Origin of the sequence: Massilia sp. YIM B02763, assembly GCF_030412015.1 — a bacterium.
In the GTDB taxonomy this organism is placed as follows: Bacteria; Pseudomonadota; Gammaproteobacteria; order Burkholderiales; family Burkholderiaceae_D; genus Telluria.
On sequence record NZ_JASNRD010000004.1, the window covers coordinates 286,671 to 337,064 of the forward strand.

Annotated in this window: 45 protein-coding genes and 1 pseudogene; 28 read left to right on the forward strand and 18 right to left on the reverse strand. The window is 67.2% G+C overall.

Going from position 1 to position 50,394, the window contains the following annotated elements:
- Window positions 1–96 precede the first annotated feature (96 nt).
- Both QPK32_RS08790 and QPK32_RS08795 read right to left on the reverse strand, forming a co-directional pair.
- On the reverse strand, window positions 97–1,953 hold the full coding sequence (locus QPK32_RS08790; protein ID WP_290412416.1) for a CHASE domain-containing protein: 1,857 nt from the start codon (window positions 1,951–1,953) through the stop codon (window positions 97–99).
- A gap of 159 nt (window positions 1,954–2,112) precedes the next feature.
- Window positions 2,113–3,864: a glutamine--tRNA ligase/YqeY domain fusion protein gene (locus tag QPK32_RS08795; protein WP_290412417.1), complete on the reverse strand. Its 1,752-nt coding sequence runs from the start codon at window positions 3,862–3,864 to the stop codon at window positions 2,113–2,115.
- 226 nt (window positions 3,865–4,090) lie between these two features.
- On the opposite strand from QPK32_RS08795, the gene QPK32_RS08800 reads away from it, so the two are divergent.
- From QPK32_RS08800 to QPK32_RS08825, 6 genes are all read left to right on the forward strand, one after another.
- On the forward strand, window positions 4,091–4,381 hold the full coding sequence (locus QPK32_RS08800) for a DnaJ domain-containing protein (RefSeq protein ID WP_290412418.1): 291 nt from the start codon (window positions 4,091–4,093) through the stop codon (window positions 4,379–4,381).
- Between the two features lie 52 nt (window positions 4,382–4,433).
- On the forward strand, window positions 4,434–4,958 hold the full coding sequence (locus QPK32_RS08805; RefSeq protein WP_290412419.1) for a hypothetical protein: 525 nt from the start codon (window positions 4,434–4,436) through the stop codon (window positions 4,956–4,958).
- Entirely contained in the window at window positions 4,955–5,737 is a 783-nt protein-coding gene (locus tag QPK32_RS08810; protein ID WP_290412420.1) for a hypothetical protein, read from the forward strand. Before QPK32_RS08805 ends, QPK32_RS08810 begins: the two co-directional genes overlap by 4 nt.
- Window positions 5,738–5,754: 17 nt before the next feature.
- A complete protein-coding gene (locus tag QPK32_RS08815) occupies window positions 5,755–6,636 on the forward strand; it encodes a hypothetical protein (RefSeq protein ID WP_290412421.1) in 882 nt (293 codons plus the stop codon).
- 108 nt (window positions 6,637–6,744) lie between these two features.
- Window positions 6,745–7,971 (forward strand): MFS transporter, encoded by a 1,227-nt coding sequence (locus tag QPK32_RS08820; RefSeq protein ID WP_290412422.1) that lies wholly within the window; start codon window positions 6,745–6,747, stop codon window positions 7,969–7,971.
- A gap of 160 nt (window positions 7,972–8,131) precedes the next feature.
- Window positions 8,132–8,449: a hypothetical protein gene (locus QPK32_RS08825; protein ID WP_290412423.1), complete on the forward strand. Its 318-nt coding sequence runs from the start codon at window positions 8,132–8,134 to the stop codon at window positions 8,447–8,449.
- A gap of 156 nt (window positions 8,450–8,605) precedes the next feature.
- Here QPK32_RS08825 and QPK32_RS08830 read toward each other — a convergent pair whose 3' ends face one another.
- The 3 genes from QPK32_RS08830 to QPK32_RS08840 form a co-directional block, all read right to left on the reverse strand.
- Window positions 8,606–9,826 (reverse strand): CaiB/BaiF CoA-transferase family protein, encoded by a 1,221-nt coding sequence (locus QPK32_RS08830; RefSeq protein WP_290412424.1) that lies wholly within the window; start codon window positions 9,824–9,826, stop codon window positions 8,606–8,608.
- 37 nt (window positions 9,827–9,863) lie between these two features.
- The gene (locus tag QPK32_RS08835) at window positions 9,864–11,630 is read right to left on the reverse strand and encodes a cation:proton antiporter (RefSeq protein ID WP_290412425.1); all 1,767 of its coding nucleotides are present in this window, start codon (window positions 11,628–11,630) and stop codon (window positions 9,864–9,866) included.
- A 152-nt stretch (window positions 11,631–11,782) separates the two neighbouring features.
- Window positions 11,783–14,101, reverse strand: coding sequence for a family 1 glycosylhydrolase (locus QPK32_RS08840; RefSeq protein ID WP_290412426.1), 2,319 nt, complete (start codon window positions 14,099–14,101; stop codon window positions 11,783–11,785).
- A gap of 295 nt (window positions 14,102–14,396) precedes the next feature.
- Here QPK32_RS08840 and trpS point away from each other — a divergent pair, with 295 nt between their 5' ends.
- Both trpS and QPK32_RS08850 read left to right on the forward strand, forming a co-directional pair.
- Window positions 14,397–15,419 (forward strand): tryptophan--tRNA ligase, encoded by a 1,023-nt coding sequence (gene trpS / locus QPK32_RS08845; protein ID WP_290412427.1) that lies wholly within the window; start codon window positions 14,397–14,399, stop codon window positions 15,417–15,419.
- Between the two features lie 121 nt (window positions 15,420–15,540).
- Window positions 15,541–16,590, forward strand: coding sequence for a serine endopeptidase (locus tag QPK32_RS08850; RefSeq protein ID WP_290412428.1), 1,050 nt, complete (start codon window positions 15,541–15,543; stop codon window positions 16,588–16,590).
- Window positions 16,591–16,663: 73 nt separating this feature from the next.
- On the opposite strand, the gene QPK32_RS08855 is transcribed toward QPK32_RS08850, so the two are convergent.
- A complete protein-coding gene (locus QPK32_RS08855) occupies window positions 16,664–17,101 on the reverse strand; it encodes a DUF3597 domain-containing protein (RefSeq protein WP_290412467.1) in 438 nt (145 codons plus the stop codon).
- A 690-nt stretch (window positions 17,102–17,791) separates the two neighbouring features.
- On the opposite strand from QPK32_RS08855, the gene QPK32_RS08860 reads away from it, so the two are divergent.
- From QPK32_RS08860 to QPK32_RS08895, 8 genes are all read left to right on the forward strand, one after another.
- On the forward strand, window positions 17,792–18,091 hold the full coding sequence (locus QPK32_RS08860; protein WP_290412429.1) for a DUF1294 domain-containing protein: 300 nt from the start codon (window positions 17,792–17,794) through the stop codon (window positions 18,089–18,091).
- A 16-nt stretch (window positions 18,092–18,107) separates the two neighbouring features.
- Entirely contained in the window at window positions 18,108–18,860 is a 753-nt protein-coding gene (gene ugpQ / locus QPK32_RS08865) for a glycerophosphodiester phosphodiesterase (protein WP_290412430.1), read from the forward strand.
- Window positions 18,861–18,900: 40 nt separating this feature from the next.
- Window positions 18,901–19,125 (forward strand): hypothetical protein, encoded by a 225-nt coding sequence (locus QPK32_RS08870; RefSeq protein WP_290412431.1) that lies wholly within the window; start codon window positions 18,901–18,903, stop codon window positions 19,123–19,125.
- A 144-nt stretch (window positions 19,126–19,269) separates the two neighbouring features.
- On the forward strand, window positions 19,270–21,885 hold the full coding sequence (gene alaS / locus QPK32_RS08875; RefSeq protein ID WP_290412432.1) for an alanine--tRNA ligase: 2,616 nt from the start codon (window positions 19,270–19,272) through the stop codon (window positions 21,883–21,885).
- Window positions 21,886–22,210: 325 nt separating this feature from the next.
- Complete coding sequence (locus QPK32_RS08880; protein ID WP_036238555.1) at window positions 22,211–22,438, forward strand: sulfurtransferase TusA family protein; 228 nt, start codon at window positions 22,211–22,213, stop codon at window positions 22,436–22,438.
- Window positions 22,439–22,652: 214 nt separating this feature from the next.
- Window positions 22,653–23,402, forward strand: coding sequence for an electron transfer flavoprotein subunit beta/FixA family protein (locus QPK32_RS08885; RefSeq protein WP_290412433.1), 750 nt, complete (start codon window positions 22,653–22,655; stop codon window positions 23,400–23,402).
- Between the two features lie 22 nt (window positions 23,403–23,424).
- Window positions 23,425–24,357: an electron transfer flavoprotein subunit alpha/FixB family protein gene (locus QPK32_RS08890; RefSeq protein WP_290412434.1), complete on the forward strand. Its 933-nt coding sequence runs from the start codon at window positions 23,425–23,427 to the stop codon at window positions 24,355–24,357.
- A 184-nt stretch (window positions 24,358–24,541) separates the two neighbouring features.
- Entirely contained in the window at window positions 24,542–26,332 is a 1,791-nt protein-coding gene (locus tag QPK32_RS08895; RefSeq protein ID WP_290412435.1) for an acyl-CoA dehydrogenase, read from the forward strand.
- A 103-nt stretch (window positions 26,333–26,435) separates the two neighbouring features.
- Here the strand turns inward: QPK32_RS08895 and QPK32_RS08900 are convergent, their stop codons facing one another.
- Window positions 26,436–26,855, reverse strand: a complete 420-nt coding sequence (locus QPK32_RS08900; RefSeq protein WP_290412436.1) for a TM2 domain-containing protein — start codon at window positions 26,853–26,855, stop codon at window positions 26,436–26,438.
- A gap of 263 nt (window positions 26,856–27,118) precedes the next feature.
- Between QPK32_RS08900 and rpsP the strand changes: the two genes are divergently transcribed.
- The 9 genes from rpsP to QPK32_RS08945 all read left to right on the forward strand — a co-directional run bounded on the left by rpsP (window position 27,119) and on the right by QPK32_RS08945 (window position 35,529).
- Window positions 27,119–27,367 (forward strand): 30S ribosomal protein S16, encoded by a 249-nt coding sequence (gene rpsP / locus QPK32_RS08905; protein WP_290412437.1) that lies wholly within the window; start codon window positions 27,119–27,121, stop codon window positions 27,365–27,367.
- A 9-nt stretch (window positions 27,368–27,376) separates the two neighbouring features.
- Complete coding sequence (rimM, locus tag QPK32_RS08910; protein WP_290412438.1) at window positions 27,377–27,952, forward strand: ribosome maturation factor RimM; 576 nt, start codon at window positions 27,377–27,379, stop codon at window positions 27,950–27,952.
- Between the two features lie 26 nt (window positions 27,953–27,978).
- Window positions 27,979–28,758: a tRNA (guanosine(37)-N1)-methyltransferase TrmD gene (gene trmD / locus QPK32_RS08915; RefSeq protein ID WP_290412439.1), complete on the forward strand. Its 780-nt coding sequence runs from the start codon at window positions 27,979–27,981 to the stop codon at window positions 28,756–28,758.
- A 91-nt stretch (window positions 28,759–28,849) separates the two neighbouring features.
- Window positions 28,850–29,233, forward strand: a complete 384-nt coding sequence (gene rplS / locus QPK32_RS08920; RefSeq protein ID WP_290412440.1) for a 50S ribosomal protein L19 — start codon at window positions 28,850–28,852, stop codon at window positions 29,231–29,233.
- A gap of 60 nt (window positions 29,234–29,293) precedes the next feature.
- The gene (locus QPK32_RS08925) at window positions 29,294–29,959 is read left to right on the forward strand and encodes a CoA pyrophosphatase (RefSeq protein WP_290412441.1); all 666 of its coding nucleotides are present in this window, start codon (window positions 29,294–29,296) and stop codon (window positions 29,957–29,959) included.
- Window positions 29,960–30,160: 201 nt separating this feature from the next.
- Entirely contained in the window at window positions 30,161–31,120 is a 960-nt protein-coding gene (locus QPK32_RS08930; protein ID WP_290412442.1) for a CobD/CbiB family protein, read from the forward strand.
- A 135-nt stretch (window positions 31,121–31,255) separates the two neighbouring features.
- On the forward strand, window positions 31,256–31,609 hold the full coding sequence (locus tag QPK32_RS08935) for a DUF3579 domain-containing protein (protein ID WP_290412443.1): 354 nt from the start codon (window positions 31,256–31,258) through the stop codon (window positions 31,607–31,609).
- A 253-nt stretch (window positions 31,610–31,862) separates the two neighbouring features.
- Window positions 31,863–34,607, forward strand: a complete 2,745-nt coding sequence (locus tag QPK32_RS08940; protein WP_290412444.1) for a pitrilysin family protein — start codon at window positions 31,863–31,865, stop codon at window positions 34,605–34,607.
- Window positions 34,608–34,737: 130 nt separating this feature from the next.
- A complete protein-coding gene (locus QPK32_RS08945) occupies window positions 34,738–35,529 on the forward strand; it encodes an SDR family oxidoreductase (protein ID WP_290412445.1) in 792 nt (263 codons plus the stop codon).
- A gap of 109 nt (window positions 35,530–35,638) precedes the next feature.
- On the opposite strand, the gene QPK32_RS08950 is transcribed toward QPK32_RS08945, so the two are convergent.
- From QPK32_RS08950 to QPK32_RS08995, 11 genes are all read right to left on the reverse strand, one after another.
- Window positions 35,639–35,908 carry a hypothetical protein gene (locus QPK32_RS08950; RefSeq protein WP_290412446.1) on the reverse strand — a complete coding sequence of 90 codons (270 nt, stop codon included), beginning with the start codon at window positions 35,906–35,908 and terminating at the stop codon, window positions 35,639–35,641.
- A gap of 74 nt (window positions 35,909–35,982) precedes the next feature.
- Window positions 35,983–36,723 (reverse strand): GntR family transcriptional regulator, encoded by a 741-nt coding sequence (locus tag QPK32_RS08955; protein WP_290412447.1) that lies wholly within the window; start codon window positions 36,721–36,723, stop codon window positions 35,983–35,985.
- Window positions 36,724–36,796: 73 nt separating this feature from the next.
- Window positions 36,797–37,864, reverse strand: coding sequence for a flavodoxin family protein (locus QPK32_RS08960; RefSeq protein WP_290412448.1), 1,068 nt, complete (start codon window positions 37,862–37,864; stop codon window positions 36,797–36,799).
- A 155-nt stretch (window positions 37,865–38,019) separates the two neighbouring features.
- Window positions 38,020–39,321, reverse strand: coding sequence for a tetratricopeptide repeat protein (locus QPK32_RS08965; protein WP_290412449.1), 1,302 nt, complete (start codon window positions 39,319–39,321; stop codon window positions 38,020–38,022).
- A gap of 306 nt (window positions 39,322–39,627) precedes the next feature.
- A complete protein-coding gene (locus QPK32_RS08970) occupies window positions 39,628–41,127 on the reverse strand; it encodes a glycoside hydrolase family 3 protein (RefSeq protein ID WP_290412450.1) in 1,500 nt (499 codons plus the stop codon).
- Window positions 41,128–41,137: 10 nt separating this feature from the next.
- Window positions 41,138–42,148, reverse strand: a complete 1,011-nt coding sequence (locus tag QPK32_RS08975) for an SIS domain-containing protein (protein WP_290412468.1) — start codon at window positions 42,146–42,148, stop codon at window positions 41,138–41,140.
- Window positions 42,149–42,167: 19 nt separating this feature from the next.
- Window positions 42,168–43,271: an N-acetylglucosamine-6-phosphate deacetylase gene (gene nagA, locus QPK32_RS08980; RefSeq protein WP_290412451.1), complete on the reverse strand. Its 1,104-nt coding sequence runs from the start codon at window positions 43,269–43,271 to the stop codon at window positions 42,168–42,170.
- 23 nt (window positions 43,272–43,294) lie between these two features.
- Entirely contained in the window at window positions 43,295–44,206 is a 912-nt protein-coding gene (locus QPK32_RS08985; RefSeq protein ID WP_290412452.1) for a BadF/BadG/BcrA/BcrD ATPase family protein, read from the reverse strand.
- A gap of 205 nt (window positions 44,207–44,411) precedes the next feature.
- Entirely contained in the window at window positions 44,412–45,284 is an 873-nt protein-coding gene (gene htpX / locus QPK32_RS08990) for a protease HtpX (protein ID WP_290412453.1), read from the reverse strand.
- Window positions 45,285–45,511: 227 nt separating this feature from the next.
- The gene (locus tag QPK32_RS26655) at window positions 45,512–45,607 is read right to left on the reverse strand and encodes a hypothetical protein (protein WP_374046716.1); all 96 of its coding nucleotides are present in this window, start codon (window positions 45,605–45,607) and stop codon (window positions 45,512–45,514) included.
- A complete protein-coding gene (locus QPK32_RS08995; RefSeq protein WP_290412454.1) occupies window positions 45,579–47,582 on the reverse strand; it encodes a CocE/NonD family hydrolase in 2,004 nt (667 codons plus the stop codon). Before QPK32_RS08995 ends, QPK32_RS26655 begins: the two co-directional genes overlap by 29 nt.
- A gap of 255 nt (window positions 47,583–47,837) precedes the next feature.
- Between QPK32_RS08995 and QPK32_RS09000 the strand changes: the two genes are divergently transcribed.
- From QPK32_RS09000 to QPK32_RS09010, 3 genes and pseudogenes are all read left to right on the forward strand, one after another.
- Window positions 47,838–48,311, forward strand: a complete 474-nt coding sequence (locus QPK32_RS09000; protein ID WP_290412455.1) for a hypothetical protein — start codon at window positions 47,838–47,840, stop codon at window positions 48,309–48,311.
- Window positions 48,312–48,327: 16 nt separating this feature from the next.
- Complete coding sequence (locus QPK32_RS09005; RefSeq protein WP_290412456.1) at window positions 48,328–49,944, forward strand: ExeA family protein; 1,617 nt, start codon at window positions 48,328–48,330, stop codon at window positions 49,942–49,944.
- A gap of 15 nt (window positions 49,945–49,959) precedes the next feature.
- A pseudogene (locus QPK32_RS09010) lies at window positions 49,960–50,394 on the forward strand (hypothetical protein); the annotation flags it as partial.

The following is a 50,394-nucleotide window of genomic DNA, read 5'->3' on the forward strand; positions in this document are numbered from 1 at the left end:
ATAAAACTTGTCCTTGACCTGCATTACCTGTGCTCAATGTAGTTGAGCCAACTAGTGGAATACTTGCGATTGGTCAATATTCGGGCCCGGACGGTTTCAAATCACGGCCGAGCCGGACTTGAACTCGTGTTGCGGATACACCGGCGGCTCGGCCGCGCCGATCACCGGCGCCGACACCATCACCGTCGTCCCGCCGTCCGGCTCGCTGAACACGGCGCAGGTGCCGCCCAGGATGACGATGCGTTCCTCGATGCCGACGAGGCCGAAGGAGCCGAACTTGTTGTGTCCGCCCGGCGGCAGGCCCACGCCGTTGTCCTTGACCGTCAGCGACAGCCAGTCGCCGTTCAGGCGCAACTCGACCCTGACCTCGGTGGCGTTCGCATGGCGCACGATATTGGTCAGGGATTCCTGCAGGATGCGGAAGAACGCGGTGGCGCAATGGTCGGGCAGGGCGATGTCGCCATGGTCGTCGTGCACCTCGCAGCGGATGCCGGTGCGGCGCTGGAACTGGTTGACCTGCCATTCCACGGCGGCCGACAGGCCCAGGTCGAGCACGGTAGGGCGCAGGTCGTTGATGATCTGGCGCACGCTCTTGATCGTGGTGTCGAGCTGCAGCAGCGTGGCGCGGGCGCGTTTGTGCAGGATGCCGTGCGAGCCCTTGGTGCGCGTGGCCAGCAGTTCCGTCTCGATGCGCAGCGCCAGCAGGTTCTGGCCGAGGTCGTCGTGGATCTCGCGCGCGATGCGCTTGCGCTCCAATTCCTTGATCTGGTACGCGTGGTCGGCCAGGCGCCGCAGCTTGTAGTGCGACAGCTGCAGCTTGCTCTGGCTCTCGCGCAGTTCGCTCGTCATTTCGCGGGCCAGCACGAGGGCGGCGCGGCGCGACGAGGTCAGGATGTACAGGAGCGCATACAGCAGGATCGAGCCGAGGAAGCCGAAGGCCATCATCAGCTTCGGATAGTAGGCGTCGAATTCCGTGTACAGCGCCGCCTTGGGCACGCTGTAGACGGTCTTCCACGGGCGGCCGTTGTAGTCCAGCGGCAGCGAGGTCGAGAAGATATCGTCGCCCCGCTCGAGGGCGGGCCTGGGCGTGGCATTGGTGCCGTGGCTGTCGAACAGCGTCATCGGCGGGGCGTTCATGTGCCAGCCGTCGGCCTCGAGTTTCTGTCCGGTGTCGAGCAGTGTCATGCGCATGCCGGACAGGGGGATTTCGTCCATGGCGCCATGCAGCAGCTTGGGCAGGCTGAAGGCGATGCCGATCGAGCCGTCGTACGCCGCGCGGCGCTGCTCGACCGTATCGCGCGGCATCCCATGGCGGTAGACCGGCAGGCGCATGCCGAGGAAGATGTCGTTGGGCCTGGACAGCAGCGGGATCGGCGAGCCCGTTACCACGATCGTGCCCTCGTCGCGCGACTGCAGCAATTGCGTGCCGAAGTAGGGATTGGCAAGCAGGTCGATGCCGAACAGCCGGGAGTGCCCGGGATCGGGCTCGTAATAGGTCACGATCAGGTATTCGGACCGGATGCCGGGCGGCGAGATGCCGACGGGCGTTTCGTCGCGGCCCAGGTGGCGGCGAATGTCGGCCCGCCAGCGCTCCATCAGCGCGGGCCTGTCGCGCTCGGTCACGTGGCGCGCGAAATTGATGTTGTCGACTGCCGGGAAATGCGCGCTCAGCGCCAGGCCGCGCACGTACTCATGGAATTCGTCGTGGTCGACGTGGCTGGAGCTCTGCAGCACGCTGGCAGTGTTGCGCAGCAGGTCCGTGTACGACTTGATGCGCACCTCGATCACGCTTTGCGCATAGCGCGCATGGTTGGCGAAGCGCTCGCGCGCATCGCTCTCGATCGAGCGGTGGGTGAAGATGTACAGCGAACTGCCGATCAGCGAGGACAGCAGCGCGCCGATCCAGAACGAGACCTTGGTGATGGAAAAGGCATCCCGCAGCACCGTAGACATGGCAATCCCCGACGGATGTATTTATCCATATCAACTTACTCAAGTTGGATGCGGGGGGGACCTAGCAGATCAGACGGGTTGTGGGGACAAACGGCAGAATATACGCATGTGGCCCCTGCGCGGCAGGGGCGACGGTGGCGGATTGCCCGCCACCTTCACTTACTTGGCCCAGCTGTCCTTGAGCGTGGTGACGCGGTTGAACACCGGCTTGCCCGGCTGGGAATCGACGCGGTCGGCGACGAAATAGCCGTGGCGCTCGAACTGGAAGCGCTGGTCGGCCACGGCGTCCTTCAGGCCCGGCTCCAGGTAGGCCGTGACGGTTTCCAGCGCGTTCGGGTTCAGCACCGACTTGAAGTCGCGCCCGCCCGCATCCGGCTGCGGTTCCGTGAACAGGCGGTCGTACAGGCGTACCTCGGCTTCGAGCGCGTGCGAGGCGCCGACCCAGGTGATGTTGCCCTTGACCTTGTAGTTGTCGGCGCCCGGCGTGCCCGATTTCGAATCCTCGAAATAGTTCACGTGGACGGCCGTCACGTTGCCGTTCTCGTCCTTGTCGAAGCCCGTGCACTCGACCACGAAGCCGTACTTCAGGCGCACGCGCGCGCCCGGCTTGTCGGCCGTGGGCGGGGTGAAGCGGTGGTAGCCCTTGGTCGGCACTTCCATGAAGTCTTCCTGCTCGATCCACAATTCCTTCGTGAACGGGAAGGAGCGGGTGCCCCATTCCGGATGGTGCGGGTGGACCGGCGCGCTGCACTCGACGACTTCGCCTTCCGGGAAGTTGTCGACGATCAGCTTGAGCGGACGCAGCACGGCGATCGCGCGCGGTGCCTTCGGATCGAGGTCGTCGCGCAGCGCGCCTTCCAGCGTGCTCATGTCGATCCAGCCGTCGACCTTGGACACGCCGATGCGCTCGCAGAACAGCTGGATCGATTCCGGCGTGTAGCCGCGGCGGCGCAGGCCGACGATGGTGGGCATGCGCGGGTCGTCCCAGCCCGTGACGATGTGCTCGTCGACCAGCTGGCGCAGCTTGCGCTTGGAGGTGACGACGTAGGTCAGGTTCAGGCGCGAGAATTCGTACTGGCGCGGTACCGGGCGGGTGAAGAAGCCGCCGTCGGCCAGCGTGTCCACGAGCCAGTCGTAGAACGGGCGGTGGTCGGTGAATTCCAGCGTGCACAGCGAATGCGTGATGTCTTCCAGCGCATCCGAGATCGGGTGCGTGTAGTCGTACATCGGGTAGATGCACCATGTGTCGCCGGTGCGGTGGTGGTGCGCATGGCGGATGCGGTACAGGGCCGGGTCGCGGTTCGTCATGATGGGCGAGGCCATCGCGTCCTCGCTCATCTTGGCGCGCAGGATGTGTTCGCCGTCCTTGTACTTGCCGGCCTTCATGTCGCGGAACAGTTGCAGCGATTCTTCCACCGGGCGGTTGCGGAACGGCGAGTTGGTGCCCGGCGTGCCGAAGTTGCCGCGGTTCTTCGCCATGTCCTCGGCGCTCTGGCTGTCGACGTAGGCCTTGCCTTCCTTGATCAGGTACTCGGCCATCTCGTACAGCTTGTCGAAATAGTCGCTGGCGTAGTGCAGGTATTCCTGGCCGCCCTGTTCCCAGGAGAAGCCCAGCCACTTGACGCTGTCCATGATGGTGTCGACATATTCCTGGTCTTCCTTCTCGGGATTGGTATCGTCGAAGCGCAGGTGGCAGCGGCCGGCGTAGTCGCGCGCCAGGCCGAAGTTCAGGCAGATCGATTTGGCATGGCCCACGTGCAGGTAGCCGTTCGGCTCCGGCGGGAAGCGCGTGATGACCGGGGGCATGCCTGCGCGGGCATGGGTGCCCGCCGCGAGATCGGATTCGACGATCGCGCGTACGAAATTCGACGACGGCGCAGGTGCCGCCGCGGAGTTCTTGTCGTTGCTCATGGAAACTAGTTCTGGATAGGTAATATCCAGGCATTTTACCGTAGATGCACGGGACCGGGCCGCCTATGTGGGCAAGCGCACGGTTTGGCGCGCCACCCAGGATGGATACTGGACGCGCCCCGTCTTCCGGCAGGCGCGAGCGGCCATGGCGAACCTGTCAAGATGGCGCTTTCTATAGCATAATCTCGGATTGACATTTTTTTTCGGCACAGCCGGAGAGTTCCAAGTGGAAAATCTATACGCGATCCTCGGCGTCGCGCCGAACGCCACCGACGACGACATCAAGAAGGTATATCGCTCGCTGGCGATGCGCTACCACCCGGACCGCAACCAGGCGCCGGGCGCGGAAGCACGCTTCAAGGCCGTCACCAAGGCCTACGAGGTGCTGTCCGATCCGGCCAGGCGGGCCGAATACGACCAGAGCGTGAACCACCGCATCGTGCTCGACGCCGAGGCGGAAGCATTCGAGCTGTGGCGCTCCTTGTTCGCGCTGAACGGCGTGACGATTGCCGCTTGACCGCGCAGGCCCACCCGCGCCCCCCAAGACATCAACAGAATACGAGTCGAACATGAAAAAAGTACATCCGGAATTCGCTTTCCAGTCGCGCGAACTGGAAGGCCAGATCGAAGGCACGCTGGGCGATCCGCCCAACCGCAAGAACTACGACACGATGGTGCAGGCCCTCGTGTCCGAGTACGCCAGCGGCGACGGCCTGGACGACGTCAACATGATGGCGTTCGCCCTGGTCGACCGCATCCGCTTCACCGACCCCAAGGGCCTCATCCGCGAAGCCTACGACTACGAGGGCGGCGATCCGGCCCACGTATTCTCGATGGCCAATTGCGACGGCGACGAGGAAGGCAAGGCCATGTACGAGGCGATCTGCGCCAACCACCCGGAGATGGCGCGCCAGGCCATCGTCACCGCCTTCCTGTACAAGAATCCGGCGCGCTGGGAAGACGACGACCAGTCGCTCGACCAGCTGGCGCGCGACGACGAGGGTGACGACGACGAGCTGGACGAAACCGCGGCCGGCGCCGCCGGCGACGACTTCGTCGGCCTGTTCGACCAGGATGGAGGCGAGCGCGAATGAGCGACGAGAACAAATCCAACCTGCCGGCGCTGACCAGGCAGGTCGGCGACCTGGTGCTGGCCGGTTCGCTGCAGCACGCCGAGGAAGCGCTGTCGCAGGCGGCCGACGAGCATGGCGACTACGCCGTGGCCGAGGTGCTGTCGACGCTGCCGCCGCAGGTCACCGCGCTGCACCTGGCCGGCTTCGACGGCGCCAAGACCTCGCTGGCGACGCTGCTGGTGCCGCCCAAGGCCTGGGCCGAGAGCCTGGCCTACCTGGCCGCGACCTGGCCGGACGACATGATCGAGGACGATCCCGAGCGCATCGCCGAGGGCCTGTTCAACCACCTGCACGGCGTCGTCTACGCGACCGACGACGAGGACCGCCGCCACGAACTGCTGAGCGAAGCGTCGGCCACCGACTACGGCGCGACCGCGTTCGCCATCGTGTGGTCGCTGGCGCCGCGCGAGATCCTCGAGGTGGCCGGCGAGATCAACAACCGCGGCCCGCACATCAACGTGCACACGACGTCCGACAGCGACATCGTGCCGCTGGCCGTCGACCTGGCCAAGGCCAGCGAGGATGGCTGGCAGCGTTCGCTGCTCGAGCTGTTCCCGGAATACCGCAACACGGCCGACCTGGCCGACGTCGAGCTGCCGGACGACCCGGACGAGGAGCCTGAATTCCAGCAGCGCACGACGCGCGAACTGCTGTACCGCCTGCGCAAGCAGGTGCCGTCCGTGCGCAGCCAGCCGCGCCGCAGCGGCCGCCGCAGCATGGGTACGGACATCTTCTCGTGAGCGGGGTAGAAGCACGCATGCTGCCAGCCATCGTCATAGAGAAACTGCCGCGCCTGGTGCGCGCGATCCGCCTGATCCCGGGCCGGGCCAGCGCCGACGAGGCGGCGGGCCTGGCCGACGAGCTGGCGGGCATTACCGCCATGGTCGCGGAAAAATTCACCAACGACCGCACGGCCGAGGGCATCGGCCGCGCCCAGCTGCTCACCATCGGCTGCGTGTCGCTGGGCCTGGAAGACCTGGTCGGCGACGAGCCGGACGACGTGGGCGACGAAGCCGCCGTCGGCGTGCTGGTGAGCGAGGGTGCGGAGCTCGTGTTCCAGGCGGGCTTCCGCATGATCCGCGAACTGGCCGCGCTGCCGGAAGACACGCTGCTGGGCGAATTCGACAACGACCCCGTGTACGCGCAGCGCCGCCTGAAGGAGCTGTTCGTCGACATCTGCACGGCCGACCCGGGCGAGACCTGGACCGGCCACCAGCGCTACCTGGGCCAGCTCAAGCAGCGCCAGGAAACCCAGGCCGTCGTGCGCACGGCACAGTGGCTGCGCCGCCACCACTGGGAAGGCGCAGTCAAGGATCCGGACCTGAACGCCGAGGGCGTGATCGCGCTGGCGATCGTGTTCGGCATCGACGGCAGCGGCCGCATCGTGGCGCGCACGGGGCAGAAGGAGTTCGAGCGCTTCGTGAACGCGGTACGCAAGGAACAACCGGACTTCCAGGCCGGCTGGGCCAAGCTGCTGGAGAACATCCCGGCGCCGCACCAGGCCATCATCGCCAAGCGCATCGAGGCCTACCGCGACAGCACCTTCCTGAAGAACATCGCGGGCAAGGTGCCGCTGGCGCAGCTGTTCGTCGAGCTGGAAAACTACGCGGGTTCCGAGATCGACGCCGAGTATCCGTAGTCGAGGGCGTTCGGTGGGCGCCACGTGCCCACCATGACCATCTCCACGTATGGACATGGCCGTTCCCGTTTGGGGCTATGATTGCCCGTAAAAACAGGATCCATTTGCATGTCCCATCCCCCCATCACCACCGGCAGCGCCGAATTCAAGCGCATCAACCGCGCCATGGTCTTCGGCGGCTTTTCCACCTTCGCCCTGCTGTACTGCGTGCAGCCCCTGATGCCGCTGCTGGCGCGCGATTTCGCGCTCACGCCGGCGCAGAGCAGCCTCGCGCTGTCCGTCGCCACCGCCGCGCTGGCCGTCTCGCTGCTCGTGTCCAGCGTGCTGTCCGAGCGCCATGGCAGGAAGCCCCTGATGGCCGGCTCGATGTTCGCCGGCGGGGTGCTCACGCTGCTGGCCGCGTTCGCCCACAGCTATCCGCAATTGCTCGCGCTGCGCGCGCTGCTGGGCCTGCTGCTGGGCGGGATGCCGGCGCTGGCGATGGCCTACCTGAGCGAAGAGATCGACGGGCCGTCGCTGGGCCATTCGATGGGCCTGTACATCGGCGGCAGCGCGTTCGGCGGCATGGCCGGCCGCGTGCTGTCGTCCTTCATCAGCGATTTCTACGACTGGCGCATCGCCATGGGCGTGATGGGCGTGGCGGGCCTGTACGCCGCGTTCGAATTCAACCGCAGCCTGCCGGCCTCGCGCCGCTTCCGGCAGGGGCAGGGCGGCTTCGCGGCCCTGTTCCACGGCACCGTCAGGCACCTGCGCGACGAAGGCCTGCCCTGGTTGTTCTGCCTGTCCTTCCTGCTGATGGGCGCTTTCGTCAGCATGTACAACTACATCGGCTACCGCCTGCTGGCGCCGCCGTACGCGCTGCGCCAGAGCGCCGTCGGCGCCTTGTCGGTGCTGTACCTGCTGGGCATCTTCAGTTCCGTCTGGGCCGGCAAGCTGGCCGACCGCCTGGGACGGCGCAACGTGCTGTGGCTGGTGATGGGCATCATGCTGGCCGGCCTGTTGCTGACGCTGGCCGCGCCGCTGGCCTTCGTCGTCGTCGGCATGGGCCTGTTCACCTTCGGCTTCTTCGCCTCGCACTCGGTGGCCAGCAGCTGGGTCGGGCGGCGCGCGCGGCCGCCGCAGGCGCTGGCCTCGGCCCTGTACCTGTTCTTCTACTACCTGGGTTCCAGCGTGGTCGGCTGGCTCGCCGGCATCCTGTGGGCGCACGGCGGCTGGGCCGGCGTCGTCACGCTGCTGGGCGCGATCCTGGCGGCGGCGGTCGGCGTGGCGCTGCGCCTGCGCGGCCTCGCGCCGCTGGCGCCGCTGCCCGCCACGCCTGTTTCCGAGGCGCAATAAGAAATCAAATCCGGTAAATATGGTGGCAGTTTATTGCTGAGTTTTCCTGCTCTTCAGTATGTTTCGTGCGCCGGTTTTGCTGTGAAAAGCTTAATGTGACGATTCCAGGCCCGCACTCCAGGCAGTGCGGACATACACCATCAATGCGAAGGAGTACGTCATGTTGCAAGCAAACGAAATCCAGCAGCGATTCACTCATATTCAGCAAACCATCGGCGAAGCGCAGCAGGCGCTGGGCGACGCCCCGGACGAAATCCGCGACTGCATCGAGAAGCTGTCGCGCGAGGCGCAGCAGGCCCAGGACGTGATGCAGTCGAACGACCAGCAGCGCGTGATCGAATGCGTCGACCGCCTGGAAGACATGGGCGACGAAGCCAAGCGCATCAGCCGCTCGCTGCCGCAGATGCCGGCGCACCTGGAAGCCGCGGTGACCCGCGTGCACGCGGAGTTGTCGGACTTGAAGCACAAGCTGCACTAAGCGTGCGCTAAACGTGCACTAAGCGGCGCGCTACAGTAAGCCGGGAAGAAAAGCGTCGTCCCTGCGAAGGCAGGGACCCAATTTTATGTGCGCAGCGATTGCGCTAGTAGAACTTGGGTCCCTGCCTTCGCAGGGACGACGTCGTTTGGCAGCGCGTCATACGACGTTCCGGGCCCGCAGGGCGGCGATCTCCTCGCCGCTCTTGCCCAGCACCTCGCGCAGCACCTCGTCCGTATGCTGGCCCAGCAGCGGCGGCGCCAGGTCGCTCGTTGCCGGCGTCGCCGACAGCTTCATCGGGCTGCGCACCAGTTTCACCGTGCCCGCAACGGGGTGCGGCAAGGCGATCTCCATGCCGCGCGCGCGCACCTGCTCGTTGGCGAACACCTCGTCCAGCTCGTTGATCGGGCCGCACGGCACGCCTTCTTCTTCCAGCAGCGCGATCCACTCGTCGCGGCGCTTTTCCAGCACCATCTCGGCCAGCAGCGGCACCAGCGCGTCGCGGTTCTGCACGCGCAGCGGATTGGTGGAAAAGCGCGCGTCGTGCGCCAGTTCCGGCCGGCCGCCCGCCTCGACGAACTTGCGGTACTGGCCGTCGTTGCCGGCGGCGACGATGATGTGGCCATCCAGGCAGGCGAAGGTCTGGTAGGGCACGATGCTGGCGTGGGCATTGCCCCAGCGGCGCGGACGCTTGCCGCTGGCGAGGTAGCTGCTGCCGACGTTGGCCAGCATGGCGACCTGGGTGTCGAGCAGCGACATGTCGATGTGCTGGCCTTCGCCCGTGCGGTCGCGGTGCGTGAGCGCGGCCAGGATTGCCACCGTCGCATACATGCCCGTCATCAGGTCCGTGAGGGCGACGCCGGCCTTTTGCGGTCCGCCGCCGGGCAGCTCGTCGCGCTCGCCCGTGATCGACATCAGCCCGCCCATGCCCTGGACCAGGAAGTCGTAGCCGGCGCGGCCGGCGTAGGGGCCGTCCTGGCCGAAGCCCGTGATCGAGCAGTACACGAGGTCCGACTTGAGGGCCCGCAGCGATGCGTAATCGAGGCCGTAGCGCGCCAGGTGGCCGACCTTGAAGTTCTCGAGCACCACGTCGCATTGGAGGACCAGTTCGCGCAGCAGCGCCTGGCCGTCCGGGCTGGCGATATCGACGGTGACGGAGCGCTTGCCGCGGTTGGCGGACAGGTAGTAGGCCGCCTCGGTGGTGTGCGCGCCCGCGGCGTCCGGCGCGTAGGGCGGCCCCCAGGCGCGGGTATCGTCGCCGGCGCCGGGGCGCTCGATCTTGATGACGTCGGCGCCCAGGTCGGCCAGGTTCTGCGCGCACCAGGGCCCGGCCAGCACGCGCGACAGGTCCAGGACCCGGACATGGCCCAATGCCTTCATGTTGTCTCCTCGTTTTGTCGTTGTATGGTCCGGCGGATTATAGTCCCGCCTGCGCCTCCAGCGACGCCGCGAACAGGCTGCGTTCCTGGTCGACGATCAGGTCGACGCTGTGCCCATCCAGGCCCAGGGAGCCGAGCACGAAGGCCGACAGCTGCAGGCTCGCTTCCAGCGTTTCCGGCACCACCACGCTGGCGCCCGCGCGCTTGAGGGTCCGGGCATGCTTTTCGTCGCGCGAGCGGGCGAACAGGCGCGCGTGCGGGAATTCGCGCCGGATGCCGCGCACGGCCTGCAATGCCGCCGCCGGATTGTCCATCGTGAGCACGATGGCCGGCGCCTCGCCCGCATGCACGCGGCGCAGCAGTTCGGGGCGCGCCGCATTGCCGAAATAGACGGGCGCGCCGGCGCCGTGCTGCTGCGCCACCAGCTTGGCGTCGGTCTCGAACGCGATCCAGGGGATGCCCTGGCCGGCGAGCAGCTTGGCCAGCTGCTGGCCCACGCGCCCGAAGCCGGCGATGATCACGCGCCCGCCCGCGGACGGCGGCACGGCATCGGCCTGCGGCAGGATGTGCGCGCCCGCGCGCGCTTCCCAGCGCTCGCCGATGGCGCGTCCCAGCTTCGCCAGCAGCGGCGTGATGAACAGCGACAGGCCGACGGCCAGCATCACGCGCCCGCCCAGGCTTGCGTCCAGCAGCCGGCTCGCGACGGCGTAGCCGATCACGATGAAGGCGAATTCGCCGCCCTGGCCCAGCAGCAGGCCGCCTTCGACGGCGCGGCCCCACGGCAGGCCGCCCGCGCGCAGCAGCGGCGCGATCACGGCCGTCTTGCACAGCACCAGCGCCAGCACGGCGCCGGCGAGCCACACGGGCGCCTGCACGACCTGCAGCACGTCCATGCCCATGCCGACCGTCATGAAGAACAGCCCCATCAGCAGGCCCTTGAACGGTTCGATCATCAGCTCGACCTCGTGCTTGAATTCCGTCTCGGCCAGCAGCAGGCCGGCGATCAGCGCGCCCAGCGCCATCGACAGCCCGGCCATCGCGCACAGGCCCGCGATGCCGAAGGTCGACAGCAGGATCAGGGCCATGAACACGTCCGGCTGGCGGTTGCGGGCGAAGGCCCGGAACAGCGGACGGATCACGCGGCCGCCGACCAGGTAGATGAGGGCGATGGCGACGGCCGCCTTGGCCATCGCGATCAGCACCTGCAGCGCGATGGCGGCGCCGCTGCTTGCCGCATCGCCGCCGGCCAGCGCCCCGATCAGGATCAGGATCGGCACCACGGCCAGGTCCTGGAACATCAGCACGGCGAACGTGGCCTGGCCCAGGGGCGAGCCGGTGTCGTGGCGCTCGCCCAGCAGCTGCATCACGACGGCCGTCGACGACAGCGACAGCACCAGGCCCAGCACCAGGGCCGCATTCATGCCCGGGGCCAGCAGCAGCGCCACGGCGCCGCCGATCAGCGCTGCGCACAGCACGACCTGGGCCGCGCCGATGCCGAACACCCAGCGCCGCATCGCCCACAGGCGCGCGGCCGACAGCTCCAGGCCGATCATGAACATCAGGAACAGCACGCCCAGTTCGGCGAGCATCGCGACGTCCTCGTTGTTGGGGAAGGTGAACCAGCCGAGCCAGTGCAGGTCCTCGGCCATGCGACCCAGGCCGAAGGGGCCGAGCAGGGCGCCGACGGCGAGGAAGCCCAGCACCGGGTTGATGCGCAGGCGCTGCAGCGTGGGGATCAGGATGCCGGAGAGGGTCAGGAACAGGAGGATTTCCCGCAGAAAGGGGAAGGCGTGTTGCTCTTGCACGGGCGGACCTCGGTAATGACAAACCGGGCCATTGTAAATGAAAGGTAAATGCGGTCCGCGGCCGATGCGCCGGTAGGGTGGTCGGCTCCGCCGACCACGCGTTCAAACGGTACATGCACCGGCTGGACGCGTGGACGGCAGAGCCGTCCACCCTACCGGAGCGCGCCGACGCTGGTTTCTTCCTGCTGCCGATGCCCGCCCGCCTGCGGCTGGCGGCTCTCCGCCGTGCGGATCAGTTCTTCCATTTCCGGATCGTCCTGGTTGCGCAGCTCGAGGTAGCGCGCGATGGCGTTGTCCAGCGGCGGCAGCAGGATGCCGCGTTCGCTCGTCATGGCGGCGTAGCGCGGACGCGCCGCGGCCATGCCCAGTTCGGCGGCCGGCACGGCCTCCAGCGTCGCGGCATCGATGCCCGCGGCGTCGGCGGCCTTGCGCGCCAGGTCGGCCCAGGTGACGGCGCCGGCGTTGGCCAGGTGCCAGATGCCCGCTTCCGCATCGATGGCGAGATCGAGGCAGGTGTGCACCAGGTCCGGCACGTAGGTCGGCGAGACGGTCAGGTCGGACGCGGCGCGGAAGGTCTCGCCGCGCTCCAGCGCCTGCAGCGCGAGCGTGACGAAATTGTGCCGGTCCCACGGGCCGAAGAAGGCGCTGGTGCGCACGACCAGGGCGCCCGGGTGCGCTTCCAGCACGCGCCGTTCCGCCTCAAGCTTGCTGCGGCCGTAGACGTTCAGCGGCGCGGCGGCATCGCTCTCGACATAGGGCGCGTCCTTGGCGCCGTCGAACACGAGGTCGCTGGAGAACGTGGTCAGGTGCACGCCATGGCGCGCGCAGGCGGCGGCCAGGTGGGCGGCGCCGTCGGCGTTCTCGCGCATGCAGCGCTCGCGTTCGCCATCGGCCTCGGCATCGTCCACGCGCACGTAGCCGGCCGTGTTGATCACGGCCCAGGGACGGTATTGCGCCAGCGCGCGCTCGATGGAGTCGGGGTCGCCGATGTCCATGTCCTGGCGCGACAGCAGGCGGTAGGCGATGCGGCGGCGGTGGCAGGCGAGGGCGAAGGCGCGGCCCAGCGTGCCGGTGGCGCCCGTGATCAGCACGGGGCGCACGTCGCCGGGCACCTGGACGTGGCCGTCCGCCGTGATCGAGGTGATGGCGTCCGGCGTGGCGACGGGCTGGCACAGGAAGCGTCCCGGGCGGCGCCACCAGCCCTGGGCGCGCAGCACCGGGTGCGACAGCGGTGCGCCGGACGACAGTTCGCGCATCATGCGCGCCACGGCGGTGGGGCGCGGCGGCTGCGAGCGCACGTCGAAGGCGCCCGACTCGTAGTAGCCGCGGGCCTGGGTGACGAGGCTGTTCCAGTCGAAGGCGCCCAGCAGCGACCAGACGGTGACGGCGCGCACGTCGGCGCCATTGGCGCGCGCCTCCTTGGCGCCTTCCCAGATCTCGAGCAGCCAGCGCAGCTGGTCTTCGCGGTTGGCGTCGATGTGGGCTTCGGTGATGGCGAGGGGGATGCCGTAGCGTTCCCAGGCCTCCATCAGCAGCGGCGCGATGCCGGCCGTCGGCGTGGCCAGCGCGCGCGAGGCTTCGATGTCGGCGCAGGGAATGCCGTCGGCGACGCCGCGGTGGTGCTCGGGGTAGCGCTCCGGACGATGGTCGAGCCAGCGCTCGCTGGTCACGTAGTAATTGACGCCCATGACGTCCGGCGGGCAGGGATTGTCCTTGAACCAGAGGAATTCCTCGGCCGGGATGCCGGTCTTGAGCAGGTACTTCCACAAGGCGTGCCGTTCGTCCACCATGCCGCACAGCAGGTCCCAGCCGAGCCAGCGGCGCTCGTTGTAGAACTCGACGATGCGGCCCATCTCGGGCGTGCCGTAGGTCTTGCCCAGGTCGTCCGTCTGCACCAGCTTCGCTTGCGGGTTCACGGCGCGGATGGCGCGCATCGACAGCACCGTGGCGCGGCACTGGTTCAGCAGGGCCTGGATGAAGGTGCGGTCGTCGCGGCCGTGCGGATACCACACGCCGTACAGGCCGGCGAAGCGGGCCGTCGTGCAGATCTCGTTGACGGGCGTGTAGTACTCGAGCCAGGGGTAGCGTGCGGCGACGGCGCCGGCGTACTCGGCCAGCTGCCCGGCGAAGGCGGGATCGACGAGGCTCGTGTGGCGCGGGCCGCTGCCGTGGTGGATCAGGCCGGCGATCGGCGTGACGCCGTGCTCGCGCAGGGCCGGCAGGCGCTCGTCCGGCCAGGTCCAGTCGGCCTTGTCGATGCCGTCGGGGGCGGTGCGCTCCCACAGGACGGGGTAGCGGATGGCGCGGATGCCGGTGGCGGCGAAGCGTTCGATGTCGTCGGCGCGGTCGTGGTGGCCGTTGCGTTCGAGCTGCTGGTGATAGTCGTCGCGGACGCGATTGACGGTGCATTCGAGGCCGCCCCACAGTTCGAGGGGGCGGGCGTGGCTGTTCGTGCTCTTTGTCGTAGTCATGGTTCACCAATCTTGTTAATTTTGTTGCAACAAAAAATCCAGCGCCGTTCCGCGTCATGAAAAAAGGCGATGCGGGACGGGGCCCATGTCGCGTGGCGGTTGACAGCGCTGCGTCAACCTGCAACCATGCAGCCCATGAATTTTTCGTATCCACAATCCGTACAGTCCTGGTGGCGCCGCTGACAGCGCGCGGCCAGGGTATGGATGTGTATCTCGACTAAACGCCGCCTCGATTCAGGTGGCGTTTTTTTTACGCGCGGATCGAGGCTTGAAACACCGTTTTTAAGGAAACTCGATGAGTCAGCAAACCTCGAACGCTCCCGCGCCTGTCATCCTGACCGGCGATCGTCCCACCGGGCCGCTGCACCTGGGCCACTTCGTCGGCAGCCTCCGCAATCGCGTCACTTACCAGGATCAATACCGTCAGTACATCATGCTCGCGGACGCCCAGGCGCTCACCGACAACATGGATGACATTGGTAAGGTACACCGGAACGTGGTCGAGGTGGCGCTCGATTACCTTGCCGTAGGGATCGACCCGGCCAAGTCGACGATCCTGGTGCAGTCGCAGATCCCGGAACTGGCCGAGCTGACCTTCTATTACCTGAACCTGGTGACGGTATCGCGCCTGGAGCGCAACCCGACCGTCAAGCAGGAAATCATCCTGCGCGGCTTCGAGCGCGACATCCCGGCCGGCTTCCTCGTCTACCCGGCCAGCCAGGCCGCCGACATCACCGCGTTCAAGGCCTCGATCGTGCCGGTGGGCGAAGACCAGATCCCGATGATCGAGCAGTGCAACGAGATCGTGCGCCGCTTCAACCGCGACGCCGGCCGCGACATCCTCGTCGAGTGCAAGGCGATCGTGCCGGAAGTGGGCCGTCTGCCGGGCATCGACGGCAAGGCCAAGATGAGCAAGTCGCTGGGCAATACCATCAACCTGGGCGCGAGCGCCGACGAGATCCGCGCCGCCGTCAAGATGGTCTATACGGACCCGCTGCACCTGAAGGTCTCCGACCCCGGCCATATCGAAGGCAACGTCGCCTTCCTGTACCTGGACGCGTTCGACACGGACAAGGAAGGGCTGGCCGAGATGAAGGCGCACTACCAGCGCGGCGGCCTGGGCGACTCGGTCGTCAAGAAGCGCCTGGAAGGCATCCTGCAGGAACTGATCGAGCCGATCCGCACGCGCCGCGAAGAACTGGCCAAGGACAAGGGCCAGGTGCTGCAGATCCTGAAGGAAGGCACGTATAAAGCGCGCGAAGTGGCGGCGCAGACCATGGATGAAGTGCGCAAGGCGCTGGGGCTGAGCTACTTCTAATCCTGATCGGGTAGCGCAACGCAGCACCTGCGGTAGCGCAAAGCAGTTGCCTTGCGCTTCCTTATATCCCTTGATGTTGTTGTGTGGCACCCTGCGGTTTTCCAACCACGGAGGCTGCTGCATGAACAAGGGGCTGCGTTTGACCGAACAGTGGATGCGACGGGCGCTCTGGCTCGTCGCCTTCGCATTTGCCTGGTTCCTCGTGGGACTGGGCGGCAAGGTGGTCGACAACATGATGTATGTCGAACCCGTGCCGACACCCGAGGAACTGGTCGACCAGGGCGAGGCGCAGCGGATCCAGGCGGACAAGGAGCGGGCCGACGCGGCGCAAGGCGTTGCCGGCACCGCGCTCGACCAGGCCGAGCAGAAGCACGGCGTCGCCAAGGCGAATACGCGCAGTGCCCGCGAGGCATTCGAGAACTGGCTGGCGACGCGTCATACTACGGCGCGACCCGACCAGGATAGTGAGCTGATCGCACGCACGCGCCAGCTCGACGACCTCGTCGCCGCCGAGCGCGCGGCATTGTCCGCCGTCGAGGCCCAACAGCAGGCTGCACTCGATGCGCGCCAGGCTGCGGAGCGTGCCGAGGCGGCCTACGAACGCTTGCTGGAGCCTGCGCGGGTAACGGTACGCGAGGCGTATGAGCGAGCCCAGCGCATTGTCTTCCTGTGGCGCCTCGGGGTGACGTTGCCGCTGCTGGCCGTCGCGGGCTGGCTGTTCAAGTACAAGCGCCGCAGTACCTACTGGCCCTTTGCCTGGGGCTTCATCTTCTTTGCCTTGTTCGCCTTCTTCGTGGAGCTGGTCCCGTACCTGCCGAGCTATGGCGGCTATGTGCGCTACGGGGTAGGTATCGTCGTCACCGTCGTCGTGGGCCGTTATGCGATCCGCTGGCTGAATGCCTGGCTGGCGCGCCAGAAGGCGGCCGAGGCCTTGCCTGAGCAGGAACGCCGAAACGGCATGCGCTACGACGTGGCGCTGGCGCGCATCGGCAAGAACCGCTGCCCTGCATGCGAGCGCACGACCGACTTCAAGGACGGGACGTTGGGACACTGCCCGCATTGCGGCATCGGCCTGTTCGACCGCTGCACCGGGTGCGGCACGCGCAAGAATGCGTTCATGCGCTACTGCTTCTCGTGCGGGACGGCGGCGAATGCGAGCCTGGCCGATTGAACTTTCGTCACACTAAAACAACGTCGTCCCTGCCTGCGCAGGGACGACGTTGTTAGTAGCTGACGTAACGGACTCAGTCCTTGAGATCCGCCGGCACCTTGCCGCCATTGGCCGCCAGCTTGTTCATGACCTGGCGGTGCAGCCAGATGTTCATGCTGGCCGAGTCATTGGTGTCGCCCGTGTAGTGCAGCTCGGCGGCCAGTTCCTTGCGCGCCTGCAGGCTGCTGTCCAGGCCCAGCAGCTTGAGCAGGTCGACGATGGACGTGCGCCAGTTCAGCTGCTGGCCGGATTGCTGCTGCATCGTGGCCAGCACCTGTTCCACGTCCACCTGCGGCACCGCGGCGGCGGGGGCGGGGGCCGGGGTCGGCACGGCCTGCGGCACCGGCTGCGGCGCGGCGGGCGCCGGGGCGGGCGCGGCTTGCGCCGGTGCCGGGGCCGGTTGTGGCGGGGTGGTGTTGGCCGGATGCTTGGCCGGGAAGATCTTGTGGAAGATGTCGCCGAGAATGCCCATGTTTGCTCCTTTGTCCGTGGTTGCGGGTTGGTTGTTCGTGTCGTTGCCGCGGTTCTGCAGTCCCTTGGCCATATAGCCCAGCGCGACCGCCAGCGCGGCGCCGCCGATGGTCTTCACCAGCGTCGGGTGTTCGGCGTAGAAGTCGCCCATGCGTTCGACGATGCCCGGGTTGTCCTGTTCCGCGCGGGCCGCCAGTTCCTGGACCGTCTGCGGCGACAGCTGCGCCGCCTGCTCCGGCGAGATATGGCCCTGCTCGGCGCCCTTCAGGTTGCCCAGCACGCCGCCGGCGACGGTGGCCAGCGCGGACGGGTTGATGTTCGAGATCAGGCGGTTGAGCATGCCGGCACGCTGGTCCGGGCTGCCGTTGCTGAACAGCTGGCCGACGAGCTGCGCGAACGGCGGCGTCTGGCCGGACCGCAGCGCTTCGGTCACGCCCTGCGCCAGCGAGGCGCGCGGCGCGTTCTGCGCGACGTTGTCGAAATCGTTCTCGGCCTGGGCCGGATTGGCATTGCCGCCGAGGTAGTGCTGCAGCAGGTTTCCGAAATCAAAACCCATCTTGTCCTCCATGAAGAAACCATCGAAGGCCGAGCGTAGGCCACGCACGCGACATGCTCCGTTCGTTGCCGAACCCACCACGGATATCGGCATTTCCATATGGACATGAGAGGCCGGCGCACGTAAGCTCTCGGCATGGCTTCCCTGCATTCCCTCGCATCGCTGCTGGCGCTCGGCTACCTTGGCCTGAGCGTCGTGTGCTTCGCCGTGTACGCGAACGACAAGGCCGCGGCGCGGCGCGGCGGACGCCGCACGCCCGAGCGCACGCTGCTGGCGCTGGCGCTGCTGGGCGGCTGGCCGGGCGCCTTGCTGGCCCAGCGCCGGCTGCGCCACAAGACATCCAAGGCCGCGTTCCAGCGCGTGTTCTGGCTGACGGTCGCGCTCAACGTGGCCGCCTGCGCCTGGCTGGTATGGGCCTTGCCGGCATGGCCGTGAACGGAGGATGACGACGATGTGGCCCTATCCCAGGATGCTTGCCCACCGCGGCGGCGGCACGCTGGCCCCGGAGAACACACTGGCGGGCGTCAAGCGCGGCATGGCCGCCGGTTTTCGGGCGATCGAATACGACGTGATGCTGGCGCGGGACGGCGTGCCCGTCGTGCTGCACGATCCGCTGCTGGGCCGCACCGTGGCGGCGCCGGGCAGCGTGACCGATTACGACGCGCTGGCGCTCGCGACACTGGACGCGGGCAGCTGGTTCGGTCCCGAGTACGCCGGCGAGCCGGTGCCGCTGTTCGCCGAATTCGCCCAGTACTGCAAGGCGCACGGCGTCTGGATGAACATCGAGCTCAAGCCGGCGCCGGGCTTCGATGCCGCGACCGGGACGACGGTCGCGCGCATGACGTCGGCGCTGTTCGCCGATGCATTGGCGGCCGGGGAGAGGGGACGGGTGCCCTTGCTGTCCTCGTTCAGCGAAGCGGCCCTGCAGGCGGCCCGCGCCGCCGCGCCGCGACTGCCGCGCGCGCTGCTGGTCGATGCCTTGCCGCCGGACTGGCGCGAGCGGGCGGCCGGGCTCGGCGTCGTCGCCCTGCACGTCGACCACCTGGCGTTGACGGCGGCGCAGGCGGCGGACGTCAAGGCCGCCGGCCTCGGGCTGTTCTGCTACACGGTGAACGACCCGGCGCGCGCCCGCGAACTGCTGGGCTGGGGCGTGGACGCCTTCTGCACGGACCGCATCGACCTGATCGGGCCGGATTTTCGCTAGAAACCTATCAAGAAAAGCCGGCGCCGACCGTAACCGGTACATGAACGCGCCAATCGATCCGACCTTCCATCCTCACGATCCGCCCGTGCATATCGTGCAGGCGGCCTTGTTGTTTGCCCGCCTGACCGGGAAGACGCCAGGCGATGGCGGCCGCAGCACCGTCCTGCCAGGCATGACGCGTGCGCAGATCCTGCAGCAGGCGGCGTCGGCGATCATGACGCAGGCGAACGGGCAGCCGACGGCGGTATTGGCATTGTTGCGTTAGGGTGCCGCATTAGGCTGTAGCGTCTAGATGTTGTGGATCTGGCAATGAGGGGCGACCGGAATGCCGATATAGGCATTCCTATATTCGCTGACACGCTATAATCATTTTCTTTATAAGCATGCTGCCCTCATTCGCCCTTACGACATGAAATCCTCCGAAATTCGCGAGAAGTTCCTCAAGTTCTTTGAATCCAAAGGCCACACCATCGTCCGCTCCAGCCCCCTCGTGCCGGGCAACGACCCGACGATGCTGCTGACCAACAGCGGCATGGTGCAGTTCAAGGACGTGTTCCTGGGCCTGGACACGCGTCCGTACAAGCGCGCCACCACCGTGCAGCGCTGCGTGCGCGCCGGCGGCAAGCACAACGACCTGGAAAACGTCGGCTACACGGCGCGCCACCACACTTTCTTCGAAATGCTGGGCAACTTCAGCTTCGGCGATTATTTCAAGCGCGACGCGATCAACTTTGCCTGGGAACTGCTGACCAAGGTCTACAACCTGCCGGCCGAGAAGCTGACGATCACCGTCTACTTCGAGGACGACGAGGCCTACGACATCTGGGCCAACGAGATCGGCGTGCCGAAGGAACGCATCATCCGCATCGGCGACAACAAGGGCGCGCGCTACGCATCGGACAACTTCTGGCAGATGGCCGACACCGGCCCCTGCGGCCCGTGCACGGAGATCTTCTACGACCACGGCGCCGACATCTGGGGCGGCCCCCCGGGTTCGCCGGAAGAAGACGGCGACCGCTTCATCGAGATCTGGAACCTCGTGTTCATGCAGTTCAACCGCGACGAAGCCGGCGTGCTGACCCCGCTGCCGAAGCCGTCGATCGACACCGGCATGGGCCTGGAGCGCCTGGCCGCCGTGCTGCAGCACGTGCACAGCAACTATGAAATCGACCTGTTCCAGAACCTGATCAAGGCCGCCGCCCGCGAGACCGGCGCCACCGACCTGGCGAACAACTCGCTGAAGGTCATCGCCGACCACATCCGCGCCGCCAGCTTCCTGATCGTCGACGGCATCATCCCGAGCAGCGAAGGCCACGGCTACGTCCTGCGCCGCATCATCCGCCGCGCGCTGCGCCATGGCCACAAGCTGGGCCAGACCAAGCCGTTCTTCTACAAGCTGGTGGAAGACCTGGATATCGAGATGGGCAGCGCCTATCCGGAACTGCACGAGGCCAAAGAGCGCGTCATGCAGACCTTGAAGGCCGAGGAAGAACGTTTCGGCGAGACGCTGGAAAACGGCATGAAGATCCTCGAAGCCCAGCTGCAGAAGGATCCGAAGAACCTGGACGGCGCCACCGCCTTCACGCTGTACGACACCTACGGCTTCCCGCTCGACCTGACCGCGGACATCTGCCGCGAGCGCGGCGTCACGCTGGACGAGGAAGGCTTCGCCGCCGCCATGGAGCAGCAGAAGAAGACGGCCCGCGCCGCCGGCAAGTTCAAGATGGCCGCCAACGTCGAGTACGCGGGCGAGAAGACCAAGTTCGTCGGCTACGAATCGCTGGTGCACAACACCCACGTGCTGGCCCTGTACGCGGGCGGCGTGTCGGTGCAGGAACTCAAGGCCGGCCAGGACGGCATCGTCGTGCTGGACACGACCCCGTTCTACGCGGAATCGGGCGGCCAGGTCGGCGACAAGGGCGTGATCAAGGCCGCCAATGGTGTGTTCGAGGTCGAGGACACGCTGAAGATCCAGGCCGAGGTGTTCGGACACCACGGCGTGCTCCAGTCGGGCTCGCTGAAAGTGGGCGACACGGTCGACGCGCAAGTCGACGAAGTGAAGCGCGCGCGCACGATCCGCAACCACTCGGCGACCCACCTGATGCACAAGGCCCTGCGCGAAGTGCTGGGCAGCCATGTTCAGCAGAAGGGCTCGCTGGTCGATCCGGACAAGACCCGCTTCGACTTCAGCCACAACGCGCCGATGACGGCCGAGCAGATCGCGCAAGTGGAAGCCATCGTCAACCGCGAGATCCTGGAAAACCACGCGACCCAGGCGCAGCACATGTCGATGGACGACGCCATCAAGCACGGCGCCATGGCGCTGTTCGGCGAGAAGTACGGCGACACCGTGCGCGTGCTGGACATCGGTTCGTCGAAGGAACTGTGCGGCGGCGTGCACGTCACCCGCACCGGCGATATCGGCCTGTTCAAGATCGTGTCCGAATCGGGCGTGGCCGCCGGCATCCGCCGCGTCGAAGCCGTGACCGGCGAAGGCGCGCTGGCCCTGGTGCAGTCGATCAACCGCAAGCTGAACGAAGCGGCCGGCGCCCTGAAGACCAGCCCGGACGAGCTGCCGTCGCGCATCGCCCAGGTGCAGGACCAGGTGAAATCGCTGGAGAAGGAAATCGCCGCGCTGAAGTCGAAACTGGCCGCCGGCCAGGGCGACGAGATGCTGGCCAAGGCCATCGACGTGAACGGCATCAAGGTGCTGGCCGCGACGATGGAAGGCGCCGACGTCGGCACGCTGCGCGAGACCATGGACAAGCTGAAGGACAAGCTCGGGACCGCGGCAATCGTGCTGGCATCTGTGCTAGAGGGCAAGGTCAGCCTGATCGCCGGCGTCACCAAGGACGCCACCGGCAAGGTCAAGGCGGGCGAGCTCGTCAACTTCGTCGCCCAGCAGGTGGGCGGCAAGGGCGGCGGCCGTCCCGACATGGCGCAAGCCGGCGGCACCGATCCCGCGGGCCTGCCGCAGGCGCTGGCAGGCGTCGCCGGCTGGGTCGGCGAACGCGTGTCCGCGTAACGCTCCAATCGTCATCGTACGCATTGTGGGTAGGGTGGTCGGCTATGCCGACCACGCGTTCAGGCAATGCGTGCATTGCTAGGATTGTGGGCTATGCCGCACGCGTTCAGGCAATGCATGCACTGTTAGAACGCGTGGAGTCATTCATGCCGGGGGCATGAATGACGGCCGTCCACCCCTGCCCGCTCTTGCTGTTGTTGCAACACAACAGCGGTACCAAAATTTGGTGCGCCGCGTCATAATCCCGTAATTGGAGTAGTATTCGGGCGTAGGCCCACAACCCGCAGGCAAATCGATGACTGAAACCATAATCGACACCGGCACCATCGAGGTCCAGAAGGACCTGGATGCGCGTGGCTTGAATTGCCCGTTGCCGATCCTCAAGGCCAAGAAGGCGTTGGCCGAACTGGCCAGCGGCGAAGTGCTGCGCATCGTCGCGACCGATACCGGTTCCGTGCGCGACTTCCAGGCGTTCGCCAAGCAAACCGGCAATGCGCTGCTGGCGCACACCCACATCAACGGCGAATTCACCTTCTGGCTGCGCCGCAAGTAATCCTTCTCGGATCTTCCTGACGGGGCGGCAACACGGCCCCGTCGCACGCTTCCCACCCGTTTTCCCATCACTCAAAAAGCAGGGCGCGCACGATTAGGGCAGTTCCTCTAGCCAGAAATCGCACGATCGTGCTTTAATTCTGTCTCGAACGGTATTTGCTTTTATAATTCAGAGCATTTTTAGAGACAAACCCACCATTTTTCAAAGGCACACTATGAAAGTCCTGGTACCCGTCAAGCGCGTGGTCGACTACAACGTCAAGGTCCGCGTCAAGTCCGACGGTAGCGGCGTCGATATCGCCAACGTCAAAATGTCGATGAACCCGTTCGACGAGATCGCGATGGAAGAAGCCACGCGCCTGAAGGAAGCCGGCAAGGTCACCGAGATCGTGGCCGTGACCTGCGGCGTGACCCAGGCCCAGGAAACCCTGCGTACCGGCATGGCGATCGGCGCCGACCGCGGCATCCTGGTCGAGACCGATGCCGCCATCGAGCCGCTGGCCGTGGCCAAGGTGCTCAAGGCCCTGGCCGACAAGGAGCAGCCGCAACTGATCATCCTGGGCAAGCAGGCGATCGACGACGATTCGAACCAGACCGGCCAGATGCTGGCGGCCCTGCTGGGCTGGCCGCAGGCGACCTTCGCCTCCAAGGTCGTGCTGGAAGACGGCAAGGTCACCGTGACCCGCGAAGTGGACGGCGGCCTGGAAACCGTGGCGCTGTCGCTGCCGGCCATCGTCACCACCGACCTGCGCCTGAACGAGCCGCGCTACGTGACGCTGCCGAACATCATGAAGGCCAAGAAGAAGCCGCTGGAAACGATCAAGCCGGAAGACCTGGGCGTCGACGTGACCCCGCGCCTGAAGACCATCAAGGTCGCCGAACCGGCCAAGCGCTCGGCCGGCGTGAAGGTGCCGGACGTCGCGACCCTGGTGGCGAAGCTGCGCACCGAAGCCAAGGTCATCTAATAGAACAGAACAAGGGAACATCATGGTCGCACTCGTCATTGCAGAACACGACAACGCCTCGCTGAAGGCAGTCACCCTGAACACCGTCACCGCGGCCGCCCAGTGCGGCGGCGACGTGCACGTGCTGGTCGCCGGCTCCGGCTGCGCCGCCGTCGCCGAAGCGGCCGCCAAGGTCGCGGGCGTCGCGAAGGTGCTGGTCGCCGACGCGCCGTACTTCGCCGACGGCCTGGCCGAGAACGTTGCCGAGCAGGTGCTGGCAGTTGCCGGTTCGTACTCGCACATCCTGGCGCCGGCCTCGGCCTTCGGCAAGAACATCCTGCCGCGCGTGGCCGCCAAGCTGGACGTGGCCCAGATCTCGGAAATCACCAAGGTCGACTCGCCCGACACCTTCGAGCGCCCGATCTACGCCGGCAACGCCATCGCCACCGTGCAGTCGACCGACAATGTGAAGGTCATCACCGTGCGCGGCACCGGCTTCGACGCCGCCGCCGCGGAAGGTGGCTCGGCCGCCGTGGAAACGGTCGCCGCCGCCGCCGACTTCGGCAAGTCCTCGTTCGTGGGCCGCGAGCTGGCCAAGTCGGACCGTCCGGAACTGACCGGCGCCAAGATCGTCGTCTCCGGCGGCCGCGGCATGGGCTCGGGCGACAACTTCAAGATCCTGGAACCGCTGGCCGACAAGCTAGGCGCCGCCATGGGCGCCTCGCGCGCCGCGGTCGATGCCGGCTACGTGCCGAACGACTGGCAGGTCGGCCAGACCGGCAAGATCGTCGCCCCGCAGCTGTACATCGCCGTCGGCATCTCCGGCGCGATCCAGCACCTGGCCGGCATGAAGGATTCGAAGACCATCGTCGCCATCAACAAGGATCCGGAAGCGCCGATCTTCTCGGTGGCCGACTACGGCATCGTGGGCGACCTGTTCGAGGTCGTGCCGGCGCTGGTCAAGGAACTGGGCTGACAACGCCGAAGGTGGATGGCGTGAATGTCCACCTGCAAAAACCTACGTCGTTCCCGCGCAGGCGGGAACCCAAGTTCTACGCATGTCGACAGCGTCCGCCGTCGTGGCTGCGCTGAGGAATTGGGTTCCTGCCTTCGCAGGAACGACGTTTTTATTTTGACGATATAAAAAGTAGGAGACACCGGTGAGCTACAACGCCCCCCTGAAAGACATGCTGTTCGTCGTGAACGAACTGGCCAACCTGTCCGCCATCCACGCGCTGCCCGGCTGCGAGGACGCGACCCCGGACACGGTCGAAGCCGTGCTGGAGGAAAACGCCAAGTTCTGCGGCGAAGTCGTCGCCCCGCTGAACCACCCGGCCGACAAGGAGCCCAGCTTCTGGCACGACGGCGAAGTGACGACCTCGAAGGGCTTCAAGGAAGCCTTCCGCGCCTTCGCCGACGCCGGCTGGCAAGGCGTTCAGCATCCGACCGAATTCGGCGGCCAGGGCTTGCCGAAGCTGGTGGCGACCCCGTGCATCGAGATGCTGCACGGCTCCAACCTGTCGTTCGCGCTGGTCGCGCTGCTGACCGACGGCGCCGTCGAGGCGCTGCTGACGGCGGGCAGCGACGCCCAGAAGGCCCTCTACATCGAGCCCCTCCTGACCGGCAAGTGGACGGGCACGATGAACCTGACGGAGCCGCAGGCCGGTTCCGACCTGGCCGCCGTGCGCACCCGCGCCGTGCCCCAGGGCGACGGCACCTACAGGATTTCCGGCACCAAGATCTACATCACCTACGGCGAGCACGACATGGCCGAGAACATCATCCACCTGGTGCTGGCGCGCACGCCGGACGCGCCGCCGGGCGTGAAGGGGATCTCGCTGTTCATCGTGCCGAAGTTCCTCGTGAACGAGGACGGTTCGCTGGGCGAGCGCAACGACGTGCATTGCGTGTCGATCGAGCACAAGCTGGGCATCAAGGCCAGCCCGACGGCCGTGCTGCAGTTCGGCGACCACGGCGGCGCCATCGGCACGCTGGTGGGCGAGGAAAACCGCGGCCTGGAGTACATGTTCATCATGATGAACGCGGCCCGCTTCGGCGTCGGCATGCAGGGCATCGGCCTGGCCGAGCGCGCCTACCAGCAGGCGGCCGCCTTCGCGAAGGAGCGCGTGCAGTCGCGCGCCGTCGAGGGTTCCAGCGGCCCCGTGGCCATCGTCAACCACCCGGACGTGCGCCGCATGCTGATGTCGATGCGCGCCCAGACGGAAGCCGCGCGGGCGCTGGCCTACGTCGGCGCCGGCCTCTCCGACCTGGCGCACCACCATCCGGACGCGGCCACGCGCGCGGCCAACCTGGCCGTCTACGAATACCTGGTCCCCATCATCAAGGGCTGGTCGACGGAGATGAGCGAGCAGGTCGCGCGCGACGGCGTGCAGGTGCATGGCGGCATGGGCTTCATCGAGGAGACCGGCGCGGCCCAGCACTACCGCGACGCCAAGATCCTGTCGATCTACGAGGGCACGACGGCGATCCAGGCCAACGACCTGGTCGGCCGCAAGACCGTGCGCGACGGCGGCGCGGTGGCGAAATCCATCCTCGCGCAGGTGCGCGCCACGGCGGACCAGCTGGGCGATGCCCAGGGCCCGGATGCCGCCGCCATCCGCGCGCAACTCGTACGGGGCGCCGATGCGCTGGACGCCGTCGTCGACTTCGTCGTGGCCACGACCAAGGCCGACCCGCGCGCCGTGTTCGCGGGCAGCGTCACCTACCTGAAGCTGGCCGGCATCGTGCTGGGCGGCTGGCAGATGGCGCGCGCGGCCCTCGTCGCGCAAGCGAAACTGGCCGCGGGCGACGGCGATGCGGCGTTCTGCCGCGCCAAGATCGCCACCGCGCGCTTCTTCGCCGACCACATCCTGTCGCAGGCGGAAGGCATGCGCCATGCGATCGTGGAGGGCAGTGCCGGCGTGCTGGGGCTGGAGATCGAGCAGTTCTAAATGCGCCGTCGCCCCTGCGCAGGCAGGGGCCCAAGTTCGCGTGCAGCGAGCACAATTGGGCCCCTGCCTGCGCAAGGGCGACGTTGCTGTGCGGGGCGGTTGTTCAACCGTACGCGCCTCCGGTATACAAAAGATCGAACAAGCGCGAAATCGTCGCGATCAAGCCCGTCGTCCCCACCAGCATCGTCAGCACCAGCAGCACCGCCAGCACCCAGTGCGAGCGCGACTTCCTTCCCGACGCGGCGTTGTGCCGCGCATCCCATTTCTCGTCCGGCGTCAGGCCGATGACGAGCGCCTCGATGAAGCCCACCAGCCACGACACGATCAGCGGCAACAGTACCCAGAAGGGATTCGGTGCCCGTCCGGCGCCGTAGACGATGCCGGCAATGGGGATGCTGCACACGTGCAGCAGGCCGAGCCGGTCGACGGCGCCGCGCAGGTAGAAGCGGTGGATGCCCAGGCCGCCGAGGACGAAGGCGAGGGCGGTGGCGACGGTCTTGTTCTTGTGCGGCGTGCTGGGCATGGATCGATGCGAGAAGGACTCGCATTGTTGGCAGAAAAGCCATCAGTATCGGGCAAAACGTGGTGCCCGGCACGGTTTTTCATGCGGCCGCAGGGGCAGGACTGCCATTACAGGTAGCGCTTCGATGCGAAATAGGCCATAATGCTGGATTCCGCCGGGACTGCGCGTCCTTTGTCTCAGCAGGCATTAATGCTTGCTGCTGTACGGTATTGCGCGCTATAATCGTCGGCTTTCTCCGTCCAGCACAATTTTTTGGAAATATTATGGTCGTTATTCGTTTAGCTCGCGGTGGTGCCAAGAAGCGCCCGTTCTACAACATCGTTGCAACCGATTCGCGCAACCGTCGCGATGGCCGTTTCATCGAGCGCATCGGCTTCTACAACCCGATGGCATCGGGCCAGGAAGTCGGCCTGAACATCACCGCTGACCGTCTGGCTTACTGGCAAGGCGTTGGCGCACAACTGTCGCCGACCGTTGCTCGCCTGGTCGCTTCGCAAAAGGCCGCTGCCTAATAGGCACGGTTGACCGGTTTGACCGCTTCAGCAGCAACCCCGGCAACGGGGAACGTCCCGGACGACCTCATCGAGGTCGGTTATATCTCGGGTGCCTACGGGCTGCGCGGCGGCGTCCGCGTGACGCCGCACTCCACGGAGGCGGATGCGCTGCTGAACGTCAAGACCTGGTGGCTCGACAAGCCGGCACTGCGCGCCGTCAAGGTGCGCAATGCGAAATTCCATAGTGGCGATGTCACTGCCACGCTAGTGGACTTGTCCGACCGCGACGCCGCGGAAGCGCTGAAAGGCGCGGTCGTGCGCGTGTCGCGCGCGGACTTTCCTGAGCTGTCGGAAGACGAGTACTACTGGACCGACCTGATCGGCATGGATGTCGTGAACCTGCAGGGCGAGGCCCTGGGCAAGGTGACCGACATGATGCACAACGGTGCGCAATCGATTCTACGCATCACGCCTGCCGCCGATCCGCAAGCCGCACAGGATGCGAAAGCGTCCGAGCGGCTGGTGCCGTTCGTGGACCAGTTCGTCCGTACCGTCGACCTGCAAGCCAGGCTGATTACCCTGGATTGGGGTCTGGATTATTGACTCCATCCCTTCGAGACGAGGTCCCGATGCAGTTTGACGTCGTGAGCTTGTTTCCCGAGATGTTTGCCGCATTGACGCAGTCGGGCGTGACCCGGCGGGCGCACGAGCAGGGCTTGTGGCAGCTGTCGATCTGGAATCCGCGCGATTTCACGAGCGACCGCCACCGTACCGTGGACGACCGGCCGTATGGCGGCGGTCCCGGCATGGTGATGCTGGCCAGGCCGCTCGATGCGACCATCGCGGCGGCGAAGCAGCGCCAGGTCGACCTGGGCCTGCCGGCGCCGCGCGTGATCTACCTGTCGCCGCAGGGCAAGCCCCTGACGCACGAACGCGTGATGGCGTTGAAGGACGAGCCGGGCCTGGTGCTGCTGTGCGGCCGCTACGAAGCGGTCGACCAGCGCCTGCTGGACCGGGTCGTCGACGAGGAAATCTCGCTGGGCGACTTCGTGCTGTCGGGCGGAGAATTGCCGGCGATGGCGCTGATGGATGCCGTGGTGCGCCACATTCCCGGCGTGCTGGGCGACGATGCGTCGGCGGTCGAGGACAGCTTCGTCAACGGCCTGCTCGATTCGCCGCACTACACGCGTCCGGAAGTGTACGAAGGCGTGGCCGTGCCGCCCGTGCTGATGGGCGGCAACCACGCGGAAATCATGAAGTGGCGCCGCCAGCGCATGCTGGAAGCGACCGCGAAGAAACGGCCCGATCTGCTGGACAAGGCGCGCAGCGCCGGTCAGCTGACGAAGGCCGACGAAAAGTTTCTGGCGAGTCTCGCGCAGAGCGAGCCGCCGCAGGATTCGCAGCAGTAGGCGAAAAACGCGGGCAACCGCATGTTCAACCCCATCCTCTACCGGGCCTTTCACAGTACAGCGCCGGCAAGATGGTCAAAGGAGTCATCAAATGGATCTGATCCAGCAACTCGAGCAAGAAGAAATTGCGCGCCTCGGCCGCAACATCCCTGATTTCGCACCGGGCGACACCGTCGTCGTCAGCGTCAACGTCGTCGAAGGCAACCGCAAGCGCGCCCAGGCATACGAAGGCGTCGTGATCTCGCGCCGCAACCGCGGCCTGAACTCGAACTTCATCGTTCGCAAGATCTCGTCGGGCGAAGGCGTCGAGCGTACTTTCCAGCTGTACTCGCCGCTGATCGCTTCGATCGAAGTGAAACGCCGCGGTGACGTCCGTCGCGCCAAGCTGTACTACCTGCGTGAGCGTTCGGGCAAATCGGCACGTATCAAAGAAAAACTGCCGAATCGCAAGGCCGCTGCTGCTACCGCTGAGTAATAGCACGTGTAGTTTGAAAAAGGCATCCAGGCGGATGCCTTTTTCTTTTTGGAGAGCCCGTTGGCAAAAGTACACATCGATCCCCAGCGCCTGCCCGTCGACGCCATCGCCGGCGAACCCGCGCTGCCGCCGGAGCGGTTGCAGGCGGACTGGCTGCGCGCGCGCCTGGCCCATCCGGCACGCTGGGAGCCGGAATTGCCCGACGATATACGCCAACGCTTCCCGGAGTTGCGCCGCGCCGCCGTCCTGATCCCGCTGGTGCGGCGCGAGGGCGGCCTGACCGTGCTGCTCACCCAGCGCACCGCGCATTTGTCGAACCACGGCGGCCAGGTCAGCTTTCCGGGCGGCCGCGCCGAAGCGGCGGATTCCTCGTCGATCGAGACGGCGCTGCGCGAGACCGAGGAAGAGATCGGCCTGGCCCGCCGCCACATCGAGATCGTGGGCGTGCTGCCCGACCACGTGACGGCCTCGGCCTATGTGGTGACGCCGGTGGTGGCGCTGGTGGCACCGCCGTTCGACCTGGTCGCGGAATCGAACGAAGTCGCCGAGATCTTCGAGGTGCCGCTGGGCTTCCTGATGAACGGCACGCACCACCAGCGCATGTCCTTCGACCTGCCGGACGGGACTGGACGGCGCAGCTTCTACGCGATGCCCTACGAGCGCTTCTTCATCTGGGGCGCGACGGCGGGGATGCTGCGCAACCTGTTCCACCTGCTGCGCGCCTGAGCCCGTACGCCTGAGCGTCGTCCCTGCGCAGGCAGGGACCCAATTTTGCGTGCTGTAACGAAACGCCGGCAAAATGAGGCCCCTGCCTGCGCAGGGGCGACGGATGGTCCGGGGCGCGGACCACCCGTCGATTTGCCTCGCGCGCCCCTCTGCGCTATCGTAGCGGGCAATGAAGTGTGGCAACAATAGCGGGGACCCCGAATGACATTCTTTTCCATCCTGTGCGCGCTGCTCATCGAGCAACTGAAGCCGCTGCGCGCGGATAACCAGATCTACGGCGAGATCAAGCGCATGGCCATGCGCATCGAGGCCTGGTTCAATGCCGGCCAGGTGAGCCATGGCCGCATGGGCTGGTTCCTGATGATGGGCGGCCTGATGCTGCCGACGGGGATCATCTACTGGACGCTGCTGCACTACGGCTGGGTGTTCGCCGCCTTCGCCTGGAACGTGCTGATCGTCTACCTGACGCTCGGCTTCCGCCACTACAGCCATTACTTCACCTCGATCCAGTTCGCCCTGAACGCGGGCGACGAAGCGACCGCGCGCACGCTGCTGGCCGAATGGGCGCGCGTCGACACGGTGGGCATGGACGCCGGCGAGATCGCCCGCATCGCCGTCGAGAAATCCCTGATCACCACCCACCGCAACGTGTTCGGCGTGTTCTTCTGGTTCCTGATGCCGCTGGGCCCGGCGGGCGCCGTCATGTACCGGGTGTCGGAATACCTGGCGCGCGCCTGGAACGAGCCGGACCACATGCGCAACGAAGCCTTCGGCGAATTCGCCGCGCGCGCCTTCTACTGGATCGACTGGCTTCCCGTGCGCCTGACGGCCATCGCGTTCGCCGTGGTCGGCAATTTCGAGGATGCGATCTATGCCTGGCGTAATTTCGCCGACCGGTGGACGGACGAGTCGCGCGGCATCATCCTGGCCGCCGGCGGCGGCGCCATGGGCGTGCGCCTCGGCTCCCCGGCCGAGAACGCGCCGCGCTTCGTTCCGGCCGACGCGGCCGCCGTCGACCTGTCCGACAGCGAAGCGGACGAATTGCCCGGCGAGGAGCCGAGCGTGCGCGCATTGCAAAGCACGGTCGGCCTGGTCTGGCGCGCGCTGCTATTATGGATGCTGCTTCTGCTGTTGCTGTCCGGCGCCGTATTGCTGGGCTGAGCTTGCAAGGACGTCCCGCGGGGAGATTTTGCTCACTGGACGATTCCCGTCTGTCAAGTCTCGTCCGCAAGTCTTCTATAAGATATAATACCGGCGTTGTTCTCATCCACGCTTCATGTTTCAGTAAGCCGCACTATGGCCGAGTTACCGCAAACCGGGAAAGAACACGCCGACGAGTTCGTCATCCTCGGCGTTACGAGCAAGGGCAGGCAGTTCCGCCCGTCCGACTGGGCCGAGCGCCTGTGCGGCGTCATGTCGTGCTTCAAGCCGCCCGGCAGCGGCCGTGGTCCGAACGCCCACATCCGCTATTCCCCCTACGTCTATCCCACGCTCGTCAACGGCGTCAAGGCCGTCGTGGTGAACAATGCCATCCGCAATATCGAACCGCTGGCCTACCACTTCGTGGTCAATTTCGCCAAGGACAACGATCTGCAAGTCGTGGACGCGAACGCCGTCCAGCCCGCCGAAGACGGCAACAAGAAATCCTGATCTCTCCGACGCAGCTTTGAGTCATCTCAAAGTTGCCATCCTCTTGCAGGCTAGCGTGATTGCTTGACCTGGGGGACGCCATGAAAGTCGGGAAACTCTGCGCCAGGCACGCCAATGAACCGGCCCGTAAATAGTTTCATGACATAAACTTTGGTAAGCCACGCCTAAGTCTGCCTCTGTTACCATGAATCATTGTCGCCGCAACAAATAATGCCGGCGGCTTTCGATCATTGACAGATACAGACGAGGTGACATGAACTTGAGGTTCTTCCAGCGCGGCCTGGCCGCCTATGCGGTCGTCGGCGGCCTTTCCTTCGTGACGTGCGGCGCGGCCTGGGCCCTCGACCTGCCCAAGGGCGTGTCCCAGGGGCCGTCGGTCGAGGGCATCACCGAATACCGCCTGCCCAACGGCCTGAAGGTGCTGCTGTTCCCGGACGCCTCGCGCCCGACGATCACCGTCAACGTCACCTACCTGGTCGGCTCGCGCCACGAGAACTACGGCGAGACCGGCATGGCCCACCTGCTCGAGCACCTGATGTTCAAGGGCAGCAGGGAGCACCCGGACATCACGCGCCAGTTCTCCGACCGCGGCATGCAGTTCAACGGCACCACCTCGTTCGACCGCACCAACTACTACGAGGTGTTCCAGGCGTCGCAGGACAACCTGGACTGGGCGCTGCGGATGGAAGCGGACCGCATGACGCATTCCTTCATCGCCAAGAAGGACCTCGATTCCGAGATGACGGTGGTGCGCAACGAATACGAGAGCGGCGAGAATTCGCCGACCAACGTCGTCATGAAGCGCATGCAGAGCGTCGCCTTCGACTGGCATGCCTATTCGCGCATGCCGATCGGTAACAAGAGCGATATCGAGAACGTCAAGATCGAGAACCTGCAGGCCTTCTACCGCATCTACTATCAGCCCGACAATGCCGTGCTGCTGGTGGCCGGCAAGTTCGACGCGGGCAAGACGCTGGCGTCGATCACGAAACTGTTCGGCGCGATCCCGAAACCGAAGCGCACGCTGCCCCAGTTCTGGACCGTCGAGCCGACCCAGGACGGCGAGCGCACCTTCACCGTCCGGCGCCAGGGCGACATGCAGGTGGTCATGCTCGGCTACAAGATCCCTGCCAGCCTGCATGCCGACAGCAATGCGCTGAACTATGCCTCCACCATCCTGGGCGACACGCCGACGGGCCGCCTGCACAAGCTGCTGGTCGAGTCCGGCAAGGCCAGCCAGGTGTTCGCCTTCCCGTTCACCGGCTACGCGCCAGGCCTGGAATACGTGGGCGCCGTCGTCAAGAAGGACGAGCCGCTGGAACCCGTGCGCGCGGCGCTGACGGACGCCGTGGAAGGCTTCGCCAAGAACCCGCCCACGCCGGAAGAGATGGAGCGCGCCAAGCGCGCCTACCTGAACGAGGTCGAGCGCAACCTGGCCGATCCGGCCCAGGTCGGCCTGGCGCTGTCGGAAACGATCGCGCTGGGCGACTGGCGCCTGTTCTTCGCCGAGCGCGACAGCATGGCCAAGGTGACCTCCGAGCAGGTGGCGTCGGCGGCGAGCCGCTACTTCCGCCGCGACAACCGCGTCACGGGCAGCTTCATCCCCGAGGACGACCCGCAGCGCGCCGTGGTGCCGGCGGCCCCCGAGGTGCAGGCCGTGCTGAAGGACTTCAAGCCGCAGGCGGCCGCCTCGAACGCCGAGGACTTCGACCCGAGCCAGGCGAACATCATGAAGCGCACCACGGTGGTCACGGCCGGCGGCGTCAAGCTGGCGCTGCTGCCGAAGAAGAACCGCGGCCAGACCGTCACGGTCAGCCTGCGCCAGCACATCGGCAACGAGCAGAACCTGTTCGGCAAGGGCGCGCTGCCCGGCCTGACGGCGGCCATGCTGATGCGCGGCACCAGCAAGTACGACCGCACCCAGCTTGCCGACGCGTTCGAAAAACTGAAGTTCGCGGGCAGCCTGACCCAGTTCCAGACCACGCGCGAAAACCTGCCGGAAGTGCTCAAGCTGGTCGCCCACGTGCTGCGCGAGGCCAGCTTCCCGGCGGCGGAATTCGAGCAGCTGCGCAAGCAGACGCTGGTCGGGCTCGAGGCCGGCCGCAACGAACCGAACCTCGTCGCAACGCGCGCCCTCATGGAGCACTTCAACATCTACCCGAAGGGCGACGTGCGCTATCAGGAGACGCTGGACGAAAAGATCGCCGACATCCAGGGGGCCACGCTCGACCAGGTGAAGGCTTTCCACCGCGACTTCTACGGCACCTCGCCGGCCGAGATGGCCATCGTGGGCGATTTCGACGCCCAGGCCGTGCAGCCGCTCGTCGACCAGCTGTTCGGCGCCTGGAAGGCGCCCATGGCGGTCGCGCCCGTGCTGAGCAAGTACGCGGACGTGGCGCCGATCCGCAAGACCCTGAACACGCCGGAGAAGGAAAACGGCGTCTACATGGCGCGCCTGAACCTCGACCTGAACATCGACGATCCGGACTACCCGGCGCTGATGCTGGCCAACTACATTTTCGGCGACGGCGGCCTGAAGTCGCGCCTGATGGACCGCATCCGCCAGAAGGACGGCCTGTCGTACGGCGGAGGCTCCGGCATCGATGCCGGCGACCGCGACCGCGCCGGCAGCTTCACCATCGGCGCCATCGCCGCGCCGCAGAACCTGGCGAAGGTCGACGCGGCCGTGCGCGAGGAGATCGCGCGCGCGCTGAAGGACGGCTTCACGGCCGCCGAACTGGCGGGCGCCAAGTCGGGCCTGCTGCAGCAGCGCATCCAGACCCGCGCCACCGACGACGGCCTGGCCTCCGGCTGGACCAACTACCTGTACCTGGACCGCACCTTCACCTGGTCGGCCGAGTTCGAGAAGCGCCTGGCCGCGGTGACGCTGCCGCAGCTGAACGCCGCCTTCCGCAAGGCGATCGACCCGGCCAGGATGTCGGTCGTGATGGCCGGCGACCAGTCGAAAATGGGGACCGCAACGAAACCTGCACCCTGATTGCAACACTCGGCGGAGGGAATGGTCGAGAAACTTGGTCAATGCCCGGCATGAGCGCTATGATGTTGCCTTATGGAAGTATTGCTCATAGGAAGCAAACATTGCATCATGTTATTGTAAAGGAAGCATCATGAAGGGCATGACCAATCAACCGCCGAGTGGGATCTCCTACGCCGGCAAGGTTGTGCTGGTAACGGGCGCCGCCAGCGGCATCGGCCGCGCGATGGCGCTGGCATTCGGGCGCGCGGGGGCCTGCGTCGTCGTGGCGGACACGTCGGTGGATGGCGGCCACATGACGGCCGCGCTGATCGTGGAAGCGGGCGGCAAGGCCTTGTTCGTCAAGACGAACGTCACGGTCGCCCACGAGGTCGAGGCGCTGCTCGAGAAGGCCGTGTCGCACTACGGCCGCATCGACGTCGCCGTGAACGGCGCCGCCGTCGAGGAAGAGCACCTGCCGCTGGCCGACGGCGAGGACGAACAGTTCGACCGCATCATGAACGTCAACGTCAAGGGCGTCTGGCTGTGCATGAAGGGCCAGCTGCGCCAGATGCTCAAGCAGGAAGGCGGCGGCACGATCCTGAACGTGGCCGACGCCGGCGGCCTGGTCGCCGCGCCCAACCACGGCATCTATGCGGCCTCCAAGCATGCCGTGATCGGCCTGACCAAGACCGCCGCCGTCGAATACGCCAAGTCGGGCATCCGCGTGAACAGCCTGTGCCCGGGCGCCGTCAAGACGCCGATGCTGGCGCGCATGCTGGAACGCGATCCGGGCCGCGACAAGAAACTCAAGGCCGCGCACCCGATGGGGCGCGTCGCCGAACCCCATGAAATCGCCACCGCGGCGCTGTGGATCTGCTCGGAGCAGGCCTCGTTCGTCACGGGGCACCAGCTGGCGATCGATGGCGGATTGACGGCAATTTAAGACACATCGTACGAATAGCGTCGTCCCTGCGCAGGCAGGGACCCGGTTTCCCAAGCGTTGCCGTGCTGCGTGCAGACTTGGGTCCCTGCCTTCGCAGGGACGACGGGGTTTATTTCGCCGGGCGTCCCTTGCGGTGCACGCTGCGCTGCTGTTTCTGCTGCGTCTGCACGCGGTTCTGGCGCGCCTTGAACAGCGTCGCCGCATCCTGCTTCGCGCGCTCGAGCGTGCGCATGTCCTCGTGGTCGTCGTGCGGCGAGAAGTACTCGGCTTCCTGGGCATCGACCACCAGCTTGATCGCCGTGTTGTCGTCGAGGTCGTAGATCTCGGTGAGCAGGGTGGCGACTTCGTCGAGGTAGGCTTCGTAGGTCAAGTAATTCATCGGGTTCTCGGGGTAGGGTGGACGGCTGAGCCGTCCACGCGTTCAATCGGCGCGGAGATGGACGGCGCGCCACATCAGGCGGCGCTCAACTCCGCGACGAAATCATACATGTCGCCGCGGAAGTAGGAGCGGCAGAATTCTACCGCCTGCCCGTCCGGCAGGAAACCCAGGCGTTCCACGCACAGGCCGGCGTCGCCTTCCTTCGATTGCAGCAGCCGCGCCTGCTCGGCCGTCAGCAGCAGGGCCGACAGGCGCTGCAGCGCGCGCACCGGCCGCTTGCCGGCCGCTTCCAGCGCTTCATACATGGATACATCGACGGCGTCCAGCGAGGGCAGGGCGGTGGCGCTGATGGTCGCGTATTCGACGCACATCGGCATGTCGTCGGCGTAGCGGATGCGGTTGAAACGGTACACGGCCGCGCCCGGCGACAGGCGCAGGCGCAGCGCCTCCTCCGGCGTGACGGTGCCTTCCGAACGCTTGAGCCAGACGCTGCGCGGGGTACGGCCGCGCGAGCGCATGTCTTCGGAAAACGAGGTCAGCTTGGCGAAGTTCTTTTCGATGCGGGTATTGATGAAGTTGCCCGAGCCGGCGCGGCGCACCAGCAGGCCTTCCTCGACCAGGCCGTCGATCGCCTTGCGCACGGTGATGCGCGAGATGTCCAGTTCGGACGCCAGCTGGCGCTCGGCCGGCAAGGCCTCGGCGGGGCCGTAGATGCCGCGCTCGATGGCCTCGCGCAGCGCCCGCTGCAGCTGCTGGTACAGCGGCAGGTTGCTGGTGGCGCCCAGGTGCTGCATCAGTTGCGCGAGAGTGGACATGCGGGATCGTCGGCGTGGAAATGCGCCGATGATACCAAAAACAGACCACCTGGCCCAAGCGGCCGCGCCAGGATTACTTGGGCCGCGGATTGCTCAGCTTGCGGTCCGGCTGCAAGAGCTTGCCGGAGCGGATCGCCGCGACGGCCGCCGACACCGAGCGCGCCACGTTCTTCACTTCTTCCTGGAATGCCGTGTCCTTGTCGAGCGTCTCGTGGCTCTCCGCATACGATTCGTAGTAGCCGACGTAGCGGTCGAGCAGGGCGGTCGGGCCCGCGTCGATCAGGCCCATCCAGTCGAGCCAGTCCGACAGCGAGCGGCGCGTCGATTCGATGCCGGCCACGTCGCCGTGCACGACGAGGCCGTAGGCGCGGCCCGCCAAATGCTTCGGATAATCCCAGTCCTTCTCGAGCGCCTTCGCTTCCTCCGCTTCCTTGCCGTGCGTGGAGCTGGGGTCCGGATTGCCGCCGTCGGCGCAGACGAGGCGGTCGATCATCAGCTTCAGCACGGCCGGCGACTGGTACCAGTAGGTCGGCGTGAAGATGATGACGCCGTGCGCCGAGACCCACTTCTCGTAGATCTCGTTCATCCAGTCATTGTTCCGGTGCAGGGAGTGGTTCGGGTAGCAGCTGCACGGCCAGTGGCACAGCGGCATCGCCGTCGACACGCAGGCCTTGCAGGGGTGGATATGGCGGTCGTAGTCGGAAATGATGCGCGACAGGTCGAGCACGTCGGTGTCGATGCCCTCGAGCGTCAGCAATTCTTCGCACATCTTGACCAGGCGCCAGGTCTTCGAGATCTCGCTCGGGCAGCTGCCGTCGTTGCGCGCCGAGCCGTTGATGAGGAGGATGCGGTTGCGGGTGGCCGGGTCCTTCTGGCGCGCCTCGGCGGCCAGCAGCTTGTCGCGGGTGTCCTTCCATTCGACCGAGAGGTCGTAGTCCGGGTCGGCGAAGCCGGGGCCGGCCTTCACCGTCATGGGCGATTTCTCGGAATCGACATACGATTGCCAGGCGACTTCCTCGACGGCGGCGAGCTCCTTGCCGACGGCCTCGTAGGCCGGGCTGAAGAAGTTGCGGGAAAATACCAGGCGGAATTCGTCGCGATTCAGTTTCGCGGGCGCCTGTCCTTTGCGTACGGTGGTCATGCTGCGGCCTTTCGTGGGGTTCCCTGCGCGGGATTGCTTCCCATTATCGGCAAGCGGCAGAACCCAGCCGGTACGGCACCTAACATTGGTCCATAAAAAAACGGTGCGGGCCGCGAAGCCCGCACCGTTTTCCGGTGCGCCCGTAATGACGCCGATTATTTGACGACGGTGGTCACGCCGCTCGGGTGGTTCAGCAGCAGGATCCAGTACTTGGCGGTGTCCGACAGGCCGCCGCCCGCTTTCACGGTCTGGAAGGTCTGGATCGCCTGGTCCTTCTTGCCGGCGCGGGCGTAGGCCATGCCCAGGCGCAGCTTGGCTTCGTCCGGCGACTTCAGGCCGCCCTTGGCGATACCTTGCTCGATGAAGCCGATGCCCTTGTCGAACTGGTCCATGGTGACATAGGCCCAGCCCAGGTTGACGAGGCCGGCGCCGTTCTTGGCCTTGCCGGCGCTGGCTTCGCCGGCGGCGATGTTCTTGGCGTCGTCGGCCGCGCCCTTGGTGGCACGGTCGCGCAGCTGTCGGTGCTGGGCGGCGCCGCTGCCGGTGCCGAGCACGCCGGCGGCGAAGCCCGCGTCGACGACCTTCTTCGCTTCGGTCGGGAAGCCGTCCTTCAGCGCCAGTTCGGCCAGTTCGGTATAGCCTTCCGGCGACAGCTGCTTGACGGCGGCGAACTGCAGGCGCAGTACGTTGGTGACGTTGGCTTCCTGGAAGCCCGGCTTGCGCACGATGCCGCGGCTGATCAGGTCGGTCCAGAAGTCGTCGCTCGGATAGAACGAGGCCAGCTTCTCCAGGCCGTTCAGGTAGGCGGCGTCATCCTTGGCCTTGTTGGCGGCCGACGCGTACAGGCGCAGGTCTTCCTGGGTCGGGGTCTTGCCGGCCTTTTCCATCGCGTCCAGCACCGGACCCTGCAGCTTCAGGGCGGTGGCATAGTCGCCGCTCAGGTAGTAGGAGCGGATCATGGCCGAGTTGACGGCGTCGGTGGTCTTGCCCAAAGCCTGGATCTGCTTGTACAGCTCGATCGCCTTCGGATAGTTCTTGGCGTTGTAGTAGTAGGTCGCCAGGGCCTGGGTGAAGTTGGCCTTGTCGGCTTCCGGCAGCTTGCCGGTGGCCAGGATCGCTTCCAGCGCCTGGGTCGCCATCGCGTCGTTGTTGGTGCTGGTGGCCAGCGTCAGCTTCATGCGGTTCAGGACGTAGTCCTCGTACGGCGTACGGTTCGGGACGGCTTCGGCCTGGGTGACGCGGTTCTGGATCTCGCCGTAGTTCTTGGCATCCATCAGCGGCTTGATCTGGGCCGGGTCGAGCAGCTTGAACAATTCGGGACGGACCGCGTCCGCCGGGGCGGCTGCCGGTGCGGCATCCTTGTTCTGCGCATGGGCGCCATGCATCAACGCCGGAGCGGCGTTCAGGCCGATCGCGGCCAGCATCAGTGCCACGCGGGCAAAACGGAACTGGGACATGAATAATCCTCTCTTGATGACTAGTGAATGCACCGGCCGGAGCTCGGACAGTGTCGTTGTGCCAATACGGACAAGTCGTGCATTGTCCCACAAAGTGCCATTTCGGGCGCGTCCATTGTGCCTCAGCCGTGCAGGGGGAGGGGGCACCGTTACATCGCGTTACCCGGCCGGGGTGGAAGGCGTGTGTTCAACGTGATTACAACGTCGTCCCTGCGGAGGCAGGGACCCAATCTTGCAAGCGTCATGGCGACGCATGCAGCAATTGGGCCCCTGCCTCCGCAGGGGCGGCGGGTGTTCAGGCTGGCATTAAAAATTCGGCACGGGGCAGCGGCCCTGGGCTTCGATCTCGCCCGCCAGCCAGGCATTCACGGCGTCCAGCGCCGGCGGCGCGAAGCCGTAGGTCATCAGCGCGGGCGCGTCGACGTCCAGCGCCTGGTAGGGGTTCCACAGCGCCAGGTGCAGGTCGGGGCGCCAGCTGGCGCGCACGCGCGGGCCGTAGCGGCGGCGCGAGGTCGAGGCCAGTACCGTAAAGCGGCCGTCCTGGGGCAGCGCGCCCCAGTCGAAGCTGTCGGCATCGGCGAAGGTGACCAGGTCGACGTCGTACAGCCGGCCCAGCGACGCGGCGATGGCGGCGGCCGGCACGCCCGCCTCGGACACGCCGTCGCTGACCACGTCCTGGCGCGCCACCAGGCGCAGGCGGCTGCCCGGTGCGGGACGGCGCGGCGCCGCCTGCGGCGTGCTGCGCGCCGTCAGGCCGCGGCGCCAGGCGAGCGCCATCAGCGCGCGGTCTTCCTGTTCCGTGGCGTAGGCGCCGCCGGCGGCCGGGTGGCGCGCGGCCAGGGCATCCAGCCGCGCCAGGCGCGCATGGACCTCGTCGAGCGGCAGGCGTCCGTCGGCGATGGCGGCGGCGATGGCATCGAGCGTCTCTTCCTGGGTGGCGCGGCTGCCGATCGCCATCACCATGTCGGCGCCGGCCAGCAGCGCGTTGACGGCCGCTTCGCCCGCCGGCCAGCGCTGGGCGATCGCATGCATGTCCATGCCGTCCGTGATGATGACGCCTTCGTAGCCCCAGCGTTCGCGCAGCAGGCCGTGCAGGATGGGGCGCGACATCGTGGCCGGACGGTCCGGGTCGAGCGCCGGATAGACGATGTGGGCCGTCATCATCGCCGGCGCGCCGGCCCGGGCCGCAGTGCGGAACGGGGCGAACTCGAAGCGTTCCAGCTCCTCGACGGGCTTGGCGACGGTGGGCAGGTCGCGGTGCGAATCGACGTGGGTGTCGCCATGCCCGGGGAAGTGCTTGACGCAGCAGGCCACGCCTTGGCTTTCGCTGCCGTCCGTCCAGGCCAGCGCCAGGCGGCTCGCGGCCTGCGGGTCGGCGCCGAACGAGCGCTCGGCGATGACGGGGTTCAGCGGATTGTTGTTCAGGTCCAGCACCGGCGCGAAGTTCCAGTTGAAGCCCAGCGCACGGATCGCGCGCGCCACCGCAGCGCCGACGTCGCGCGCGAGCGCCGCGTCGCCGGCCGCGCCCAGGGCCATCGCCGAGGGCGGCGGCGGCACCCACAGCGCGCGCACGACGGCGCCCCCTTCCTGGTCGATGGCGATCAGTGCATCTGCTCCCATCGCGTCGCGCAGGGCGCCCGTGAACGCGGTCAGCTGCTCGGCATCCGTCATGTTCTGGCGGAACAGGCAGGCGCCGCGGATGGCGTTGGCGCGGATGAAGGCGTCCGTGCCGGCATCGAGCTCCGTGCCGAACAGGCGGATCATGATCAGGCGGCCGGCCAGGCGGCGGTATTCTTGATTCGTCATGCGTGCGTCGTCAGTTCGTCTTGGTGACCTTGCTCAGGTGGCGCGGCTTGTCCGGATCGAGCCCGCGCGCCTTCGACAGCTGCGCCGCCATCACGTAGAACGCCTGGATCGCCACGATCGGGTCGAGGTCGGGGTGGGGCGCCTCCGGCAGGTCGAGGTCGCGCGAGGGCACGTCCTCGGGCGCGGCCAGCAGCACGCGCGCGCCGCGGCCGCGCATCTCGTCGGCCAGCGCCACCAGGCCGGCCTGGGTAGGGCCGCGGGTGGCGAAGATCAAGAGCGGATAGCCTTCGTCGATCAGCGCCATCGGACCGTGCTTGATCTCGGCGCCGGAAAAGGCTTCGGCCTGCAGCGCCGAGGTTTCCTTGAATTTCAGCGCCGCCTCCAGCGCGATGGGGAAGCCGATGCCGCGGCCCACGACCATGATGTTGCGCGCCGGCGCCAGCACGTCCAGCGCGGCCGACCAGTCCGCGCCGGCGGCACGGCGCAGCGCGTCGGGCAGGGCGGCCAGGCCCGCCTTCAGTTCGGCATCTTCCTGCCACTCGGCGACCAGGCGGGCGCCGGCCGTCAGGCTCGTGATGAAGCTCTTGGTGGCGGCCACGCTCTGCTCCTTGCCGGCGCGCAGCGGCAGCGCCCACTCGGCCGCCTCCGCCAGTGGCGAATCGATGGCGTTCACCAGCGCGACCGTGGTGGCGCCGCCGGCGCGGAAGTAGCGCATCGGTTCGACCACGTCCGGGCTCTGGCCCGACTGCGACACGGAAATCGCCAGCACGCCGTCGGCGCGCAGCGGCGCCTTGTACAGCGTGACCAGCGACATGGGCAGCGACGTCACCAGGCGGCCCATGCGCGACATGATCAGGTAGGCCAGGTAGTTCGACGCGTGGTCCGAGCTGCCGCGCGCCACGGTCACGGCATTGTGGAAGGTGCCGGCGCGCAGCACGCGTCCCAGCTCCGCGTAGCGCTCGACGTCGTTGGCCAGCTGCAGGGCGACGCAGTCGGCGGCGGACCGGGCTTCCTGGAGCATCAGGGAGTCGTTAGTGGAATCAGCTGCGGAGGTCAATCGCTTCTCCTTCGATGTGGACGGCTTTCAGGTTCAGGTCCCGGTCGAGGACGACCAGGTCGGCATGGCATCCCGGCGCCAGGCGGCCGCGGCGCGTCTCGCCCAGGTAGTCGGCGGCATTGGTGGACACGCGGCGCGAGGCGTCGGCGAGGTCCAGGCCGATCTTCACCAGGTTGCGCAGCGCCTGGTCCATGGTGAGGGTGCTGCCCGCCAGCGTGCCGTCGGCCAGGCGCACGCCGCCCATGCATTTGTGGACGACCTGGCGGCCCAGCATGTACTGGCCGTCCGGCATGCCGGCGGCGGCCGTCGAATCGGTCACGCAGTACAGGCGCGGGATCGCGCGCAGCGCCACCTGGATGGCGCCCGGGTGCACGTGCAGCAGGTCGGGAATGATCTCGGCGTAGTGCGCATGGGCGAGCGCCGCGCCGACCATGCCGGGGTCGCGGTGGTGCAGGCCGGGCATGGCGTTGAACAGGTGGGTGAAGCCGGCCGCGCCGTGCTCGAGGGCCTTGACGCCGTCCTCGTAGGAACCGGTGGTGTGGCCGATCTGCACGCGGATGCCGGCGTCGGCCATCTGGCGCACCAGGGCCAGGTGGCCGTCGATCTCGGGCGCCACGGTGATCAGGCGCATCGGGGCCTGGGCGTCGAAGCGCTTCACCTCGGCCATGCTGGCTTCGCGCGCGAACGGCGGCTGGGCGCCCAGCTTGCCGGCGTTGATGTACGGGCCTTCCAGGTGCACGCCCAGGATGCGCGCCTCGCCGGCGCCGCGCTCGCGGCACGCCGCGCCGATGGCGGACAGGGCGCGGTCGATGTCCTCGAGCGGCGCCGTCATCGTCGTGGCCAGCAGGCTCGTGGTGCCGTGGCGCGCATGCAGGCGCGCGATGGTGCGGGCAGCGTCGCCGCCTTCCATCATGTCGCGCCCGGCGCCGCCGTGCACGTGCAGGTCGATGAAGCCGGGCAGGATGTAGTCGTCGCCGTTGGCGGCCGGATCGGCGGGCACGCCGTCGATGGCGGCGATGGTGCCGGCGGCATCCGCGTGCAGCGTGCCGCGGATCCAGCCGCCGGGAGTCAGGATATTGCCTTGCATGCGCAGCCTCTGTGAATGAAAACTCATTGAACCGGATGGTAGGCCAGGTACCGCGCGATCACGCACAGCGCGCCGGCGGCGGAATCACCTTCCGGGGGAGCGGCGCGCGCGGCCAGCTCGGGCGGCAGCCAGGGACGCAGGGCCAGGCCCAGGCCGCCGCACAGCGCCAGCGGCAGCGTGCCTTGCGGGTCGAGGGCGCGCGCGATGGCCGCGGCTTCGCGGCCCGCGTCGCGCAGGATGGCGGCGGCGACGGGATCGTCGGCATGCCGCAGCACCAGGGGCGCCAGGCTGGCGTAGCCGGTCTGGGTGGCGCCGCCGAGCCAGGCCTGGACCATGTCGCGGTGGCCGCCGCAGGCATGGACGACGGCATCGGCCAGGCTGCTCCTCGGCTGGCGACCGTCCAGCACCTGCTGGACGTGGTTGATGGCGCGCAGGCCGATCCAGGCGCCGCCCGCCTCGTCGCCGGCCGGGAAGCCCCAGCCGCCCACTTCGCGCCGCGTGCCGTCGGGCAGCAGCACCTCGCCGACGCTGCCCGTGCCGATGGCGACGATGGCGCCGGGACGGCCGCCGTGCGCGCCCATCAGGGTCGTGAAGGCGTCGGTCTCGAGCACCAGGGCCGGATAGCCGGGATTCGCCGCCGTGAATGCCTGGGCCCACTGCTTGTTGTGCACGCCCGCCAGGCCGAGGCCGATCGCGGTGCGCTCGGGACCCGGCCGTTCGAGGCCGGCGGCGTCGAAGGCCTGGGCGATGGCCCCGCCGACCGCGGCCCAGGCATTGGCGATGCCCAGCCCCAGCCCGGACGGGCCGGCGCTGCCCTGGGCCAGTTCGGTGTAGCCGCGCGGCGCGGCAGGCTGGTTGGAGCGGGGCGCGGCATGGGCGAGGCGCACTCGGGTGCCGGTGCCGCCGCCGTCGACGCCGATGAGAAAGTCGATCATGGGAGAGTGTGCCGGTGGAGGTCAGCGCACTATAGGAGGGGCCGCCAGGCTTGTCAACAGGTATGCAAGTGGTATTGCCTGCTGCTGATGTGGCGTGGGGAACTGGTATGTCCCGACTGGGAGCGAGAAAGGCGGGACGGTGGGAATTGGTATTGAAAGTGGTATTTTTACGGCCCCGCCGCATGGGCGGGGCCGCAACTCTGCATCAGCCGCGCTGAAGGGCGGCGATGCGCTGCTCGGTCGACGGGTGGCTGGAGAACAGCGACAGCACGCCGCCGCCGGCGATGCCCGACGCCGTCAGGTTCTTCGGCAGGTCGACCTGGGCGATGCCGCCGAGGCGCTGCAGGGCCGCGATCATCGGACGCGGGGTGCCCATGATCTTGGCGGCGCCGCGGTCGGCGCGGTATTCGCGCTGGCGCGAGAACCAGGCCACGATGATGCTCGCCAGGATGCCGAACAGGATGTCGCAGACGATCGAGGTGACGTAGTAGGCGATGCCCGGGCCGCTGCTTTCTTCCTCGTCCTTGCGCAGGAACTGGTCGACGCCGTAGGCGACGACGCGCGCCAGGAAGATCACGAAGGTATTGACCACGCCCTGGATCAGCGTCAGCGTCACCATGTCGCCGTTGGCGATGTGCGCCACCTCGTGGGCCAGCACGGCCTCGACTTCGTCGTGCGTCATCGATTCCAGCAGGCCCGTCGACACGGCGACGAGCGAGGCGTTCCTGGTCGCGCCGGTGGCGAACGCGTTCGGCTCGCCCGGGTAGACGGCGACTTCTGGCATGGCGATGCCGGCCTTCTGCGCCTGGGCGGCCACGGTATTCATCAGCCACGCTTCGGTGGCATTGGACGGCTGCGTGATGACGCGGGCGCCGGTCGACCACTTGGCGATCGGCTTGGACATCCACAGCGAAATGAAGGCGCCGCCGAAGCCCATCAGCGCGGCGAAGCCCAGCAGCATGCCGAGGTTCAGGCCGTTGGCCGTCAGGAATTTGTTAACGCCGAGCAGGCTCGCCGAAATGCCCAGCACGAGCATGATGGCAAGGTTGGTAGCGAGAAAAAGGACGATGCGTTTCATGATGACTTTCCGTCATGGTTATTAATGAACGGTAGAAAGTCTAATTGATCTGCAACATCGGAAAAAGCGAAGTTATTCGAAGTATGTCTTCGAAAAACCGGAAGGTTCAGCGGCGGGCGTGTGAGTACGTCGTCCCTGCGGGGGCAGGGACCCAATGCATGCACTCCACGAAATTGGGCCCCTGCCTTCGCAGGGGCGACGGGCAGATGAGCGGAACGGGATTCGCGCTAGTCCGCCGCCTGCACCACCGGCAACTCCACAAAGCTGCCGTGATACACGCGCTGCGTGGCCTTTTTATAGTCGCCCGGCTTCGCGAAGAAGATGTTCGGGACGAAGGTCTGCGGATTGCGGTCGTACAGCGGGAACCAGCTCGACTGCACCTGCACCATGATGCGGTGGCCCGGCAGGAACACGTGGTTCGCCGTGGGCAGGCCGAAGCGGTAGGACAGGGGCTTGTTCGGGGCCAGCGCCTTCGGCTTGTCGTAGCCCTCGCGNCACCTGCACCATGATGCGGTGGCCCGGCAGGAACACGTGGTTCGCCGTGGGCAGGCCGAAGCGGTAGGACAGGGGCTTGTTCGGGGCCAGCGCCTTCGGCTTGTCGTAGCCCTCGCGGTAGCGGCCGCGCAGGATGTCGCCGGCCACCATCAGCTGGTAGCCGCCCATCGCCGGCTGGCTGCCCACCTGGTCCGGATAGACGTCGATCAGCTTGACGACCCAGTCGCTGTCCGTGCCGCTGGTCGAGGCGACCAGGTGGGCGACCGGTTCGCCGGCGATGCGCACGGGCGCCGTCAGCGCGTCGGACGTGAACGTGACCACGTCCGTGCGGCCCGAGGCCTCGCGCTGGTCGTCGACGAGCCAGCGCGGCCAGGTCTGGCCCTTGGCCTCGTCGTAGCCGTAGGGCGGGATCGGGCGCTGGCGGAACGGCACGGGCTTGGCCGGGTCGGACACCCATTCGTCGTACGTCCGATCGTCGGCCGCGCCGCCCAGCACGGCCTTCGCGCCGGCTGCCAGCCGCAAGGGGACGGGACGAATCGCCTGCGTCCCGGCGCTCGGCCACGACGGCAGGTCGCGCCAGCGGTTGCTGCCCGTCTCGAAGGCGGTGACGGGCGCGATGGCGGGCGCGGCCGCGTCGTCCTTCAGGTAGCGGTCCAGGAAGGGTTTCAGCACGGCGCGGCGCCAGTGCAGCGACGTGTCGCTGCCGAACTTGAGCGGGCCGAGGCCGCTGCCATCCTCGATGGCGCCGCCGTGCGCCCACGGGCCGATCGACAGGAACACCTTGCCGTCCTTGTCGTTCGGCTTGACCGCCTTGTACACGGCGATGGGGCCGTAGATGTCCTCGGCATCCCACAGGCTGTGCACCAGCAGCGTGGGCACGGAGACGCTCTGGCGCGCGAGGATCTTGTCCATCGCCTGCTGCTGCCAGAAGGCGTCGTAGTCCGGATGCGCGACGAGCTTGTTCCAGAAGCCGCTCTGCGTCAGGCCGCGCTGGCGCCCCAGTTCGCCGGCCGAGCCGGCGCCCAGGTACATGTCGTAGTCGTCGTAGTGCGAGGTGAACCATTTCGCCGTATTGCCGCGCGTGACCACCTGCTCGAGGATGTAGGACATATTGATCTGGCGGAAGGCGCCGTGGTGGAACCAGTCGTCGCCCATCCAGCCATCCACCATCGGGTTCATGGGCACGGCCGCCTTCAGCGCGGGATGCGGATTCACCAGCGCCATCAGGGGCAGGAAACCGTCGTAGGAAATGCCGATGATGCCCACGCGGCCGTTCGCTTCCGGCACGTTCTTGACGAGCCAGTCGATCGTGTCCCAGGTATCGGTCGAATGGTCGACCGGCGTCGGGTTCAGGGGGCCGGACAGGGGCCGGTTCATCACGTAGTCGCCTTCGGAACCGTACTTGCCGCGCACGTCCTGCACGACGCGGATATAGCCGCCTTCGACGATCGTGTCGGCGGCATTGTCGTAGCCGGCGAGGATGGTTTCCAGGTCCGAGCTCTCGGCGTGGTTCGTCATGCCGGCCGCGTCGTAGGGCGTGCGCGTGAGCAGGATGGCCGCCTTGCGCGCGCTCGTGGCAGTCTTCGGGACGATGATCACCGTGTTCAGGCGCGTGCCGTCGCGCATGGGAATCATCACGCTGCGCTTGACGTAGTTGTAGCCGGGCGTGGGGGCGGTGAATTCGGCCGGGGTCTCGGAGGGCAGGGCGGGGTACTGCGGCGCGGCGGTCTGGGCGTGGGCAATGCTGGCCGCCGCCGCGGCAACGGCGGCGGCCGCGCGCAGGCGGGCGGAAGAGAAGGGCATGGACATCCTTGCTGGTTGTTCTTGTCGATTGCGCCGTTACCTTAGCACAAGGACAAGCCGGGTCCGCCGCGCAGGCGCGCATTGCGCCGGATGTGGCTCGAGGACAACGCCGGCCGGGTCCGTCCCATCCGGGCATGACGCAGAGAAACGCCCGATTCCTGGCTTGCGGATGGCCCCGGTGTCATAATGGGCCGTTCGACCAAGGGGAAACGCGACGTGGGTGCGGGAAGATTCGGGAGGTTCGCTGCGTCGGCCATGTTGCTGGCCGCTGCCTGCGGCACCATCGGTGCCGGGCCCGCGCACGCCCAGGCGGGAGAGAAGCCGCCGTCGACGTTCAGCGCCGTCATCGGCAGCGCGCTGCTGTGCCGCGACCAGATCGACAACGCCTATTTTTATTCCTGGCTCACGCGCTTCTTCGGCCCCGCCTACAAGCACGAGGGCGGCGCCTACTGGTTCCGCACGGACGACGCGTCGCTGTGGGGCACGCCGGTGAGCGAGGTCATGGTCAGCGACGACACGAGCGAACTCGCCTTCGTCGCGGCGGTCTCAGAAGTGCCGCCGGACGAACTGGAGGGCGCGATCCGCAAGGCGGTGGGCATCCGCTACCTGGCCGTCGATGCGTCGCCGTATCCCGTGCGCGTGTCCAATCCCGGCAGCAAGATCGCTTACTACAATACCAAAAGCAAAATATACTGCGCGAAGTTCAAATCGTTGCCGCCACGTCCCTGACCGGCGGCGGGAACCCATGTACACGAATTACTTCCACCTGAAGCAGGCGCCGTTCTCCATCGCGCCCGATCCCCGCTACCTGTTCATGAGCGAGCGCCACCGCGAGGCGCTGGCGCACTTGTTATATGGCATCGGCAGCGGCGGCGGCTTCGTGCTGCTCACCGGGGAAATCGGCGCCGGCAAGACCACCGTCTGCCGCTGCTTCATCGAGCAGATTCCCGACAATTGCCGTCTCGCGTATATCTTCAATCCGAAGCTGACGGTCGAGGAATTGCTGCTGACGATCTGCGACGAGTTCCGTATCGACCTGCCGCCGGCCGCCGCGGGCACCCTCGGCGTGAAGGGCTATGTCGACGCCATCAACGCCTACCTGCTGGCCAGCCATGCCCAGGGCAACAACAACGTGCTCGTCATCGACGAGGCGCAGAACCTGTCGCCCCAGGTGCTGGAACAGTTGCGCCTGCTGACCAACCTCGAGACCAGCGAGCGCAAGCTGCTGCAGATCATCCTGATCGGCCAGCCGGAACTGCGCACGATGCTGGCCCGGCCCGAACTGGAGCAGCTGGCCCAGCGCGTGATCGCGCGCTACCACCTGGGACCCTTGTCCGTGGCGGAGACGGGCGCCTACGTGGCGCACCGCCTGGCCGTGGCGGGCGTGCAGGCCGGCACGCCGGTTCCCGCCGCGCTGGCGCCGCTCGTGCACCGCCTGACGGGCGGGGTGCCGCGCCGCATCAACCTGTTGTGCGACCGCGCGCTGCTCGGCGCCTACGTCGAGAATGCGCGCGAGGTGACGCCGAAGATCCTGCGCCGCGCCGCGCGCGAGGTATTCGCGGGCGAAACGCCGCTGCCGCAGGACGGCCGCCGGCCGTTGCGCTGGCCGCTGGTGGCGGGCGGCGTGCTGGCCGGTGCCGCGATCAGCGCTGCGGCCTGGCAGGCGGTGCCGCATGTCTCGCCCGCGCCCGCGCCCGCGCCGGCCGCGAAGGTGGCGCCGGCGGATGCGCGGACCCGTGCGCCCGCACCTGCTGCCGCCGCGGCGCCGGCGAAGCCGCTGGACCTGGCCACCGAGGAAGAAGCGCTGCGCGAACTGGGAGAATTGTGGGGCCAGAAGCTGCCGGCCGGCACCCCGTGCGCCGGCGCGCCGCGCCTGGGGCTGCGCTGCTACCAGGGCCGCGGCGGCCTGTACGAACTGCGCCTGCTGGACCGGCCCGCCATCGTCGCGCTGCACGACGGCCAGCGCGTCGGCTACGCCGTCCTGACGGGCATGGACGGGCAGGGCGCCACGCTGGCCATCAACGGCCAGCGCCAGAAGGTCAGCCTGGGCGCGCTGGCCACGCGTTTCGACGGCACCTTCACCACGCTGTGGAAGGCGCCGCGCGCGTTCCGCGACGAAGTCCATCCGGGCGACACGGGCGCCGACGTCGACTGGATCGCGGCCCAGCTGGCCACGCTGGACAAGCACCCCGCGCCGCCGGGCGGCCAGCCGTTCGACGCCGCCACCGCGCGCCTGCTGCGCGCCTTCCAGGAAAAGCAGAACCTGAAGGCGGACGGCGTGGCCGGCCCGCGCACCTGGATGCGCCTGAACCAGCTGGGCGGCGTGGACGAACCGCGCCTGCTCGCCGCCGCCGAAAAGTAAAACAAGAAGGATCCCATGTCATACATCCTCGAAGCCTTGAAGAAGGCCCAGGCCGAACGCCAGCTCGGCGACGCGCCGACCATCCACGCGCCCCAGGCCGCGCAGGCTGCCCCGGCGGGCACCACGGCGCGCAAGCCGCTGCTGCTCGGCCTGGGCGCCGGCGCGCTGGTCGTCGCGGCCGGCGTGCTGCTGTTCTGGCGCGCGGGGCCGGCGCTCGCGCCTGTGGCGGCCCCGGCCGCGACGGCGGCATCGTCCGCACCGGCCGCGACGGCGGCATCGTCCGCACCGGCCGCGCCGGTGGCCAAGGCGCCCCCGTCCGCGTCCGCCACGCTGGACGTGAGCGCGCCGCCGGCACCGCCGGCAGCGCCGTCCGCAGCGCAATCAGCCGCACCATCGGCCGCACCGGTCTCCGCGCCCGCGGCGCCGGCCCAGGCTCCCGCGGCGCCGGCC

Bases quoted from the DNA above. Each gene is read 5' to 3' on its own strand.
- QPK32_RS08790 (WP_290412416.1), bottom strand. From the start codon at position 1,953: ATGTCTACGGTGCTGCGGGATGCCTTTTCCATCACCAAGGTCTCGTTC.
- QPK32_RS08795 (WP_290412417.1), bottom strand. From the start codon at position 3,864: ATGAGCAACGACAAGAACTCCGCGGCGGCACCTGCGCCGTCGTCGAAT.
- QPK32_RS08805 (WP_290412419.1), top strand. From the start codon at position 4,434: ATGAAAAAAGTACATCCGGAATTCGCTTTCCAGTCGCGCGAACTGGAA.
- QPK32_RS08810 (WP_290412420.1), top strand. From the start codon at position 4,955: ATGAGCGACGAGAACAAATCCAACCTGCCGGCGCTGACCAGGCAGGTC.
- QPK32_RS08815 (WP_290412421.1), top strand. From the start codon at position 5,755: ATGCTGCCAGCCATCGTCATAGAGAAACTGCCGCGCCTGGTGCGCGCG.
- QPK32_RS08820 (WP_290412422.1), top strand. From the start codon at position 6,745: ATGTCCCATCCCCCCATCACCACCGGCAGCGCCGAATTCAAGCGCATC.
- QPK32_RS08825 (WP_290412423.1), top strand. From the start codon at position 8,132: ATGTTGCAAGCAAACGAAATCCAGCAGCGATTCACTCATATTCAGCAA.
- QPK32_RS08830 (WP_290412424.1), bottom strand. From the start codon at position 9,826: ATGAAGGCATTGGGCCATGTCCGGGTCCTGGACCTGTCGCGCGTGCTG.
- QPK32_RS08840 (WP_290412426.1), bottom strand. From the start codon at position 14,101: ATGACTACGACAAAGAGCACGAACAGCCACGCCCGCCCCCTCGAACTG.
- trpS (WP_290412427.1), top strand. From the start codon at position 14,397: ATGAGTCAGCAAACCTCGAACGCTCCCGCGCCTGTCATCCTGACCGGC.
- QPK32_RS08850 (WP_290412428.1), top strand. From the start codon at position 15,541: ATGAACAAGGGGCTGCGTTTGACCGAACAGTGGATGCGACGGGCGCTC.
- QPK32_RS08855 (WP_290412467.1), bottom strand. From the start codon at position 17,101: ATGGGCATTCTCGGCGACATCTTCCACAAGATCTTCCCGGCCAAGCAT.
- QPK32_RS08860 (WP_290412429.1), top strand. From the start codon at position 17,792: ATGGCTTCCCTGCATTCCCTCGCATCGCTGCTGGCGCTCGGCTACCTT.
- ugpQ (WP_290412430.1), top strand. From the start codon at position 18,108: ATGTGGCCCTATCCCAGGATGCTTGCCCACCGCGGCGGCGGCACGCTG.
- QPK32_RS08870 (WP_290412431.1), top strand. From the start codon at position 18,901: ATGAACGCGCCAATCGATCCGACCTTCCATCCTCACGATCCGCCCGTG.
- alaS (WP_290412432.1), top strand. From the start codon at position 19,270: ATGAAATCCTCCGAAATTCGCGAGAAGTTCCTCAAGTTCTTTGAATCC.
- QPK32_RS08885 (WP_290412433.1), top strand. From the start codon at position 22,653: ATGAAAGTCCTGGTACCCGTCAAGCGCGTGGTCGACTACAACGTCAAG.
- QPK32_RS08890 (WP_290412434.1), top strand. From the start codon at position 23,425: ATGGTCGCACTCGTCATTGCAGAACACGACAACGCCTCGCTGAAGGCA.
- QPK32_RS08900 (WP_290412436.1), bottom strand. From the start codon at position 26,855: ATGCCCAGCACGCCGCACAAGAACAAGACCGTCGCCACCGCCCTCGCC.
- rpsP (WP_290412437.1), top strand. From the start codon at position 27,119: ATGGTCGTTATTCGTTTAGCTCGCGGTGGTGCCAAGAAGCGCCCGTTC.
- trmD (WP_290412439.1), top strand. From the start codon at position 27,979: ATGCAGTTTGACGTCGTGAGCTTGTTTCCCGAGATGTTTGCCGCATTG.
- rplS (WP_290412440.1), top strand. From the start codon at position 28,850: ATGGATCTGATCCAGCAACTCGAGCAAGAAGAAATTGCGCGCCTCGGC.
- QPK32_RS08930 (WP_290412442.1), top strand. From the start codon at position 30,161: ATGACATTCTTTTCCATCCTGTGCGCGCTGCTCATCGAGCAACTGAAG.
- QPK32_RS08935 (WP_290412443.1), top strand. From the start codon at position 31,256: ATGGCCGAGTTACCGCAAACCGGGAAAGAACACGCCGACGAGTTCGTC.
- QPK32_RS08940 (WP_290412444.1), top strand. From the start codon at position 31,863: ATGAACTTGAGGTTCTTCCAGCGCGGCCTGGCCGCCTATGCGGTCGTC.
- QPK32_RS08945 (WP_290412445.1), top strand. From the start codon at position 34,738: ATGAAGGGCATGACCAATCAACCGCCGAGTGGGATCTCCTACGCCGGC.
- QPK32_RS08950 (WP_290412446.1), bottom strand. From the start codon at position 35,908: ATGAATTACTTGACCTACGAAGCCTACCTCGACGAAGTCGCCACCCTG.
- QPK32_RS08955 (WP_290412447.1), bottom strand. From the start codon at position 36,723: ATGTCCACTCTCGCGCAACTGATGCAGCACCTGGGCGCCACCAGCAAC.
- QPK32_RS08960 (WP_290412448.1), bottom strand. From the start codon at position 37,864: ATGACCACCGTACGCAAAGGACAGGCGCCCGCGAAACTGAATCGCGAC.
- QPK32_RS08965 (WP_290412449.1), bottom strand. From the start codon at position 39,321: ATGTCCCAGTTCCGTTTTGCCCGCGTGGCACTGATGCTGGCCGCGATC.
- QPK32_RS08970 (WP_290412450.1), bottom strand. From the start codon at position 41,127: ATGACGAATCAAGAATACCGCCGCCTGGCCGGCCGCCTGATCATGATC.
- QPK32_RS08975 (WP_290412468.1), bottom strand. From the start codon at position 42,148: ATGCTCCAGGAAGCCCGGTCCGCCGCCGACTGCGTCGCCCTGCAGCTG.
- nagA (WP_290412451.1), bottom strand. From the start codon at position 43,271: ATGCAAGGCAATATCCTGACTCCCGGCGGCTGGATCCGCGGCACGCTG.
- QPK32_RS08985 (WP_290412452.1), bottom strand. From the start codon at position 44,206: ATGATCGACTTTCTCATCGGCGTCGACGGCGGCGGCACCGGCACCCGA.
- htpX (WP_290412453.1), bottom strand. From the start codon at position 45,284: ATGAAACGCATCGTCCTTTTTCTCGCTACCAACCTTGCCATCATGCTC.
- QPK32_RS09000 (WP_290412455.1), top strand. From the start codon at position 47,838: ATGTTGCTGGCCGCTGCCTGCGGCACCATCGGTGCCGGGCCCGCGCAC.
- QPK32_RS09005 (WP_290412456.1), top strand. From the start codon at position 48,328: ATGTACACGAATTACTTCCACCTGAAGCAGGCGCCGTTCTCCATCGCG.